Raw genomic sequence first — 57,671 nt, 5'->3', positions numbered from 1 at the left:
ATTAGCATTGCAAACAGGTTGATCCAGATGCTTTCACGGATAAAAGTCAGCTGTAGCTGTTGTATAATCCAATGATGAAATAAAAGAGCAGGGATACAGCCAATAAAGCCAAGAAAGAATATTTCACGCAGATTTTCTAATAATAATGCTTTTCTGGACGCTCCCAGCGCCTGTTTTATAAAATATTCTCTTTTCTTACATGCAATGGAATGGTAAATGAAATAGCTGAGACCAATGAAAACAAATACATAGGAAAACAGCATATAGGAAAAAAATGGATTGTTGATGATGCCGGATAATTTACTCCAATTGGAAAAGGTCTCTTCAGTGTATTCATAATGATGTATATCCAGATTCTGTCGTATAATATTTAACAGCTCATCCGAACCCTTGACAATGAGATTTCCCTGAAGCTTGGAATAGGAGAATAGATTATATATAAGATAATGGTCACCGGGGATTTCCTTCACCGCTCCAAGAACAGTGCCTGTTTCTATTTTATATAATTGAGGATGCTCAAACAAATATGAAGTTTTCAGGATATAGGAATAACGCTCATCAGTAGAAAGGCTGTTTGCTTGAAACGTAGTTTCAGGAAGTCCATACGCATTTATTAGCTTATGCGATGGGTCATACAATCCTAAACCAATATCATCAACATTATCAAGAATCAGTATATCGGTATCCTCATTCAGCGTTTCTCTAATAGAAGCATACAACTGCTTCCCTGAAAGTGGATGTGTGGTATCTGTTTCACGGATTTGCAGAAGCTTGTAGCCTGAGCGTATCTGATATATGTCATCCAGCTCACCATTCCTGCATGTGATCAGAGATAAAAACATGATAACGGTAAACATGAGCAGAAAAGATATACAGATATATACAAATCTAGTTGCTCCCATAAGGTCTCATCAAAGCTGTGTTTTTTATTAGGGCTGATTTTTTCATTACAGTTATTTCCTTTTTGATAGCATATATATTGCAATATTACCTAATATAAGGATCAGCGCATTTAAATTAAAAGCAATAGAGGATGTTATTGTGTGACAATCATATAAATAACGTATTGTAAATAGTGAGATAAGACCTAATGCTATAATCATCAATATAATATATAAATTTTTCATATCAAGCCCTTGTTACCCTATATTCCCAGTAACCACTATTGCATGGCCCTGAATAACTAGGCTCACAGCCAGGTATTTTTCCAGGTATGAATCTTCCAGTTAATTCATATTTAACAAGATTTTTTTTCTTAGTGCCTAAATATCTCAGTGCTATTCTACATGCATCTGTTCCAGTTACATAATATACTGCAGAACAAACCCCTACTGCATTCCATATAACCTTGGCAATCGTGATCCATGCGATACGTGTTTTTCCGGTGCTTTTAATATCAAAGGTATTATCATAATTATGACCGTAGTCTCGGATAATTATAGCATCATTTTCCAGATAAGTAACTTCGACATTCTCTTCAAACATTTTCACCTCATTACCGCTTTCATCTACCCATTCATTGATTACTTTTGAAGGCGCTACTGTGCAATCGGAGCAAGGTTCTGCGCCATAAATTTTAAATGCATTTGAATTTAATGCAACATTTATTAACAAAGCTGATAATAACAAATAACATATGATCTTTTTCATAATATACTCCTTTCCCACTTGAAAATTAAACAAACGTTTGTATATACATATATTACTGCTTCAACGTATGAAATCAATAACTTTGTCATCTAAAAGCATTCCTTGTCATCTAAGGGGATGAAATATCACGTTGACAAATCAAATATGTATAGTAATATGTAGATGATAAGGGATATGAAGGGGAGTGTAGCATATGGGGAAAAGAAAACTGTTATTATGTGATGATGAATTGTCATATGCTGAAGATATTAAGAAAATGATCGATGATTTATATCCTGTTCTATATGAAATTCAGACAGAAACAGATCAAAGCTTTAATATTGATGCACAATTTGATATTTATTTTTTGGATATAGATATGCCTAGTATCTCAGGTTTTGATTTAGCAGAGAAAATTCATAATCGTTATCCTGAGGCATTAATTGTATTTTTGACTACACATGAAGAGCTTTCCATGGAAGGCTACCAATATCAGGCATTTCGATTTATAAGTAAATTACGTCTTGATAGTATGCTCCCCAGAGTATTAAAAGCGTTAAAAGAGTATTTTGAACAATATGACCAGATGATATATGTAAAAGATGAAAATGATGCCACTGTGCCATTACTGATTAAAGATATCACCTGTTTATTGGCAAAAGGTAATTATACGGATTTCAATACAGAAAAAAATGTGTTTAGTAAAAGAATCAAAGTGAAGGAGTTTTTGAATAGCTATAAGACAGAGGTTTTCATACCTATAGAAAGAGGTCTATGGGTAAACATGCGACATGTAAAAAAATATGACCCAAAAACAGGAGTATTATTTATACAGGAAGGTGTACACCTAACAGTAACAAGAAAATATAAAGCAGAATTTTTAAAACAATACATAAAAAGAGGCACTTTTTGTACTTAGATGACAAAAAGTGTTTTTAAATGACAAATATATTGTGGTCTTTTTAATAAATAATTATGCTATAGAAGAAAGACGAGGGAGTGATTATATGATGAAGAAGCTGTTAATGGTATTGTTATGTATTCCAATGCTTAGCAATATCAATGTATTTGCATCAGAGAACGTGCAAGATGAATTACTGGAAGAGGATTTAGATTTGACAGAAGAAATCGAAATGTTTGATTCCTTTTATCAACAGCCGGACCGCTATATTTTTCAGGATATCAATGGTGATGATTTAAACGGTTTTGTTATGCAGTATAAGGATGAATTTTATAAGAATCGATATCAGACCACTGATTTCCTTATGGAAAATGTTAGAAGTGTACAGGACTTAGGAAGTGTTATTTCATACTATTCAGGAAGATCAAAAACATGGGCTAATCAGAAGGTCTATTATACAAAGACCAGATACAATGTTTATAGTGCTACTGGTAGTTGTACAGTGACCAATAATAAAATTACATCAGGGAAATGCAGCGCTAAAATAGTTTCAAAGAATAACACGTATAGTATTTTAAGGACTTCTTATTCTATAGGCGAGCAGGGAAAGAAAATCACTTTTACGATTACTCACAGTATTAATAATAAAATAATTACGACAAAGCATACTATCACCATATAGTTAAATCATGTTATAATGGCAGTGGTGATAGTCATGGAATATATTGATGCATTACTAATTATGCATATGCTAAGATCCATATGTTCTTATTTCTTTTTATATAAGATAATGGAATTAAAAACATATTATAAATCAAAAAGAGAAACTTGCTTATTTCTAATATTTCTTTTGATTGTATTCATAGGAAATCTGGCTATATTTGCTTTCATTTCATGGGAAGATGAGTTTGGTATAGTTAGATACTATCCGGATATCATAGAAGATATTCTCATGATGTTGATTATTATAACTGTTTTTCACACAAATATATGGAAATGCATATATTACATCGTTTTCGGTTATGTGTTCGTATTGTCAGTACAGCTTTTAGGAGGAATCATTGATTTCATATTATTAGACTCTATTTTTCATATCATTTTAACGCCTGATCAAGAAGCGATACTATATTTATTAGAAATAGGTCTATTATTCATTATCTACCTAATTATTAAACACCGAAATAATCGTCAGTACATGATTGATGATAAAGACTGGCCTTTATTTGCCGTGCTTGCTATTGTTGTATGCGCATATTTCTATTATATCCAGAATGTTGTGCCATATATCGATCCGGAAAACAGTATCATGTATGTATCCATGGATTACATTCAACTTGGTTTTATGGTTGGGATATTCTTTCTGTTTGGCAGATATCATATCATCTTGGGGAAAAAGAGTCAGGAACTTCTAAATACACAGTTGAAGCTGCAAAGTGAAGAATTTCAGTTGAAATTAAGAGATGAGCTTACACATGCGAATACAGAGAACAAAAAGCTTCGTCATGACCTTAAGCATCACTTTACGGTACTTCAGAGTAAAATTAAAGAAGATCCTGAATATGCATTGGAATATGTTAAACAGCTAAGTGACCATGTGGAAATTGTAACGTATGCAAATACAAACAATGAAATCCTGAACTATATTCTGAATACAAAGGCCGCAATAGCACATCAAATGGACATACCATTTGAATATAAAATAAGTGATGCTCTCTTATTTATTAATGATTTTGATTTAATATCCATATTGGGAAATGCATTGGATAATGCAATCGAGGCACTGCAGTTTGTGAAGGAAGCATGGATTCATATGGTAATTGCGAGCTATGAAGACACGGTCATTATTAAGATTGAAAATCCATGCGACTCTGTAAGAATAAAATGGAATGATGATGTATTATCAACATCAAAAAAAGATAAAGATAAGCACGGATACGGACTGAAAAATATAAAAGAGCTATGCGAGAAATATCAGGGCTCTATGGAAATCAATATAGAAAATGCTATATTTCAGCTGATACTGTCATTTCTTAAAATATAGAGGTGTCTAGGAAGGACACCTTTTATAATGTTTGTTTAAATGACAAAACTTGTGCTTAGATACCAAAACAGTAGTTAAAATAACGTTTTTTTGTTATTATGCACTTGGGATGGTACTATGCAAAATCAGGAAGTTATGAAAGAAGAATCTGTTGGCTTTCTTTTAATTCAATATAAGTATGTTCTTGAATATCTGCAGCTTTTAGCTGAAGATAATTGGAGATTAAAAAAGGTAAAAGATACTTCTTTTTATTTTGAAAGAGGATATAGAGTACAGCATTCCTACTGTTTGATTCCGGTTGACATGTTTGACAGAGAGCTTGAACTGAGGGCAAAGCAATTGGATTGGAAACGAATAGGTGCATGGAAGCATCTTCTTGTTTTTGGAAATGAAACACTGAATGCAATTCCTTTGATAGAAGAGCGTATCCTGAATGAATACATAAAAGCAAGCAGATATAAATGGGAAGACTTTGTTCGTATAGTATGCTATATTATTGGTTCTATAAGCTGTTTTTTATCCTCGTTTTGGTGTGTGTTTCATTCAACTGATTTCATTTCATTTTTCTTTCTCAGTTTGTTATGGTGTGGTGTATCTGTTTTTCAATTTTGGGTCTTGATTCGCGCAAGCAGGTGTATATGGAGGTTTGATTTTGAGACAGTAAAGGATATCGAAAAGGCTAAAAAAACGATATTGGGAATAAATGAAAATATGATTATTAGTATTATTGCTTCAATTCTTATACTTATAGTCGGCTAAGCTTCCCCTAAATTCAGGCATTTTAATTTCTTTTTCATCTATATTCATCCATAATATAAGCAGCATTGACAAAAGTGAATGATTTTCTATAGGAATTTACGCCAATCTGTTTTATAATCATAACGTCAGGGATGAATGTAATAGAAAAGGAGGAGCTTATGCTGAACAAGGAAAAAATATATATCACCGGTCACAGGCATCCGGATACGGATTCCATCGCATCCGCCATCGCCTATGCAAAACTCAAGCAGCGTCAGGGCTTTCATGCTATTGCCTGCCGCCTTGGTCCGGTGAATGCGGAAACTGAATATTTGCTTGAACGCTTCCACATGGATTTGCCTATGCTGTTCGAGGATGCGCGCGCCACTCTGGATGAAATTGAAATTGACGGCCCGCTGGCAATCAGTCCGCAGACAACCATTATGGAAACACTGGAGCTGATGAGTGAACAAAACAAGCAGTCCTACGGTGTTATCAATGCACAGGGAAAACTAATGGGGATGGTTACCAAATCAGACCTCGCTACGGTTGGTCTGGGAGATACTGCTGTCGCTATTCAGCTTCTGCAGGAGACTCCGCCGGAATATATCGCGAAAACGGTGAGCGGGAAAATGATATACATGGATAAAGCGTATCATTTTAACGGAAAGACAAGCGTCATTGCGATTGCGGAAACAAAGCTTAACAACTATGAACTGCAGGACCGTCTTGTCATTGTAGGGAATGACTCGGAAGCACAGGAAGCAGCAATTCGCAAGGGAGCGGGAATCCTGGTTGCGGTATGGACGGAGCATATTGAAGAAAGCGTGATTGCACTTGCGAAGGAATATCACTGTCCCATCATCCTCTCTGGGCATGGAACAATGAATACCTCCCGTTATCTGTTCTTTTCTCCGCCGGTCAAGCTGCTTATGAAAACCGATCTCGTCAGCTTTAATAAAAATGAATTTGTTGATGAGGTGGGAAAGAAAATGCTGAAATCAAGATACCGCAGCTATCCGGTGATTGATGATGAAAACCATCTGATCGGCTATGTTTCACGCTATCACATTTTGAATCAGCATAACAAGAAGGTTATTCTGGTGGATCACAATGAATATGCACAATCGGTGAAAAGTATAGAAAAGGCTGACTTACTGGAGGTTGTGGATCATCACCGTGTATGTGATATTTCCACTAACCGGCCAATTTCCTTCCGTAATGAAATCATAGGAAGTACGGCATCCATCATAACATCCATATATCTGGAAAATCAGATGAGTATACCGAAGGATATTGCCGGTCTGCTGCTTGGCGCAATACTCTCCGATACGCTGAAATTCAAATCACCGACAACAACCGCAAAGGATAAGGGACTTGCCAGAATGCTGGCAGAAATTGCGGAGCTGGATATCGATGTATTTGCGAAAGAGATGTTCAAGGTAAGCTCCAATATCAGTAACAAGACACCGCGTGAGCTGCTGAATCAGGATATCAAAAAATTCGAAATCGACGGCAGAACTGTCATGATCTCACAGGTGATTGCCTATCAGGTAAGTGAAGCCAAGGAAATCGAGGATACTCTGCAAAGCGAAATGGTGAAATTTGCACAGGAAAAAGGACTTGATCTTCTGGTTGTTGCATTTACGAGTATACTGGAGAACGGCTCTGTCTTCTATGCTGCCGGTGATATTGCGGATGTGGTCGCTGAGGCGTTTCCAAACCACTTTGAAGAAGAGCATAGCTTTCAGGAGGATATATTATCCAGAAAAAATCAGATTGTGCCATTGCTTTCCCGGGCAATCATCAATTCTGTACACTGATTATCAAAAAAGACAATCCCAGAGAAGATTGTCTTTTTTGATAATCAGTGTGTCGGGCATGGCATATATCTAACCCGTGAGAACAAGGATGAAAGTGCAAGCCTACAAAAGATAGAAAAAAACGGTTATATACTATAATTAAAAAGGCTTTCAAAAGAAAACATGCCGGTTCCGAACCATTAGTAAAGACATTACAAGAGTAAATCAGGTTGTGCGGGGATGGATAAACTATTTCAAAACAGGAAGCATGAAAATATTCCTTAGTAAGTTTGGACAATGGTTACGCCATAAGATAAGATGTGTCATCATAAACAATGGAAGAAATCAAAACTATTTTTAAGAATCCAATGAAATTAAATATTGCATGTAAGAGTAAATTTAGAAAAGAAGATATCTACAAATGCGTAAACATAAGATTAGAATGTTATAGAAGTACGATGAAGGTCGTAAATTTCAAATGATCTTCAAAAATTCTAGGCATTAAGAAAGGGGACAGACCTGACCTGGTGCATCCCCTGGATTCTTAAGAGTTTGTAATACCGATATAAATGTAGGACCGTATACGTGACCTTTACGTATAGTTCAATGGAATAAATTTAAGTTTATTCCTCTACCCTATTCTGCAGATTGTTTATTTTGCGCTTTCTATATAGTCCTTTACATTTTCCTCAACAACATGGAATGGTGCTGCACCGCTTTTCAGAATTGCTTCATGGAAGTCCCTGTCATTGAATTTATCCTTTAGTTCCTCCTGTGCATCCTTCTTCAGGTTGGCAATCTGGACATATCCTACATAATAAGAGAGGAATGCTGTTGGATTTGCCTGCAGCTGGTTATAGAAATCACTGACATCGGAAACGCCAAGACCGTTTTCCTCCAGGAAATTTGATAAATCTTCCTTTGTCCATCCTTCATAGTGAATACCGATATCGGCAAGAGCTATCAGGCAATCCTGATAGACAACCATATTCTGCTGCAGCTTGACAGCATCCGCAGATACACCGTCAAGATACTTTAATGCATACAGCTCGGTATATGTGGCATAGCCCTCGGTATAACCAAGGAAGCTTGCCATACTGTTTCTCCATGGGTCTTTTACATTCTTATAGGCATATGCAATCTGATACATATGTCCCGGAATTCCCTCGTGTGCAACGGTAGAGAAGGTTTCCAGTGACTGTACATTCAGTGCATCCTCCAACATATTCACACGAATCTGTTTCGGTGTGGTACCGTCCAGTGCAGGAATGTTGAAGTAAGCCGCAACACCGCCGGATGCCAGATCCTCACCGATCGGCCTGATTCGATAATTCAGTGTTCCCACGGATGGAAAGTCATCCTTAATATCCTTATCAAGATCCTTCAGCATGCTTTCAAAGTCCTTGTACTTAGTTTTGATTTTTCCGTTTACATATTCATCATACAGATTCTTGTTTTTGGAGATCACAGACTGTACGGCAAGCAGGGATGAACGCGACATACTGTTTAATTCTTTTTTAATATCCTCGATGGATTTATCCGTGCCGGTTGCCTGCTTGAACAGAAGCTCATAATACTCTTTTCCGTTCTTCATATGGCTCAGTCCCAGCGTATTGTTTTTAGAGGAATCCAGCTCCTTCATCGTTTTGATGATATCACTGTACGCAGGCAGGAAATACTCCTGAAATGCTTTTTTCAGCTCAGCCTTGTACTGCTTTGTCTTATCATCCCCAAGCTTCAGATTGTCGATACTTTCATTCAGCCCGGTAAGTACACTGCTGTTTACATCCTCCTTAACAACCTTCTCGCAATACTCTTTTACAGATTTGATATCCAGCATCAGTGTGCCTTTTTCTTCCTGCTTTTTCGTATAGGCAAGAATACTGTCCATATACGGACGGACTGATTTCATCAGTGTGATAACATCCTTTACATCCTGCTCATTGCGAAGTGTCCAGTCGGAGAACAGGGTTGGCAGCTGTGTGTGCATACCTGTCATGGATTCCAGTGGCATACTCATATAATCAAACTTGGAATCGTTCATTTCTGTAGTGTAATCCAGCATGTAGCTGTAAATATCATAGGTTTCCTTCTGCTCATCGCTTAACGTATCGCGGTCAAATTCCTTGAAGGCCTTCGCGGATTTCTCATTCAGCTCCTTGTTTTCCTTCATGGTTGTTTCATTCAGTTCTTTATCAATCTGAACCTTGGTCTTGCTTGTATCTACTCTGTAATCCTTTGGGTTTTCCAGAATAATGTGCGTATTCGGATAGCTTTGTTCCATAGATTCCACGAATTCCTGCTTCATAAATTCATCAAACTTTTTCTGTTCTTCTCCGGAATCCTTTTTTGAGCATCCGGTGAATGAAAAAGCCATGACTGCAGATAACATCAATAATGTTATTTTCTTTACGTTCATATTTCCTCCATTTTCTCTCTGTTTCTAAGTAGAGTGTGTTTGTACTACAGATATTTTATGTATCTTACTGTTATTATATCGTCTAATCATTGATTTCACAATGAATTATCCACGGAAACGGGTTTTGTTATGAATCAAGTTGTCGAGTAGAAAGGTTTATGATATTCTAATATAGAAAAGAGTTGATGATTGTGCATGAACGACATACAAAAATACTGGAGCTTCTCTCTCAATATAAAAAAATAGAGGTAACCAGATTATCTGAGCTGCTTTCTGTTTCACAGGTGACGATTCGCAAGGATCTCATGCAGCTTGAAAGCAGTGGTCTGATTCTGCGGGAGCATGGATATGCGGCTTTGCATGACAGTGATGATCTGGCAAACCGGCTCGTCTATCATTATGAAATCAAGCAGAGAATTGCCAGTCTGGCGGTGGCGGATGTTCAGGATGGGGAGACGCTTATGATTGAATCCGGTTCGTGCTGTGCACTGGTCGCTCTGGAAATCGCAAAAACAAAAAAGAATGTGACCGTGATCACCAATTCCGCTTTTATTGCTGATTATATACGTAAGCAGGGAACTCTGCAAATCATTTTGCTGGGAGGCGAATACCAGCAGAGCTCGCAGGTCATGGTTGGACCGATGACGAGAAGATGCATGGAGCCGTTTTATGTAGATAAGCTGTTTATCGGTACCGATGGATTCACAGCGGATTCAGGTTTTACGGGAAATGATTATATGCGCAGTGAAACGGTACGTGATATGGCTCAACAGGCAAATCATGTCATTGTAGTTACAGAATCCACTAAGTTTTCACAGAAGGGACTTGTTCATCTGATAGATACCGGTCATATTCATATGGTTGTCAGCGATGATCGTATACCGGAGGAATGCGAGCAGTACCTCACGGAGCAAGGTGTGGAAGTAAAAAAAGTGAAGGTATAAAAAAAGGAGCATCTGCCCCTAAAAGAAACAATCAATACCCTGATTCAGGAAGATTTGCTGATAATCTCTTAAATCTTCCGGATACAGGGCTTTTTTATGCTTCATTTCATAGTCGCGATTCAGCATTTCATATTTCTTTTCGCCGAACTGATGAAAGGGAAGGAGCTGTACCCGTTGAATTGAGAGTGATGTAAGCAGTGCAGCAAGGCCTTTTGCATCCTGCAGGGATGCATTATATCCCGGGATGATGGGTATGCGTGGAAGAACACAGAGCTGATGTTTCACACTCCATGCAAGGTTTTCCAGTATCAGATCATTGTTGACGCCGGTCCCAAGAACGTGCTGTTCTGTGTCATAATGCTTGATATCGAACAGTAAAAGATCAAACAGCGGGGCAAGCTTTTGAAATACAGCGGGCTGGATATATCCGGTAGTTTCAACTGCGACATGGATTCCCTCCTGCTTCAGGCGTAAAACAAGTGCCTTTGCAAATGACGGCTGTGCCAGAGCTTCTCCGCCGGAAAGTGTAACACCACCCTGAGATTCTTCATAAAAGTCGCGGTCCTGCAGGCAGGTTGCGACAACCTCATCAGCATCCCTGCAGACGCCTTCCACCTGCAGGGCTTTTGCTTTACACGTAGCGATGCAGCGAAGACAGCCAAGACATTGTGCATCGTCGATCACAATACGGCTGCCCTTTCTTTGAACTGCCTGCTGCGGACATGCCTGTAGACATGCGCCATCCTGTATACAAACAGATGCATCATATAATATCTGTGTCTTTGAAAGCTGAGACTCCGGATTGGAACACCAGCGGCAGCGAAGCGGACAGCCTTTCAGAAAAACGGTTGTCCGAATACCGGGACCGTCGTGTATGCTGAATTTCTGGATATTGAATACCATACCTTTACACATTAACATCACTCCTTACTACCGTTATCATAGCACAGGAGTGATAAATTGTAAAATAAATATTTCAAATGAAACTAATATTGTATTCAAATGAAATATTAATCTTGACTTAACTCAACGATATGATACTATAATAGTGTATTGTTTGAATTTATGTTTCATATGAAACTAAAAACAAGCGTGGAGGAAAGCATATGGAAAACAGAGAACACTTTGGAACACTCACAGAAAGAATGCATAGCTTCAGAGAGGAGCTTCTGAATACAGAGGCATCCATTGACGCCACACGTGCTGTGCTTGCGACACAGGCATATCAGGAGCATGCGGATAAGCCGCTGCTTGTAAAGCGTGCTTTCATGCTGAAAAATATTTTGGAGAATATGCCGATCTTTATCGAGCCGCAGACACTGCTCGCTGGTAATCAGGCTAAGAAAAACCGGGCAGCACCTGTCTTCCCGGAATATGCGATGGATTGGGTTATAAAAGAGCTGGATGAATTCAAGCTTCGTGACGGGGATGTTTTTCAAATCGATGAAGAGACAAAGGAAGAACTAAAAAGCATCGCTCCTTACTGGTATCATAATACAACACTGGATAAAGGACTTGCCATGATTCCTCCGGAAAGCAGAATCTTTTATGATCTCGGTATTATCAAAGCGGAAGGAAATATCACAAGCGGGGATGCACATATCGCTGTTGACTATGGAAAAATTATGCGAAAAGGGCTCAGGTATTATGAGCAGCGAACCTTGCAGGAGAAAAGGAAGCTGGATATGTCAGATCCGGATAGCATTTCCAAATATCATTTTTATGAGGCGATTCTGATCGTCATTGCTGCCGTACAGGCATTTGCAAGGCGCTATGCTGAGCGTGCGCTTGCACAGGCTGAAGCAGCACAGGGAAAACGAAAGCAGGAATTACAGAAAATGGCGCAGATACTGGACAGGGTGCCGTATGAACCGGCTGAAAATTTTCGTGAAGCTATACAGTCCATGTGGCTTGTCCACCTCGTTTTACAGATAGAATCCAATGGACATTCTCTTTCCTATGGACGTATGGATCAGTATTTATATCCATACGTAAAGCATGATCTGGATACGCGGGTATTGCAAGAGGAACAGGTCGTAGAGCTTTTAACAAATCTGTGGCTGAAAACATTTACTATCAATAAGGTAAGAAGCTGGTCGCATACACAATTCAGTGCCGGTTCTCCCCTGTATCAGAATGTTACGGTAGGAGGACAGACCCATGATGGACAGGATGCTGTAAATATGCTGTCCTTTCTCATACTAAAATCTGTTGCACAGACCCGTCTTCCACAGCCTAATCTGACTGTACGCTATCATAGAAATTTATCTGCTGCGTTTATGGATGAAGCAATCGAGGTCGTAAAGCTGGGAACCGGGATGCCGGCTTTTAATTCCGATGAGGTTATAATTCCATCCTTCATGGAAAAGGGTGTTGGTAAAGAAGATGCATACAATTATAGCGCGATTGGCTGCGTGGAAACTGCAGTACCCGGAAAATGGGGTTATCGCTGTACCGGTATGAGCTTTCTGAATTTTCCGAAAACGCTGCTGATCGCCATGAATGCAGGTGTGGATCCTGCCAGTCAGGTAAAGCTGGTGGAGGGGCTTACACATTTCAGTGAAATGACATCCTATGCTCAGCTACAGGAAGCATGGGATATAACAATACGTGAGTTCACAAGACATTCTGTGATCATTGAAAACTGCTGTGATCTCGTTCTGGAGCAGGATGTTCCGGATGTATTATGCAGTGCATTGACGGAGGATTGTATCGGACGGGGAAAAACCATAAAAGAAGGGGGAGCTGTATATGATTTCATATCCGGGCTGCAGGTGGGAATCGCCAACCTTGCGGACAGTCTGGCAGCAGTAAAAAAGCTGGTATTTGAGGAACAAAAAATAACTGCGGATCAGCTGTGGGATGCATTGATGGATGATTTTACATCACCACAGCATAAAGCGATACAACAGATGCTGATTGCGGATGCTCCCAAATATGGAAATGATGATGATTATGTAGACCAGCTGATTGTGGATGCCTATGATGTCTATATCAACGAAGTGAAAAAATATCCGAATACGCGTTATGGAAGAGGACCGATCGGAGGAACACGGTATGCCGGTACCTCCAGTATCTCTGCCAATGTCGGTCAGGGAAAGGGAACTCTTGCTACTCCGGACGGGCGTAATGCTGCCACACCGCTTGCTGAAGGCTGTTCCCCATCACATGGTATGGATAAGAACGGACCTACTGCTGTATTCAAAACCGTTTCCAAGCTTCCGACACATGAAATTACCGGCGGGGTGCTGTTAAATCAGAAAATGACGCCGCAGATGCTGTCGAGCGAGGAGAATAAGCAGAAGCTGGAAATGATGATACGTACCTTCTTTAATCGCCTGGACGGTTACCATGTTCAATATAATGTGGTTTCCCGTGATACACTGCTTGATGCACAGAAGCATCCGCAGAAGCATCGGGATCTGATTGTCCGTGTTGCCGGTTATTCTGCTTTCTTTAATGTCCTGTCCAGGCAAACACAGGATGATATAATTGAGCGTACAGAACAAACGTTATAGTCCGTGAAGAAAATCTGTCTGCGTTTATAAAAGAAAAAGAATCGTGATGTCCTGCACTATACAGGCTCACGATTCTTTTTTAATGCTTATTGCTATACAGATGTCTTGCGACATAAACGCCGCTTGCACTTGCATGTGAGAGGGAATGGGTAACACCGCTGCAATCACCAATCACGTACAGTCCTTCATGCCTGGTTTCCAGATTATGATCAATTTCAACCTCCAGATTATAGAATTTTACCTCTACACCATACAGCAGGGTATCATCATTGGCAGTTCCCGGTGCCACCTTGTCCAGTGCATAAATCATTTCGATGATGTCATCCATCTGGCGTTTGGGAATTACCAGACTCAGATCACCCGGTGTAGCGGATAAGGTTGGTGTGACAAAGCTTTCCGCGATACGGGAGTCCGTGCTTCTCTGTCCGCGTATCAAATCACCAAAGCGCTGTACGATAACGCCGCCCCCCAGCATATTGGAAAGACGCGCAATGCTTTCCCCATATTCGTTGCTGTCCTTAAACGGCTCTGTAAAGTGATTGCTTACCAACAGGGCGAAATTCGTATTCTCTGTGTAGCGGGAAGGGTCTTCATAGCTGTGCCCGTTCACCGTTACAATTCCATTGGTATTTTCACTGACGACAACACCGCGGGGATTCATGCAGAAGGTACGGACCTTGTCCTGGAACTTCGTCGTACGGTATACGATTTTGCTTTCATACAATTCATCCGTCAGATCGGAGAAAATGCTGTAGGGCAGTTCTACACGCACACCGATGTCCACACGGTTGCTCTTCGTGGCAATTCCCAGGCTTTTACAGATGCTTCCCATCCATTTGCTTCCACTGCGGCCTGTGGATATAATGCATTTGCTGCCGGTAAAGCTTTTATCCCTGCTCACCAGACGATAGCCGTTCTCCAGCTTTTCCACTGCATCTATATGCGTATGGAAGTGGATTTCAATTTTATCCTTCAGCTGATTGTACAGGTTTTCCAGAACAATATAATTCACATCCGTACCAAGATGGCGTACGCTTGCCTCCAGCAGATGTAAATCATTCTGCATGCATTTCTTTTTCAGATGCGTATTTTCATTTGTATAAAGCTTTGTCCCCTGTCCACCGTTTGCCACATTGATTTCATCGACATAATTCATCAGATCAATTGCTTCTTTCCTTCCGATATGTTCGTATAAGGTACCGCCAAACTGGTTGGTGATATTGTATTTTCCATCAGAAAAGGCTCCTGCTCCGCCAAACCCGTTCATAATGGCACAGGTCTTACAGTTGATGCAGGATTTAATTTTCACCCCGTCAATCGGACATTTTCTTTTCTCCAGCGGGTTTCCTGTTTCGAATAAAGCAATCTTCAGCTCCGGGTTCAGTTTCATCGCCTCGTAGGCAGAGAAGATACCGCCGGGACCGGCCCCGACAATCAGTAAATCAAAATCCATATGTTACCTCCATCGTTATATGTATAACTTCCGGGAAATCTTGAATTTCCTATGGTATTTTATCACAGAAACAGAAAAAAGCCAGCGGTATTCATGAAAACTTTATGAAAACGGTTACTATTCACTAACCTATATTGTATATAACGCTTAGATAAGGGCAAAAGAAAGCTTATATTACTTATGGGTTTTGATTGAAACTGCGTATCATAAGCATGAATAACTCTCCACACTTGTTATGCAGAGAGCCTTTCATTGTATGGAGATATGGTTAAAGGTGTTGCTCTTATACGATTACTTACATCGTGTCAGCCGTATGTACTTGTTTTTTAACAGCCTCCAGGGTATCACACTTTAAAATTAAACTTGATACGATATGCAATTGGTCCTCGGTTAATGACTGCAGCCATGCTGTGCAGTCTTCCTGATATTTGGCTTCCATAAGCCTATGTAAGAGCTGTCTCTCTCCTTCGATTCTACCTTCAACCTTACCTTCAGCTTTCCCTTTAATGATTCCTTCCTTCATCCCCTCTTCAAAGCTGTCCTCCAAGCCGTAGCGATAACGTGCCTCTCCCATCTGAATCGCCATTGCGGTTGACCACAGCTCATCATCCTTCTGCATTTCCTCGTACTTGTTCACGAATACCTTCACCAGCCTTTCCTTTGATTCCAGTATATCATTTTTCGCATTGTTTTCAAACAGGAAGCACAGCTGTTCAAAGTCATCCATCTGCTGAATGGCCTTTTTCTTAGCGATTTCATTGATAACGGGCAGATGGATGTAGGTTCTTCTAATCAATGGGTGTTTACTCTCATCTTCCCCCTGCTCATTGCGCATCTGATAGTGGTTGATCAGATTTTTATTATTCCATGCGCATTTCTCAATGAAAATAATCTGATATACCGGCTTTAAATCCTTGTACTTTTCACTGCTATCCAGCTGGTTGTTCAATGCTCTGGCCCCATAAAATTCAAAGCGCATCATTTCCGCTACTCCTGCATAGGTCGTCTGCATTTCCAGATTAAAAAAACGACCTTTCTCATCCTTCACATGAACATCCAGAATAATGCGTTTCTTCCCGATTGTTCCGGGATCCAGATTCGGATTCTGTACAGTGCTTTCCTTTACCTTAATTCCGGTAACACGTTCAATAATGGTGTTGCGGGCGTACACAGAGCCTTCATCCTCACGGGAAAGGGTGTACTTGAAGAATACATCATTGCAGTAATTCAATACAGTATTTGCTTTCGTATTTTCCATGACGAAAACCTCCTTCTGTAAGCTCATCATCACTTACATACTTCTATACGTTAAGAAGGTATGAAATTCCTAAAAAATCCACATATTCTTGATTTTTTCCTGCTTTAAAAGGATTGTCAGCTTGCATTTTACAGAGTTGCGATTTCGATCACTTCTATCTAAATGTATATAACAGAAAAAGATGAGGCGATAAAATAGCTTTTCTGCCTTTATAAAGAAACAGGTATAATCCTGCAATCGATGTCCATACTTCAGCTATGAGGTGAAGAAATGAAACGTTATGCAATAATCGGCTGTCTGTGGTTTCTTATGGCATCTGCTATGATTCATGGAAATGCCAGAGCAGAGATTGATTATGAAATCCGCTATGACAGCAATACGAAGCAGACCTATGAGCTGAAACAGAAAATTCAGGATATCTATTCCGAGCTGGTTCGTGGTGTACATAAGGAATCCTATATTCTGATGGTGCTTCATAATAAGGAATTATTTGCTTACCGAAAGGATCTTCAGGCTGACTGGAAACAGAATCAGCTAGTGATTACCGAGGGTGATGGAAAAGGAGATACGATTACCGGTACATTGCGAACAGAAAGTGTGTGTGTTCCGGAGGTTCAACCGCGTTCCCTTTTTCAGGAGATATTTCAATAGCTATATTTGCAAACATCAACGGCTTTTTCCTGTTGGTGTTTTTTTCTTGCAGGTGAGTCACGGATTCCTGCAACTTGGTTGAATTTTATAGCTTTTCTATTCATGTGCAAATATAATAAAAACAGGAGGATGCGGTATGAAAATCATTGAGGGTAAGGATTCACAACAGCTGGATGTCCGCATCCGGTTTGACTCGTTGGAGGAAAAACAGGCAGCTTTCCGCTTGCTGGCAGCTATGCATCAAAAGCTGATCGGCTTGCAAAGAGATAAGGAATATCTGCTGCGTCTGGAGGATGTCTGCTTTATCGCTTCCAGTGACAAGCGTACCTTTTTATATACTGCACAGGGCTGTTACGAGTCTATGCTCTGGCTTTATCAGATGGAAGAACAGCTGAATGATGATTTCATACGGATCAACAAAGCAACAATTATCAATATGGAACATGTAACCAGCATGCATGCAGACCTGGGGTCAAGAATCCGGGTATATCTGGATACCGGTCATCAGCATATGGTCACAAGGACCTATGTAAAGGCATTTAAGCAGAAGCTGAAAGGGGAATAATGGCATGTATAACTATCTGGTTAAATTTTTTAGAAATGTAACAATGTCCTTTTTTACTGCGATTTTTGTAATTGCACTGGCAGGTGTCACATGCCGGGATGGAATTATGAAGGTGTCAAGCTTTTATGTGCAGGGCGGTATTTCCTTTTCTGCTGTTTTTGAGCTTTTATTGCTTTCCTCTCTTCTGGCATTATGCAATTTGCTTCTGGATAAGCCCACAGTATTTCCTGCAATGCGTCTGACCTACAAAATTATTTTGCGTATTGCAGTTGTTGTGATGCTGATTCTACCGTTTATTTATGTATGCCGCTGGTTTCCTGTTGATGATCATGCAGCATGGATCGGCTTTGTTGTCTGCTTTCTGTTAAGCTTCTCGGCAGCAACTCTGCTAAGTGTGTATGCCACACGAAGAAAGGATCGGGAATATCAGAAGCTGCTGGAGGCCTATAAGGCAAAGAAAGAGGAGAGGAAAAAATGACAATACTGGAAGCGGATCACATACAGAAGAGATTTGCGGAAAAAATGGTTTTAAAGGATATCAGCTTTTCCATTGAGAAGCCGGAAATCTTTGGACTTCTGGGACCGTCAGGGTCAGGAAAAACAACGCTGATACGGATTCTACTTGGCTTATTAAAGAAGGACGGCGGCAGCTCATATGTTCTGGGGAATGATTCCGGGCAGCTAAGTGATGATACGTATGCACAGATTGGTATGATGCTGGATGAAGCTGGATTATATGATCGTTTATCCTGTATAGATAATCTGGATATATACAGAAGGCTCTATCAGCTTCCTTATAATGTCATAGAACCGGCACTGCGCCGTGTATCTCTGTATGACAGCAGACAGAAAGCAGTCATTAAGCTGTCCAAGGGTATGAAGCAGCGGCTTTCCTTTGCCAGAGCATTGCTTCATGAGCCTAGGGTTTTATTTTTGGATGAGCCTACCTCGGGATTGGATCCGGCAACAACATCCAACATTCATGAGCTTTTGTTTGAGCTGAAGGAAAAGGGTGTCACTATCTTTCTGACAACACACGATATGGAGGAGGCAACACGCCTATGCGACAGAGTGGCCTTTTTGAATGAGGGGTCTATCATCGAATGTGATACGCCGGAAGCTATCTGCTGCAAATACAATACGACGAATCAGGTTAACATAACGACAGCGCAGGGAGAGAGTATTGTGCTGGATATCAAGAGAGATGCAGTAAAAATTATGCATCTGATGGAAGCCGGACATGTGAAGACCATCCATTCCATGGAGCCTACACTGGAAACTGTATTTATCACACTGACAGGAAAGGAGCTGGTCTGATATGAAGCCTTCTCATATATATGCAATCATCCGTAAGCAGCTAAAGGACACCTTTCGTAATAAGCCTACGCTTGTACAGTTTGTGATGTTTCCGGCAATCGCAGCAATTCTGACACTTTCCGCCGGCGAATTTGAACTGCCGAAAAGATACTTTGTAAATCTGTTTTCTGTTATGTATGTATGCATGGCTCCGATTCTCATCCTGTCTGCGATCATCAGTGAGGAAAAGGAGAAGGGCTCTTTACGTATGCTCATGATGTCGAATGTAAAACCGATGGAATATCTGCTGGGCATAGGAGCGTATGTGTTTGTATTTTGTATGGCAGGTGTGCTGTTTATGGGATTACTGGGGAAATTCTCCCTGCAGGAGCTGTGGATGTTTCTGCTGCTGAATGCATGCGGTATTCTGATTTCCTCAGTTATTGGCGCACTGATTGGGGTTGTGAGTGATAATCAGACGGCTGCCAGCGGTCTGTCCGTTCCTGCCATGCTGCTTACTTCCTTTATTCCCATGCTGTCAATGTTTAATGCCTCCATACGCAATGTTGGAAAATTTCTATATTCTCAACAGATTTATGAGCAGATCAACAACAGCTCTACGATTGTTCTGTCCGCACAGTCATTTGTTGTGATACTGATAAATTTTGCTCTTGTGCTCGTGCTGTATGTGTACATGTATAGAAAGAAGCAGCTGCTTGCTTCATAATAAAGTAAAACCCGGTATGTCGAGCATGCCGGGTTTCTACTTAGTTCAAACGGTAAACTACATGCAGGAAAATTTTAAGCCTGCTTCACTGTAACAGATCCGACATCGTGGAAATGAAGTCCTCATAGGATTGACATCCGCACAGCTTCTTGACATTTTCCGGTGTGCTTAAAATCATGGTAATCGGATCAAAAATCTCATTGAAAATATAACGGTCACTTTTGTTAAAGCAAAGCATGAGCACCAGATACACATCCTGCTGGTTCCATGATATCGGCGTTTCACTGATAACAATATTCATCCCTGTCTTTTTGGCATGCATTTTCATTGCATGCGGAATCGCAAAGCTGCCAAAAGCTGTCGAGGACATATTCTCACGGGATATTATTTCATTCTCAAATTCATCATCCACATATCCATGCACAATCAGTTTATTTACCATATATGTTATACACTCTTTTTCTGTAGAAAATCCACTCTTCAGGACCTCAAAGAAATCAGGCAGAAGCAGCTCTTTCAAATAGCCTTCAAAAACGCTGCGTTTTTTTAATTTACGGATTGTTTCTATTTTTTCATTTAACAGCTGCCTGTCCTTTTGATTGAGGAATATGCTAATCTGTATCATAGGTATGGAAGTAATTACAGAAACAGGTATTGTAGTTATGATGAGATTTGTATCCTTAATTTTATCAAAATCACTTTCATCGGTAAGTATATTTGTAATCAGCAATTCATCAGAATAATAGCGCTTGATCACATCGGTAACCTTCAGACTCATATCGTAATAGCTGGGACAATACAACGCTACAGTTATTTTTTCTGTCAGGCTTTTCTGTGCCTCCAGGGCGCTTCCCAGATGAAAGGCAATATAGGCAATTTCATCATCGTTTATAGAAATTCCTGTTTTTTCTTTTATCGTTGCGGCAAGAGAAACCGATACATCATAAATCAGAGGACAGGAGGTTTTAATACCATCCGCGAGTGGATTTTTACTGAAGTAATTGTTCTTGGAGCGCACCAGTAAATTTTTGATATGAAGGGCGAACCGGATAAGAAATTCCTGTTCACTCAAATCAATATAATAGAAGGAGTTGATATCGAGAATCAGCTCTTTTACCAGATTCAGACATTCCTTTCCGATAAAATCCTCCAGGTTTGCGGCATTGATACTTTTATAATCAATTGTTGTTGCCCTGGAAATAATCAGCAGTGTCATTTCATAAATTTCCGCCTTACTGTAGGTGATATGAAAATGTTCTTCCAGACGTCCTGCCACTTTTTCCGCAAGCTCATACTCATGCAGGTGAACCGCCGGCTGCTGGTCAATGCTCGTTGTATTGATATTGTTCTTCCGGATACGGTCAATCGCAATGGTGATATGCAAGACCAGATTGATTAAAGAATAGTCATTGATAAAATAATGGTAATCCTCAAATATCTGTAATACCGTATTCTTAATATACGGAATATCAATATCCAGAAAGGAGTTTTGTAATGATTTTAAATTGACAAAATTAACATTGGATTCATTATATAACAGGGTGCTGAGTAATTTGCGCTTGTTTTTTTCTAATCCTTTTATAGAAATCTGATCTTTCTGACTTACTAATTCCAAATCATATTTTGCCAGTCTGCGCTTGACTTTTTGCAGCTCATTCTTGATGGTAGAAAGGCTGATAAACAATTCATCACATAAATCATATATATCAATTGCTTCCTCCTGATGATGATTGATCAGCTGATTTAAAATATAGATTACACGTTCTTCCGAAGTCTGGGGAATATGATCTGCAGTTTCATCCAGTATGGATTTCGCTAATTCCATATCCAGACGGTATCCTTCCCTTGATGAATGAATAGCTTCGGGATATTCTTCATTGATTTCACGCACATAATTTTTGATACTGCGTACAGAAACATTCAGATGATTGGCTAATAAATTGGTATTTGCCGGTTGTAGGTCAAATAAAGCACGGAGTAGCTCTTTGTTTTTCTGTTTCATTTCATCACCTGCTTTTTGTTCAGAAATCACTATATGTTAAAATTATATTTTACCGGACTGTAATTCTCAACCAGAATTTTGCACGAGCTTGGGGAAAATAATTATCTGCCCCTACAGCGTGCAAAACATGATTAGAAATTTAAAAACCGATTTGGCATACTATAGGTGTGATGAGGCGAAGAAGCCTGAAAGGAAGATTATTATGGAAAAATTAAATGTATTACTCGTCTGCGGTTCCGGAGCAAGCTCCGGATTCATGGCAGCCAATATGAGAAAGGCTGCATCCAAACAGGGACTTGATATTGATATCAAAGCACGTAGTGAATCAGAGATTGAAAACTATATTGATGAAATCAATGTCCTGATGGTTGGACCACACCTGGCTTATATTCTGGATGAGGTTGAGGAGTATACACATGGGGAGGATGTCAAGGTAATTTTAATGGAACCGGATTATTACTCTGTATTAAACGGAGAAATGGCGATTGCCCACTTACTTGAGGAAATGGAAAAATAATCGTTACTGAGAAAGGGAGATACATATGAATAATTTAATAAACTGGCTTGAAAATAGTTTTGCGCCGAAAATGAATAAGTTTAACCACAACACCTGGGTCGTTACGATAAAGGACTCTATCATGCAGGTACTGCCATTTATCCTGCTGGGATCCCTGTTTTGTGTGGGAACGGTTATCGAAGGGTTTGTGACTCTGCCCTTTTCCTTCTGGACACCTTATGGGTGGACAATGGGAATGATTTCTGTACTTGTCAGCTTTCTGATTCCGTTTAACTTCTGTGAGAAGAAACGATTGAGAAAGCAGAGAATTATCGCCGGTGCAACCGGTCTGATTCTATTCTTTATATCCATTACTCCGGAGCTTGTCAAAGCAGGGGAACCGGGGTTTGGTTCCAGTGCATTTGGTGCAGGCGGAATGTTCTGTGCAATGTTTACCGGTATTGTGACCAGTATTGTATTTAATCTGTTTGGCAAATTCTCATTCTTTAAAGAAGACAGTGCAATCCCGGATTTTGTACGTCAGTGGTTTGATGCATTATTGCCAATTGGCGGAATCATATTCACCGGGTTTATTGTGGTACAGGTATTGAACATCGATTTATATGCGATTATCACTTCCTTCTTTATGCCATTACAGGGTATTATGAATACATGGTATGGATTCATCCTGGTCTGCTTTCTGGAATGCTTTATTTATTCCATGGGTATTTCTTCATGGGTTCTTGCACCTGCGACATCTCCTGTAAAGTTACAGAGCATCGCCGCAAATATCGCACTGGCAACTGCAGGAACAGCGTCTGTAGCGAACCTGAACATGTATACGGAATCCTGCGTCTATACCTGCTATCTGTGGATCGGTGGAATTGCCTGCACCATGCCGCTGGTTATCTTCCTTGCATTATCCAAGTCGAAGAAGCTGAAATCTTTAGGTCGTGCCTGTATTGGACCAACGATTTTCAATATCAATGAACCTGTGGTGTTCGGCTGTATTGCATGGAACCCTGTTATGATGCTGCCTATGTGGATTAACGGTATCGTGTTACCGGCATTGGTGTGGATCGCATGTAAGGTAATCGCCATTGCCCCAATTCCTAAAATTCAGTTTGAAATGTGGTATTGTCCATTCCCGATTTCCACATGGATCACATCGGAAGGATCCATTATGGCCATTGCAGTCATGCTGATTATATTTGTTGTCGGCGGTGCGATCTGGTACCCGTTCTTCAAAGCCTATGAAAAGCAGTGTATTGATGAGGAAACTGCAACAGAAGCAGCTGCTGAATAATAGTGAGAGGAGAGTTATTATGATGAGTGAACAAACAGTACAATCCGCAATGTCTATTATCTTGCATGCCGGGGATGCCCGGGTCGCATGCAAGGAGGCACTGGATGCCATATCCGAAGCGGATTTTGAAACAGCTGAGGTAAAATTAAAGGAAGCACAAACAAAAATTACAGAGGCTCATAAAGTGCAGACCGATGCAATTCAGGGAGAAACCCGTGGTGATGAGTCGGAATATTCTCTTCTGTTTGCGCATGCACAGGATACGTTAATGACGATTTACAGTGAAATCAATATTGCGAAACAGCTGCTGAAAATATTCAGTGCTTATGAGAAACGTATCTCTGCATTGGAAAATAAAGATTGTTAAGGAGGCAAATATGGCAAGAATACCGAATGGTTTTCCAAAAGATTTCCTGTGGGGCGGCGCTGTAGCTGCAAATCAGCTGGAGGGTGCCTATACAGCAGGAGGAAAAGGACTTTGTGTTGCGGATATCAATGAGTTCCGTGATGATATTGATATTACAAAGAAATATAATGATGAAGTTACTTCCGCCTACGTGAAGGATGCAATGAACGCCGGAAACAATGATGGAAGGGTGTTTCCAAAACGCCGGGGTATTGATTTCTACCATACATATAAAGAGGATCTCAGACTGCTGGCTGAATTAGGACTGAAGACCTTCCGTACCAGCATCAACTGGGCGAGAATATTTCCGAATGGGGATGATGAAGCTCCTAATGAGGAAGGCTTAAAGTTCTATGATGCGCTTTTCGATGAGATTCTCAAACACAATATGGTGCCGATGATTACCGTGTCCCATTATGAAATGCCGTTACATCTTACGCTGAAGTACAAGGGCTGGTATTCCAGAGAAACCATTTCTTTCTTTGAGAACTACTGCAAAGTGATTTTTGACCGCTATCATGATAAGGTTAAGCACTGGATTCTGGTAAACCAGATCAACTTGATTTCTCATGAATCCTTTAACCATCTGGGTGTTGCCGAAGATATGGTTGATGATTTAAAGAGTGCGAAATATCAGGCTGTGCATAATGAAATGGTCGCTTGTGCACGCGCTACACGATATGCACACGCAACGTATCCGGATTTACAAATTGGTATGATGCTGTGCGGCGGACATGATTATGCGGCAACTTCCAAGCCGGAGGATCAGCTGGCAGCCCTTCAGCATAATCAGATGGAATATTTTTACTCGGATGTACTTTTGAGAGGCGTGTATCCGGGATATGCCCTGCGCTTCTTCGAGGATCATGATATTCATGTGGAATTTGGAGAACAGGATGAAGAGGATTTGAAGAATACATGTGATTTCTTCTCCTTCTCCTATTATTACACTCGTATTGTGACAAAAGAAAGCTTTGAAAACGGAAATGACTCCATCCGTAATAAAGAACTGCCCGCAAATGAATGGGGCTGGACCTATGATCCGATCGGATTGAGAATTTTATTGAATACCTTCTGGGATCGTTATCAGAAGCCGATTTATATTACAGAAAACGGAAGCGGGTTCTATGATAAACTGGAAAATGGTCATATTCATGATCCGTACCGTGTTGATTTCTATCGGAATCATTTCGAACAGATCAAAGAAGCAATCCGTGATGGTGTGGATGTCAGAGGCTATTATGCATGGGGACCGATTGACATCATTTCCTGTTCCTCTTCTGAAATGTCAAAACGCTATGGATTCATTTATGTGGATTATGATGATTATGGAAAGGGCAGTGGGGAAAGAATAAAAAAAGACAGCTTCGCCTGGTACAAAAAGGTTATAGAAACAAATGGCGAGGAGTTGGATTAACTTATAAATAAAACAAAGGAGATATTTCATCGTTTTTAATGGTGGAGTATCTTTCTTTTTCATGCTTTAAAATGATAAACATTACACTGCTGATATGAATAGATACTATAAGTAGACACACAATAGGGAAGAGTACGGGATATCGTTCTAAAATATGCTATAATGAAGGAGCATGAAAGAGAGAAGGGATACTTTTGAAATTAAGCAATAAAGAATTGGTGCAGGATACGTTGTGGATCCTTGCGGGAAATATTGCTCTGGCCATGGGGGTTGCCTGGTTTATATTGCCCAATGATGTACTGACGGGGGGCCTGGCGGGTGTTGCAATCGCACTGGAGCCGCTGATTCATTTGAATCCTGAACTGGTGATCAATGTACTGACCGTCGTACTGTTTCTTGCAGGATCACTTGTCCTGGGGAAAAAGTTTGCGGCAAAAACGATTCTGAGTACAATCTGTTATCCGCTGCTGCTTACTTTACTGTCCTATCTGGCAAAACATGTGATTGCTCCGGATACCTTTATCATGGATAAATATTTAGCCACCATTTACGGCGGTGCGCTGATGGGCATCGGTGTCGGCTGTGTGTTTCGTACAGGTGCCAGTACCGGTGGTATGGATATTCCACCACTGATCATTAACAAGTATACCCATATACCGCTTCCGACACTGGTTTTGATTGTGGACGCGCTTACCGTACTGCTTGGTGCTGCCGTATACGGACTGCAGGCTGCACTTACAGGAATTCTGTCAGTCTGGGTAAGCAGCTATATGATCAATAAAACCATGATGATCGGTGGACATGATGCGCGTAATGTGATGATCGTATCCAATAAGCATACGGAAATTATGGACCGTATTCATGAGGTGTTGGAGCGCGGGACTACGATTCTGGAAGCAACCGGCGGCTATTCTTCTGAGAAACGACCGGTCATAATGGCTGTGGTATCCAAAAAGCAGCTGCCGGAGCTGGAGCATCTGGTGTCGCATATCGATCCGGAGGCATTTGTTATCGTAATGGAAGCAAATGAAGTACAGGGTCTTGGGTTCACTTATGAGGAGGAGCTATAGCTTTTCCTATATAATATAGAAGTTTATGGAAGGAGGCGGAAACATGCAGAATTTTAACTATCACAGTCATACAGAACGGTGCGGGCATGCTGTAGGAAGTGATGAAGCGTATGTAAAGGAAGCGATAAAGAATGGGTATCGGTATATGGGTTTCAGTGACCATGCCCCGTATCGTAACGGTGATGCACCGGGAGAGCGTATGCGGGTGGAAGAGCTTGCAGACTATGTGAGCAGTGTGAGAAAGCTGCAGCATACTTATCAGGATCAAATCGAAATCCGTCTGGGGATGGAAATCGAATATTTTGAGGAACAGCTGGATGAGCTTATGCAATATAAGGAAGAGATGGATTATCTCATTCTCGGACAGCATGGCCCTGCATTGTATGCGCCGGAATTTTATGATAATCACAGCGATGCGGATGTACTGCACTATGCTTCCCTGATTGAAAAGGCCTGTGAGAAGGGATTACCGGATATCATTGCGCATCCTGATCTGTTTATGTTTGGAAAGGAAGTCTGGACAGAAGCCTGTTGTGAGGCTGCCCATAGAATCTGTGCAAGTGCACAAAAGCACGGGGTTATTCTGGAGGTCAATCTGAACGGCCTGCGCTATGGGAAACGCAAGCTGGGAGAGGAATTTCGCTACACCTATCCATATCGCAGCTTCTGGGAGATTGCCTGTACCTATGATGTGGATATCGTCTATGGTCTGGATGCACATGCACCTCAAAAGTATGCCGATCAGGATTGCTTTGCTATTGTGAATCAGGAAATTCTATATGATCTGCCGTTGAAATTCCGCAACGAGCTGCGGTTTGAAGACAGGAACAGGGGGAACTGAGATGCTGAAGGAAGCTATGTATAAAAGACATTCCCGAAGAAGCTATCTGCGAGAGAAATTGCGGGATGAGGATGCAGCCTTTTTAAAGGAACGCATTCATATGTATAACCAGAAGCACGGATTGCATATGAAGCTGGTATGCGGACATCCGGAAATCTTTAAGGGATTTCGCAACAGCTACGGCATGTTTCACAATGTTGAGAATTTCATTATGATGATGGGCAATTCCCGTGATGTATATATGCAGGAGAAGCTGGGATATTTCGGTGAACGACTGATTCTGGAGGCGGTAGAGCGCAATATGGGAACCTGCTGGGTTGGCGGTACCTTTGCGAAAGATGCTTTAAAGCCCTATGTAAAGGAAGATGAGAAGCTGTACTGCGTTATCGCGATCGGCTATACCGCACATAAGAAAACCTTAAAGGAACAGCTGATTTCGCATGCAACACGGCACAGAGGAAAAACCGTGGAGGAAATGTCAGATATCACAGCGCACAGTCCGGATTGGATGAAAAACGGAATGGAGGCAGTGCAGCTGGCACCCTCAGCACTTTTTAAACAGCCGGTGCGCTTCCGTCAGGAAAAGGATCGTGCTTATGCTGAGGTTGCCCATACGGATTCCTTTGAAATGGTGGATTTGGGAATCGCCATGCTGCACTTTGAAATCGGTGCACAAAAAGGTACCTGGACATGGGGAAATCCTGCTGTCTATGAGAAAATAAATGAAAATTCAGAGGCTTATTTGCCTTAGGATATAATAGAAGTAGCTTTTTATGAAATTTTATAATATTTATGAAAAGGAAGATGTGGCAGCCTTAGCCTTATATCATCTTCCCTTTTATTCATTCGCTTCAATTTACTACGGTTAAGCATTTGTCTGTGACATCAGAATCTCTTTATCAGACACCTTTTTCTTTTAAACAGCTTAATCATTTATATGTTACTGTGTTAGAACTAAAAACCGCTGCACCGCTTTTTATAACAGGAAATACACGCAGCGAGAAAACTTGACTGTATTGGGTGGAGGTATCTTCGTTTGCACAGCTGCATCAAAGGGGAGTGAGAGCCCTTGTTTTTCAGGCAGGGTGTATGGGATGCATTTACTTTTGAAGATGGATATCTCATTTTCTTTCACCGATAATCTGCTGTCGTTGTCATAGCTTGTCATATAAATGCCATGTCTGTGGAAAATTCTGAATCCAGTTGCTGCTGCATGCATAAAATTAAAGGAAAGGTAGGACATCATCCTCTTTGAGTCTTGCAAAGCAAACTTTTCTGTGTTAACGTTTACAATGGCTAGATGTTTAAAACTATGGAGGAGAGTATATGGAATTACTTCGTTTTTCTTATACAAGCCTGCAGATGCGTTCTTTTTCGCATTCTCGATGTTCTCCGCTTCCCTTGTGATTACGATGTTTTTCGCAATCATCGCAAATCCCTATTACGGAAGTGAGTCATTGCGTGATGCCTCTGCAATGTCACAGGGTGGAATGTCGCTTGTTGCTTCCTTTGATGGAGGCATCGGATCCGGAATCTTTACGATGATGCTGTCTTTGTTTATGATTTTCATCTGCATACTGACAGTCTTTTTTTCAAACAAATTTTTTCTGATGTCAAAAACACATGATATTGGTGTAATGATGATCAGCGGTAGCAGTATTATTCGAATAGCCAAGTTCCTGATTGTGCAAAATTTTATGATCATGGGAATTGCAGCACCGCTGGGAGCTCTTGCCGGCTGCTGTGTGTTTCCGCTGGTGAATCATGTCATCTATCTGTCGATGAATATACAGGCACCTGTATTCACCTTTTCTTCCGCAGCCCTTGGATATTGCATCGCTACCCTTGTGATTGTTTCCGTATGGCTGGTTATTGTCGATGCAGGCTTTGTCTATCGCATGGATTCCATGAATGAACTGCTGCGTGCCAGACGGTCGATGAATCCGATTGGAAAACAGAAGCAGGTATTTATGAAAATCGTATATGTATGTGTGTATGCGTTGACCATATATCTGCTGTTCTCGATTGATTATCATTATATGAATGCCATTTTTCTGATATATCTTGGTGTAGCCATCGTATTCGGCGCAGGGAATGTATTTCGTTATATACTTCCGGATGTATTAACCCTGATGAAAAAACGGATGTTTGCAGAAAATCGCCATTTTCTGATATCTTTGGGAAATCTGCGCTACAGCATGGTCAACGGAAATCTTCTGGTTACGATTATTTTATTGTCGACAGCGGTATTATTTCTATATCTGTGTAAATTTTATAACGACACGGCAACTTTTATGGTTGTTATGATCGCCTTTCTCGTATCGATGCTTCAAATCAGTATCTGTCTTGTTTATAAGCTGTCTGCCGACGGATTGAGTAAGTGTCAGGTCTTTCGCAATATGACGGCAATCGGGTATTTGAAAACGGATATCCGAAAAATTATCAAGCAGGAAATCGTCGGCTTTTACGGCATCATTCTGTTGTTATCTCTGCCGCCTTTACTGGTCATAACTTCATTGTTTGCGGCAGGAGGGGATGTGGCGTGGAGCTTTGTATTACAGCTGCACGGCTTGTATATCGGCTTTTTGCTGGTGGCAGCTGTGGTGATGTATCGCATTTATATGAAACTGATTTTCCGTCAGGATCTGATGGAAGCATATATGGAGGAATAGGAGAGCAGAATATGAATACTATATTGGAAGCTAAGAATATAACGAAGATTTATAATCGTCATACAAAAAATGAATTTGAAGCATTGCGCGGCATTTCACTGGAAGTGCACGAAGGAGATTTTATATGTATCATGGGACCCAGCGGTTCCGGGAAGTCCACGCTGATCAACAACCTTTCCACAATTGATACGCCGACAAAGGGAAAGGTGAAGATCAATGGCATTGATGTCTACAGTATGCTGGAATCTCAAACGGGAAAATTCCGGTATGAAAATCTAGGATTTATCTTTCAGTCCTTTAATTTGATGGATACTCTGACGCTGAAGGAAAATATCGCATTGCCTCTTACCCTGTCAAACATGTCGAAGGAGGAAATCGGAATACGTGTGCAGCAAACCGCAGAGAGGCTGGAGCTAGTGGATGTACTGGATAAATATCCGGTGGAATGCTCCGGAGGACAGTGTCAGCGATGTGCTGTCGCAAGAGCCCTGATTAACAAGCCCAAGCTGATTGTGGCAGATGAACCAACCGGCAGTCTGGATTCCAAAAATTCACATACACTGCTCACAATCCTAAAGGAGCTGAATGAGCGTGAGAAGGTCACAATCCTTATGGTGACTCATGATGCCATGATTGCGAGCTATTCCAGGCGGCTGCTGTATCTGCGGGATGGCTGTATCGAAGAGGATCTGGAGCGTGCGGATATGGATCAGAAAGAATACTTTTATAAAATTGTTCAAATCAACAGTAAGGAATCTATGGAGCTGCTGTTTTCGTAAAGCTCTCATCAGTCAACTGAAAATATCATATAAAAATGTTTCTATACGCAGTTCATCTGCATATGGAAACATTTTATATTTTCTTAGAATGCGGCATACGATTCCTTTTTTATAAGAGAGGATGCTCTTAGAAAACTCGAAATACCGTTACAGTCACTGCGGACGCATACCGCATCTGCATGGAGCATTACTTCCTTTTTCGCATGTTCCATGGCAATACCAAGACACACGTCCTTTAGCATGGGAATATCTGTTCTGATATCGCCAAAGCATAGATAATCGTGTCCGGGAAGCCTCCACAGCTTCATCAGCTGGTGAATGCCTGTGGCTTTTGTCACGCCTGCCGGAATTAAATCCGTATTGCGATGGCCGGAATAGGTAATTGCGACATCCAACAGCTTCTCAAAATAGGGCTCATAGTGAAAGCCTTTTTCCTGCAGTCTGTGTACTGCATCTATATTTGCAGGTGGAATCTGTCCATGCACCTGATTAAAGCAGGTGTTGCCGATATCAAAGAAAGCGGCTCTGAAATAGGCTAGGTGCCTGCCATATTTCATTTTCATACCTATTGTATAGTAGAAATTGTATATTAAAAAATACAGTTTATTATCAAATACTGTGAGCCCTCAAATGTAGATGGTGAATGAAAATCTGACCCTTTGGGATAGAAAATGTATGGTATTGGGAGGGGAAAGACCCTCTTATATATAAGGAAGCGTAGATTCCCGTATGTTTTCTGCACATTTGACGGTTTGTATGATATAATGCATAATTGTTAACACCGGAGGTAGAAAAATGATAGAAACGCAAAATGTCAGTGTACGTTTTGGATCACGAACACTGTATGATAATGTAAACTTAAAATTCACAGATGGTAACTGTTATGGCCTGATCGGGGCAAACGGTGCCGGGAAATCCACATTCCTGAGAGTACTCAGCGGTGAGCTGAAGCCGGATACCGGCTCTGTCATCATCAAGCCGAATGAAACAGTATTTACTCTGAAGCAGGATCACTTTGCTTTTGATGAGTACACGGTACTGGAAACGGTACTGATGGGAAATACAAAGCTGTATGAAGTAAAACGGGAAAAGGATGAAATTTACTGCAAGGAGGATTTCAGTGAAGCAGACGGTATCCGTGCCGGTGAGCTGGAAGCGGCCTTTGCGGATATGGATGGCTGGAATGCGGAAAGTAACGCGGCAACGCTGTTAAACGGCCTGGGAATTTCAGTGGATCTGCATGATGTATTGATGAAGGAGCTGTCCGGTAGTGATAAGGTAAAGGTGCTGCTGGCACAGGCGTTGTTTGGAAAGCCGAATACGCTGCTGCTGGATGAGCCTACCAACCATCTGGATATCAAGGCATGCTCCTGGCTCGAGCATTTCCTGATGAATTATGAGAACACGGTCATCGTAGTCAGTCATGACCGTCACTTTTTAAACAAGGTATGTACACATATTGCCGATGTGGATTATGGCAAGATTAAGCTGTTTGCGGGAAATTATGATTTCTGGTATGAATCCAGCCAGCTGATCAGCCGTCAGCTGAAGGATGCCAACAGCAAAAAGGAAGAGAAAATCAAAGAGCTGGAAGACTTTATTGCCCGCTTCTCTGCCAATGCTTCCAAATCCAGACAGGCGACATCACGAAAGAAAATTCTGGATAAGATAACACTGGATGATTTACAGCCATCTACTCGAAAATATCCGTTTATTGAATTTAAACCGGAGAGGGAGAGTGGTCGTTCTATATTGTATATTGAGGATGTAGAGAAACAGGTCGAAGATTGCAGACTGACAAATATCTCCTTTAACATGATGAAGGGAGATAAGGTGGCGCTGATTGGCAATCCACTGAAAACCACTCTGCTGTTAAAGCTGATTGCACAGGAGCTGACACCGGATGCCGGAAGCATTCAGCTTGGACAGACCATCAAGGTTTCCTACATACCGGATGATAACAGCGCGTATTTTGAAGGTACGCAGAGTATCTGTGAGTGGCTGAGCCAGTATACGGATATCGATGATATGTCCTTTATCCGCGGTTTCCTTGGAAGAATGCTGTTTAGCGGAGAAGAACCGCTGAAGCCTGTCAATGTGTTATCCGGTGGAGAGAAGGCGCGCTGTATGCTGTCCAAGACGATGCTGGAGGCGGGAAATCTGCTGTTGATGGATGATCCGATCAACCATCTGGATCTGGAATCCATTCAGACATTGAATAATGCTCTGATAAAATATCCGGGAGAACTGATTTTTGTAAGTCATGACCATCAATTCATTCAGACAATCGCAAATCGTATCATAGAAATCAGAGATGACGGTATCATTGACCGCCGAACAACGTATGATGACTATCTGGAAAAGGAATACGGAATCGAAGAATAGAAATAAAATTGCCCGAAAATAGGGCTTTTTTTCGTATTTTCTTCACAAGTGGAGAAAACGGTGCGATAAAGCGATAAACAGGGGAGCGACAGCGGTTTCAGAAAACTGAAACAAATGAAAAAACAAATATCATTTGTGAACAGATACCGAATTATCACAAATAAATTTTCACATAAAAATCAGATATCTGACATAATATAGTTCATAGATACCTTTATTTAAAGGGTCTGGCATAAATGCCTCTGCAAATTCATATGTATAAAATACAATGTAGAGGGGAAAATAAACATAAATGCATGTTAAAAAACAAAAATATTGGACAAGTCAAAAAAAGTATGCTAGACTAGTGTCTGTTTCGTAAAAGGAGGAACATCAATGAACTCAAAACGAATAAAATTCGCTTTATTCATCTGTGTTTTCGCTTTATATGGATGTGCTTCCAGTGCCTCTGTACCGCAGAAGTCACTGAACACTGTGAATAACAAACATACGGTATCTCAGGATACCCTTCATACAAACAGTCTGATTCAGACAAAGGATACCAGCATGGCCGCCATGGCTTTTCATGCCTATGGTCCTATGCAAAAAAGTGGCTCCATGTTTCGCAGCATGAGGGATGAGCATGGTGTGCTGCTGATGAAATCCGATGTCGAAGGCTATGCGAAAAAAATGAAAGAAAAGGTTGTAAAGGAACGGAAGCGTCAAGTGCAGCTGGAGAAAAAAAGAAAAGAACAGGAACGCCTGAAAAGGATGGAAAAGGAGTCCTCACAGGCATTCAGTCCGAAAATCACAACCTACGGCGTTGACTGCTATGGATGTGGCGGCGAAAGCGGCCGCGGCGGTACTTCCCTAGGTGTGGCACTGGATTTAACCCTTGGTGTACAGATGCCGGATGGCTCATGGCAGCCGGGTATCCGGTATGGTAATTATTATATCGTTGCCGCAGACCCAAGCATTCCGCTTTGCTCGATACTGAAAATCAGTGATCACGGTCTGAGTGGAAGTGGTATTACACCGGATCAGCCCTACTATGCCATTGTACTGGACCGAGGCGGGGCTATTCAGGGAAATCATATCGACCTGTATATCGGCAGTGAGAACTCCGGTGCTATCGTACCGGTGAAAAACACACAGGCAAAGGCGCAGATCATCCGTGAGGGTGGTAAAAACGGAGCCAGAAGCTGTGCATTATAATCATCAGGACATGGAAGCTGGTTTTCTGTGTCCTTTTGCTTTTACAAAAAGCTAAGCTGGTATTCTCTATATTTAAAATGATATAATTATGGTACTATAGTAATTAAGGAAAGGCTGATGCTTGTGAAGATGAAAGAAATCCTTGTGGTTGAGGGAAAAAACGACACAAATGTACTGAAAAGCTTTCTGGACTGTGATACCATAGAAACAAACGGTACGCATTTGGGGAAAGAAATCCTGCGACAGATCAGACTTGCTCAGAAAACGCGCGGTGTGATTATATTTACCGATCCGGATTTTCCCGGAGAAAAAATACGTTCCTGCATCAATGCGGCAGTACCCGGCTGTAAAAATGCCTTCATTGATAAGGCAAAGGCCAAAACAAGCAAAAAGGTTGGTGTGGAGCATGCCTGCAAGGAAGATATTCTGGAGGCATTAACGCATCTGATGACCTTTGATGAACATCTGCAGGTTACACTGAGCTATGAGGAATATCTGGATCTGGGACTAAACGGCAGAGAGGACAGTGCCGAAAAGAGAGCGCAGATTGCCCGCTCCCTGCATCTGGGAAAACCGAATGCCAAAACACTTTTCAAGCGTCTGAATATGCTGCAGCTGCATAAAACAGATGTGGAAAAGCTGCTTGGACAGCCATATGAATGAGCTTGTTAAGGTAACGTTTGCCCTGCGTCCCAAGGAACAACTGGAAGGCTGGGTATCTGAAATCCTGCAGGAGGGATGGGAATTGTCCTCCTTTCGCTATGTCATGCTTGGCTCTTTGATGAATTTTCGTTTTGTAGAGGGAAAACGACGGCATGTGCGGGTTTGCTTCTATGATGTGAAATACGATGCAGATGAAAGCATCTTTCTGGCCGAGGGATGGAACGTGCTTTGCCGAAACGGTCTGAGCGTTATTTTCTATCATGAAAATCTTGATCAGCCGCTGCCGCTTCTGGATATGAAGCTGTATACGAAGCGAAGAATCTTCAAAATGACATGCAATTTGCTGTATCTGTTTTCATTGCTGTATTGTGTGCGAGTGGAGGAGGAGGCATTGAGGAAGCCGCTTCTTTTCGTCTTTACCCTTCTATTGTTTGCGCTGCCGCTGTTGTTTGATGTCAAAAGCACGACAAAATACAGTAATCTGATTCGAATTATAAAAAACCTGTTGTATGCAGTGCTTTTGACAGGTATTGTATATCTGCTGATAGAATTGCTGGTATCCACCTTCTATCTGCTGTTTTAGAAAGGATAAGCTTATGAAGAAACCCATTGCGACACCTTCCAGAACAAAGGAAATTCTGGAAACACATGGAATGTTTGCGAAAAAAAATTACGGACAGAATTTTCTGATTGAATCCGGAATTGTCGATAAAATTGCACGACATGCAGTCCTGTCGGATCACTGCGTGGTATTTGAAATAGGACCCGGTATCGGTGCATTGACACAGTATCTGTGTGAGTATGCAAAAAAGGTTGTATCCTTTGAAATTGATGAGCGGCTTCCTGATGTTCTGGCAGACACACTGCAGGAATATGACAATTTTGAGCTGGTCATGTCTGATTTTTTAGAAATCGATTTGAAAGAATGGTGCAGAACGTACAGGGAAGAGGGCTATGATGTCGTCATTGCTGCCAATCTGCCATACTATATCACGACTCCGATTCTGTTTAAAATCTTTGAATCCAAAGCGGACGTTGCGGCAATCACCGTCATGATGCAGAAGGAGGTCGCAGACCGCTTCGCTGCTGAAGTAAATACCAAGGATTACAATGCGTTAAGTATTATCACACAGTATCGCTGTGAGGTAACCCCGGTGATGAAGGTGCCGAAAAACGTTTTCCTGCCAAAGCCGAATGTGGACAGCGCAGTCTTGCAGTTCCGTTTCAGGGATACACCGCAGAATATCGAGGAAGAAAGTTTTTTTCCATTGGTCAAGGCTTGCTTTCGCCAGAGAAGAAAGACCATACTGAACAATTACGGGGAATTTTGTCAGGATAAGCAGCAGGCGCGTGCAGAGCTTGAGAAAAGCGGTATAGACTGCACAAGACGGGCAGAAAGCGTCACACTTGCGGAATTTATCAACTTATATGAGGTACATAGAAATGAAAGTAAAAGCACATGCGAAAATTAACATCTGCCTGAATGTCGTATGCAGGCGGGATGACGGGTATCATGAGCTGGAAATGATTATGGTTCCTCTGATGCTCCATGATGAGCTTACCATAACACTGTCCAGTGAGGACTGCTATACGTGTAGTGATGCACAGCTGCGGATGGATGAAACGAATACAATCGTTCAGGCGGTGGAGCTGATGCGAAGGACCTTTTCCCTATCGGAATGCTTCCATGTGCATGTGGAGAAGCGTATCCCCGCACAGGCAGGACTTGCCGGAGGAAGTGCAGATGCCGCTGCAGTCATGCGCGGAATCCGTGATTTGCTGAAGCTGGATATCTCACTGGAGGAGCTGGCACAGCTGGGAAAGCAGGTTGGCGCAGATGTACCGTTCTGCATCATGGAAACCTGTGCTCTGGTAAAGGGGATTGGCGAAAGGATAACACCGTTCGCCATGCCTTGCGATTTTCATATTCTTCTGGTGAAGCCAGCGATGGGCGTACCTACCGGGAAAGCTTTTTCTATGCTTGATTTTGAGAAATGCGACCATCCGAACTGCAATGAGGTTATCCATGCATTACAGCAGGGCGACCTTGCGCAGCTTTCAAGTGTCATATCCAATTCCCTGGAATACAGTGCCTTTCAGCTGGTTCCGGAAATTGCGGACATCAAACACCAGCTGCAGAGTATGGGGTTTGAAGCGGTGCTGATGAGTGGCAGCGGAAGTACGGTATTTGCAATTACAAGGAAGAAGGAACTTCTGCGGCAAGCAGAGAAGCGGTTCCATAACAAAACGTATTTTGTATGCTGCACAGCAATCAAGCAGTAAATGGAGGTTAAGGCTATAGACAAACAGGGGATATCTCTTCTTTGATGTCTGCCTTAGTGCTGGCTTCATAAAGAAAAAACGGCATAGGATTACCGGTTTCGGTTTATCTGTGCCATTTTCATATTATCCGTATGAAAGCCTTCATAGATCCCCACAGGATTCAAAATGCTACAGCTTGGATATATCCGGCTTTTGAATGGGTGGATTCGGCAGCGTGCTTTCTCTGATATCCGTAAGCAGAAGCTGTTCATGCCGAAAGAAATATGGGTGATGCCGAAAACGGGTGAACAGGAAGAGCAGGCTTATGAAAAGTCCTGTATAAAGCAGGACGGCATACAACAAATCCAGAAACATCATAAACAATAGGAAACAGGGAACACCGGTAAGTAATATAAAGACGCCCATTCCGATATAGGTGAGAACACAATTTCCATATGTTATCATAAGAGAATACAACCGATCCTGCCAGGTGATCAGACTGCGCTCCAGCTCCGTATAAGGAAGCCATACAGTCCCGGTATCATCCTGCAGCAGTATTTTGCGAAATGCAGAGATATCCTCAGTCTGTAAAGCCTCACCGACACATTCCCTGCGCAGAAGCTTAAAAAAGGGCTGCTTTCGCATATGTCTGTTACCGGTAATGAGGTCGCCGCCGCAGCATTGCGTCCTGCCACAGAGGGTTCGGTACAGCTCCGGTATGAGATAGGCGGGATGACGGGTGTCGGTGAGCATAAGAAAGTCACCGTTTGACAGCTGTGCTCCCAGAAATATAGCAGACACCGGCGTAACACGGTGATTCAGTGATACGTAATGGCATGCATAATCCTGCTGTGACAGCAAGCGCAGAATAGCGGAGCTTCCGTCTCTGGACGCATTGTCAATAAAAAGAAGCTCATAGCTGACCGGCAGCTTCTTTACTTCCCGCAGGACATCCGTATACACTCTGCGTAATGCTCCCGCATTATTATGACAGGGTATAATGACACTGATCTTATCCACACCATCACTCCTTTATAAACATTATGGCATACTATTGTGATAAATCCAGTTTTGAAATCTTAAAAAGTCTTAACACTGATTTAATGAACATTAGGTAGTAGGAGCCTGTATTTTGATATATAATGAAAGAGAAAAGAAATGAGGTGTGGACGATGGGAAGCAGAATACTCATTGTGGATGATAATCAGGAAATTCGTGAGGTAGTAACTGTTCTTCTGGAGAACGAGGGCTATGAGGTGGAGGAAGCCGGTGATGGAGAAGCAGCAGTAGCTAAAGCAGAGGATATGGACTTAATCATTCTGGATGTTATGATGCCGAAAATGGATGGCTTTAAGGCATGCCGTCAGATTCGTGAGGTCACGAATGCGCCGATTCTGTTTTTGACTGCAAAGACCATGGACCAGGACAAAGCGCTTGGATTTTCCAGCGGCGGAGATGATTATTTGGCGAAGCCGTTTTCCTATAATGAACTCATTGCCCGTGTGAAAGCACTTCTGCGCAGATATTGCATTTACAAGGGGAAGGAGGAGCCGCAGGAGGGCGATCAGATTATCATGCATGATCTGATCATCAGCCGAAACAGCAATCAGGTGAAAAAGAAGGAGGAAGCTGTAAATCTGACAGAAATGGAGTATCAGATTTTGTTACTGCTGGCGGACCATCCGAAAAAAATTTTCTCCAATCAGGAGCTGTATGAAGCTATCTGGAAGGGGCCGTATATGTATTCCGCAAATAATACCATCATGGTGCATATCCGAAATCTGCGCAAAAAGCTGGGAGTGGATCCGCAGAATCCGGTGTATATAAAAACCGTCTGGGGAAAGGGGTACCGTTTTGATTAAGAAAAAAAGCCCTGTCGGAACAAGAAAAAAGCATATCTCCAAGCTAAGCCTGAAATTTATCGGTATCGTTATACTGGCGGCAGTTGTTTCCGCATCACTGTTCGGGTTTTTATTTTTTAACCGGTATCGTATGTTTCATCTGGCTGTCGGTGAAGAGGCAGTAAAGAAGGAAACGAGTGAACAGATTCAGACCCTGCAGGATACGATAACGAAAAAGGATATTTCGAAAAAGAATAAAAAAGCCATCAAACGGGAAATGAGAAAATACAAGGATCTCACGCTGTATCTGTATGATGATGAGGATACGCTGAGTGAAACATCATTCAGTACGATGGAGGATCAGGCATATGTGGGTACCATGTCCTTCTGGCTGAATCTGTATGAGCCGGACGATCAGGAATATACGCTGAAATTTCATGATGGTGAAGCCTATCTTGTTGTCTATTCCTTTATCGGTCTTTCCTTCATGATTCGGTTTCTCATTGTGGCGGCAGTTGCTTCAATCCTGCTGTTCATTGTAGTGATTATGCAGTTCGTACACCGCAAAATGAAATATGTCCTCAGTATCGAAGAGGAAATGCAGCTGATTGAAGCCGGTGATTTTCACCATACGATCATTTACAAGGGAAATGATGAATTGACGGATCTTGCCCGGCAGCTGAATCATCTGCGCAATGCATTGTATGATAATATGCTGAAGGAAGAAGAAGCACGCAATGCCAATCAGGAGCTTGTTACAGCCATGTCACATGATCTTCGTACACCGCTCACCTCTCTGCTTGGATATCTGGATATTCTTCAAATGAAAATCTATAAGAGTGATGCAGCGAGGGATGACTATATTCGAAAAAGCCGGCAGAAGGCCGAACAGATCAAGGATATGTCAGATAAGCTGTTTAATCATTTCCTTGTGTATTCCCGTGATGAGGAGCTGCAGCTGCATCCCATAGAGGAGCAGGCGGTACTGAATATGCTGGAGTTCTATTGCGAGGAGCTGCGTGAACAGAAATTCGAGATATTGACAAAATTTGAAAGGGGCAGCTGGAAAATCATGGGGGAGGAAGCCATGCTGATGCGTGTGTTTGATAATGTATTTTCCAATATCCGAAAATATGGGGATAAACACATTGTGACTGTTTCTTTACAGGTGGAGAAGGGGAATGTGCTGATTCGGTTAAAAAATCGTAAGAAAAAGGACGCATCCCGGGAGGAAAGCACCCAGATTGGTCTGAAAAGCGTTAATAAGATCATGAAAGGGATGAATGGCAGCTTTTTATATGAAAATGATGATACGGAATTTGTTGTAGAGCTGTTCTTTCCTTGCCGTCAGGAATAGCACTGCTATATTCGTGTTAGACATGTAAAAAGAATAGTTCTGCATTTCTGCAGCATATATGTAACAAGGCATCTGTTGTCTGTCCTGCACAAACACAGCTGCTTTTTTATGATTAGTTCTGCATTAAACGGTAAATTGACCTTCTAACGGAAAAAGGATGAAATGCGGAAGGGAGTAAAAAAACAGCCTGGATAACCAAGCTGTCATAATGCAGGGGATTATAAATCCAGCAGCCTCATCTGCCGCAATGCATGATATATGCCATCCTCGGATACATCCCTTGTGATGATGTCGGCAGCGCGCTTCGCTTCCTCATGGGCATTTCCCATTGCGACTCCGATTCGTGCATGCTGCAGCATTTCCACATCGTTCAAACTATCTCCAAAGGCTAGATAGTCCTGCATCTGAAAATGATCAAGAATAAAGCGGATACCGATCGCCTTGCTAAAGCCCTTCAGCACAACATCTGCATAGGTCGACTGCCCGATCATAACATCAACGCTGGGTATCGCCATATATTCCTCATAGGCATATCCCATAGGACCATAGGCAATCATCATAATGACATCACTGCCGTCATATGCTTCCACATCCGGTATGGATTCCTTAAAGAATTCTGCAGAGGTAATCACGTATGCATTCGGCTTGCGGGTAAGAATCTGCTTCTTTCCCATAATCAGCAGCGGAGCCTCCTGCGTTTCCGCAGCCTGAATGCAGGCCTCGACGCTTTCTCTTGGAATCGGTGTCATATGCAGAAGGCTTTTGTCGTGATTGTAAATAGCCTGTCCGTTATTGCAGAGAAAGATGTCCCAGTCAATCAGCTCATCAAAGTGACCGTCTGTTACAGATTGCAGAGATCGTCCGGTAGAAATGCATAGAATATGGCCGGCCTTCTTCAGCTTCTGCAATGCGGCTCTGGTGGATGCAGGAACAATATGCGTGGTACTATCCACCAAAGTACCGTCTATATCGAAAAACAGAATCTGTCTGTTCATAAGGTAACCTCCCATCAACACGGTTATGATAGCACAACTATTCACATATTGTAATCATTTCCGGCATATTTCATTATTCCGGTGTCCGAAATCCAATTTGCATGATGGTAAAGTATACGGGAGCATGCTGTTTCCTCCATTCTTTGCTGTGATTGTATGCTTTTTCCTTAATTCACGGTGAAACCTTACAATTCGTCCATAAAACGTATAGGAAATAGGCACTTAGCCTTTTTTTTACTGTCACTTTTTGATAAAATAGTAACGGAGGTATGTTTTTATGAAATCTGCTATTGTTTTAGCTGCCGGAAAAGGCACAAGAATGAAGTCAGCTTTGAACAAAGTGATGCATCCCGTCTTAAACAAACCGATGATTGGACATATTGTTGATACCCTGAAAGCAAGCGGAGTGGAACGCATTGTTGTTGTGGTTGGACATGGTGCTGAAAGTGTAAAGGAATATCTGCAGGATTCTGTAGAGTATGCTATTCAACAGCCTCAGTTAGGAACCGGACACGCTGTCATGCAGGCAAGTGTTCTGGAAGGTCTGGATGGAGATACCATTGTTGTTAACGGTGATGGCCCCTGCATTCAGAAGGAAACGATTCAAAAAGTATTTGAAAGCAACCGTGATGCCGCTTGTACCGTACTGACGAGTGTGCTGCCGGATGGAGAACGCTACGGCAGAATTATTCGAAATGCACAGGGCATGGTCGAGAAGATTGTTGAAGCAAAGGATTGCAGTGAAGAAGAATTGGAAGTAAAAGAGATCAACACCGGAATTTTCTGTTTCAATAACAAGGCACTGTTTGAAGGTCTGAAGGAAATCACCAACAGCAATGCACAGCAGGAATACTACCTGACAGATCTTGTGGAAATTTTTAATAAAAAAGATCTGTGTGTCAATGCTATGATTGTGGATGATCCAAAGGAAGCCATGGGTGTCAATGACCGTGTGGATTTAGCGAAAGCAAATGCATGGATGAAGCGTCATGTAAATGAAGCACACATGCGTGCAGGGGTAACGATTATCGATCCGGATAACACATACATTGATGTGGATGCTGTGATTGGTGAGGATACGGTCATTTATCCCAACGTACACATTCAGGGGAAAACTGTCATTGGTAAGAATACTGTGATTTTACCGAACTCGTTCCTGCGCAATGCTGTAATCGGTGATGATGTAACGATTGACAGCAGCAAGATCGTTGAAAGCAGTGTTGGAAACCGTTCCACGGTGGGGCCGATGTCTCATTTAAGAAACAATACAGAAATCTGCGAAGACTGCCGTATTGGGAACTTTGTGGAATTTAAAAACTCTCACTTTGGTGATGGCTCCAAATGCGCCCACCTGACATATATCGGAGATTCCGACTTTGGTAAGAAAATCAATGTCGGCTGCGGTGTGGTTACAGTCAATTATGACGGCAAGCACAAATTCCGCACAACGGTACATGACGGTGCGTTTATCGGAAGTAATTGTAACCTGATTGCGCCTGTGACCATCGGTGAGAATGCTCTGCTTGCGGCAGGCTCTACGATCACGGATTCTGTAGATGACGGTGATATGGGGATTGCCAGAGCACGACAGTCCATTAAAAAGGGATTCGGAACAACTTACAAGAACAAATAGGAAAGGAACAGGATTGTAGAACAATGGAAAACAAAACAGTAGTTTTTGCGTTAACTTCAAGCGTTGAGCTAGCAAATGAAATCGTGGGAGAATTAGGGATACCTTTGGGTCAGTGTGATGTAAAGCACTTCTCCGACGGGGAAATCATGGTAGAATTAGGGGAGTCCGTGCGCGGGAAAAACGTCTACATCGTTCAATCCACATGTGCACCTGTCTCCAGCAATATCATGGAGGTACTGATTGCCATTGATGCCTGCAAACGTGCCAGTGCCGGTCATATTTCTGTCGTTATGCCATATTTCGGATATGCACGTCAGGATCGCAAGGCAAAACCGAGACAGCCGATCACATCCAAACTGGTTGCGGATCTGCTGGAACGGGCAGGGGCAAACCGTGTCATTACCATGGAACTGCATGCAACGCAGATTCAGGGATTCTTCGATATTCCTGCAGATGACATCTCCGCCATCTGTATTATCGGTCAGTATTTCAAGAGCCTGAATCTGAAAGATGTTGTGGTCGTATCACCGGACCATGGCGGAACTACTCGTGCGAGAAGACTTGCGGAAATTCTTCACGCTCCATTAGCAATCATTGATAAACGTCGTCCGAAACCAAACGTGGCAGAGGCTATGAACATCATTGGGGATGTAAATGGCAAAATCGCTATCGTGGTAGACGATATTGTGGATACTGCAGGGACGCTGACTGCAGGTATCCAGATGCTGTATGACAAAGGCGCTACTGCTGTATATGCATCCTGTGTGCACGGCGTTCTTTCCGGGCCGGCCATCGATCGCTTGAAGGCTGCGAATCTGGAAGAATTCGTATGTACCAATACGATTCCTCAGGATGACAAGGCTGCATTGTACCCACAGATGAAGGTATTGTCTGTAGGACCTGTTTTAGGACAGGTTATCAAGGCTGTGGAAGAAAGCAGACCAGTCAGCGAAATCGTTGCGAAATACGCAGAGTAAGCCTACATAGAAAGGAAACTGTATGCTGGAACATTTCATAGAATTCATGCTGCCGGAGATTGTATCCATTTTGGAAATCATCGGTATCGTTGTGATAACCATCGGATCACTGAAGGCGTTTTATCACTATATCAAAGCGCTGTTTACCCATAAACATTATCCGATCCGTATCGAACTGGCAAATGCTCTGGCATTAGGTTTGGAATTTAAAATGGGTGCCGAAATACTGAAGACGGTACTCGTCAGAAGCTTTTCGGAAATCTATATTCTGGGAGCCATCATTCTGCTGCGTGCACTTCTGTCCTTGATGATACATTTTGAAATCAAGACGGAGAAGGAACACGGATCCGCAAGTGAGGCATCACCGAATAATTATTAACATGCAGTACGGTATCAATTGGATATCGTGCTGCTTTTTTCTATTCCTGTGAAATCACTTAATATGGGTAAGACAGAATAATTGTTTGAGATTGGTTTTATAACTGATCTTATAAGGTGATGTGTCAATTGCTCTGTGTATATATCACGATCAACCAGGGAACTTCAGGATAGTGGCATAGGATGTGATTTTTATATGGAGGTATATCCTTCTTTCAAGCTGTTTATTGGAATTGACAGTATGGGTCTGTAACAGGCTTCATCATTGTTTGTTTCACTAAGTGAGCATTCATATGAAGAATGTGTTAACACCTTGTATGTATTTGGCAACAATCGGGTTTACATAACTGATGGATAGTGTTCTTCATAGAGTGATTTTTTCGTGAAATCCCCAGATGCTTTCGAAACTTAAAAAATTGTCTTTTTTGAAAGTGTGAGCCATGATCGAAAATCAGATTTTGATATATGGTAATGAAACGATAGAATTGCTTATTTAAAAGATGTCTTTAAACCCTATAAATTGGAATTTCATTGAAATATAAGATATATCGTCACTCTTTTCCTTTCACCATGACAGCTGTATGAATAAAAAGCGCATCAAAAAGCCATGCGATCACTCACATGGCTTATCTGCACTAGCTTGCTTTATAATATATGACAGATTCATAAGGACGAAGTGTGATACACTTGTCAGCTTTACTGTCCTTATAATTGCTTAACAACAGCACATAATCTGTCAGATTTTCTTTTATTTCCACACGTACAGCTTCTGCATAGAAATTGCTGAGTACAATCAGTTCTCCTTCCTCTCCTTTGCGTTTGTATGCAAAGATTGTCTTATGATCCTGCAGTAATGGAATATACAGGCCATCCTGAATCACCTTATACTCTTTCCGCATGCGTATCAATTTATGATAATGATAAAATACGGAATTTTCATCCTGTAGTGCATTTTCAATATTGACAGTTTTATAGTTATCGATTACTGACAGCCATGGAGTACCATCTGTAAAGCCTGCATTTTGCTTGCTGTTCCATTGCATTGGTGTTCTTGCATTATCCCGGCTGCGTTCCTGTAATATATGCAGGATTTCTTCCTTACTGCGCCCTTCCTTCTTAAGAATATCATAGAAATTTGTACTTTCTACATCGCGATATTGTGATATATCATGGAAATATGCATTGGTCATACCGATTTCCTCACCCTGATATACATACGGTGTCCCCCGCATGCAGTGAAGCACAGTAGCCAGCATTTTAGCGGCTTCTATACGATAGTTTTTATCATCGCAAAATCTTGAAAGCGCACGGGGCTGATCGTGATTACACCAGAATAAGGCATTCCATGCATCTGCTTCCTGCATACCTGTCTGCCAGTCATTCAAGAGCTGCTTTAGCTCGATGAAATCAAACGGCATCAGCTCCCATTTCTTTTTGTTTCTATAGTCTACCTTCAGATGATGGAAGGTAAATACACTCGTCAGCTCATGGGCGTCACTTCCTGAGTAACGTGTGCAATTCTCTAAGGTTGTTGAACTCATCTCACCAACCGTCATACTGTCTTCATCCTTGCCAAAGCTGTTCAGATTCAGTTCTTTCAAATATTCGTGTATGTGTGGACCATCCGTGTAAAACTGCCGGCCGTCAAAGAGGTTTGGATCATCCTCGAAGGAGCCTTTTGATACAAGATTAACTACATCGAAGCGGAATCCATGAACCCCTTTACTGCGCCAGAAGTTGACGATATCAGCCAGTTCTTTTCTGACTTCCGGATTGTCCCAGTTTAGATCAGCCTGTGTGACATCATACAGATGCAGATAGTACTCATCCAGCTCCTTGACATATTCCCATGCAGGACCGCCAAACTTTGAATTCCAGTTATTCGGAGCACTGCCATCTGCTTTTCCTTTGCGGAAAAAGAAGTAATCTTTATATTTCTCTTCGCCCTTTAAAGCCTTCTGAAACCAGACATGCCGCGTTGAAGCATGATTGAACACCATATCCAGCATGATATCAATGCCACGCTTTTTTGCTTCCCTGCATAATTCAGTAAAATCCTCCATAGTTCCATAGCGTGGATCGATTGCTCGATAATCTTCTACATCATAGCCATTATCCCGTTGCGGCGATACAAACATTGCATTAAACCAGATATAATCAATACCAAGCTTCTGCAGATAATCGAGTCTGGAAATGACACCCTGTAAATCGCCCCATCCATCTCCATTGGAATCCTGAAAGGATTTTGGATAAATCTGATATACTGTTTTCTCTTTAAAATTCATACTGCCCTCCTATTTGTATGTGATGATATGAGCATCACCAGCTGCTATCTTTTCGTGCTGTTTTTCAAGTGTGATCGCTGTCCCGTCCGTAAATACCACTGGAGAAACAAGAGATTTTCCTTTCCTTTTGATAACATCCAACTCTACATCAACCAGTACGTCACCCTGTTTTACGACATCTCCAGCCTTTACGTGCGGGTGGAAGCCTTCTCCATTTAATTCCACAGTATCCATACCAATGTGAATCAGAACCTCTTTTCCGTTATCTGCCTTGATACCGTAGGCGTGGCCGGTCGGAAATGCGACCATGATGGTTCCGCTGAACGGAGCCAGAACACGGGTATCCTGTAATTCTACTGCAAAGCCGTCACCCATAGCTTTGGATGCAAATGCCTGATCCTCTACTTCTTCCATCGGCATACATATACCGCTCATTGGTGAATGGAAGCTTTCCTCTTCGGCCGAGACGATGACAGCAGCTTCCTTTTGCTGCAGTTTCTTTTTTTCAACAAGCAGAGTCAAAACAAACGGAATGATAATCGCCGCTGCCATAGCTGCAAGGAATGCCAGCCAAAATTGTGATTTTATGGAAATGATGCCCGGTAAACCGCCGACACCGATGCTGAAGGCCTGCACCCCGCATCCTACAGATATCACTGCTGCAGCTGCAGAACCGATCATGCCGCAAATCAAAGGAAAGCCATATTTCAGATTGACACCAAATAAAGCCGGTTCTGTAACACCGAGATAGCAGGATATCAGGGCCGGGATATTGATCTGCTGTGCTTTTTCATCCTTTTTCTGAAGAACTGCCATTGCAAGAACACTGGATCCCTGCGCAATATTGGATAATGCAATCATTGGCCAGAGAATTGTACCGCCAAACATATTCGTCAGCGTTGTATCAATTGCATTCGTCATATGATGTAAGCCGGTCATAACGATTGGCGCATAGATCAGCCCAAATACCGCGGCAAACAAAACGCCAAAGCTGGAGGTTAGTCCGTTATAGACAATATCCGCAATTGCATTTCCTATTGTCCAGCCTACAGGTCCAACCAGAGTATGAGCAATAACAACTGCCGGGATCAGTGAACAGAACGGCACAACAATCATAGAAATGACAGCAGGACAGTGCTTACGGAAGAATTTTTCAAGATATACGAGGACAAAGCCTGCCATCATGGCTGCGATTACCTGCCCCTGATAGCCAATCATTTGAATCTGTGTGAAATCAAAATTCCATACAGGAATAGCGGAAGCCTCGGTTCCGGCTACCTGGAAGCCGTTTAACAGCTGCGGAGAAACAAGGGTTAGCCCAAGGATGATTCCAAGAATCTGTGTTGTTCCCATTTTTTTAGTAATGGACCAGACGATACCCACCGGCAGCATGTGGAAGACGGCTTCACCAATCAGCCATAGAAAGCTGTATACGCCATTCCAGAACTGTGAGGCTTGGGCGAGTGTCTGTCCGTCAAACATCGCAATCTCGCCTATGATATTGCGAAATCCGAGAATCAGACCGCCGCAGATCAATGCCGGGATCAGAGGTGCGAAGATTTCTCCAAGAGCACCCATCATTCGCTGTAATACTGTCTGATTTGATTTTGCAGAGCTTTTCAGTGAATCCTTGGAAACTCCTTCAATGCCTGCATAAGCCGTAAATGCATTGTAAAATTCACTGACCTCATTTCCGATTATGACCTGAAACTGACCGGATTGTGTGAATGTCCCCTTTGCACTGGGAAGGGATTCGATTGCCGCAACATCTGCCAGCTCCGGCTTTTCCAGTACAAATCGCATTCTGGTAACACAGTGAGAAACGGCCTGTATGTTCTCTTTACCACCGACGTATAGCAATAGTTTTTTTACATCTTCCTGAAACTTTTCCATAAGCTCCTCCTTAAACATGTACGTACATCTAAATACAACAACAGTATAACTTGTACGTACATGTCTGTCAATATCTTTTTTAAATAATTATTCATTTCTGTAAAAGAACATATGCAGCAGGTAGCCGTCTATTCGGTAATGGTATTTCAAATAAAGAAGCCGGCAATTTGCCGGCTCATGCTATTATGCTAATTTTACGCGTCTTGCGAAATCTTTAAATCGAAATTTATCCGGGCGGTGTCTTGCATTGGTATATTGAAAGATTCGTGCATCATCAAGATATGAGCAGGACTCCACATTCACAACCATATCATACTGTTTCATATCCAGAACCTTCGTATCCAGACCGCTCACGTTCTGGCATGTGATTTCCTTTTCCGCATAGGCGATTTTCAGATGCAGGGTATCTTCGATATAGGAGTACAATGACTGTTCCAGAATCTCTTCGTTCAGCTCCGGAATAATAGAAGCATCCAGTATATCCGTATCCAGAATAACGGCTTCATGGTCAATGATCCGAACCCTTTGAACAAGCCAGATTTCATCCTCCGGGCTCATATGAAATAATTGCCGGATACGGGCATCCGGATGAGTTTTTTCAAGACAAATCACCTTTGTCTGCACATCCTGTTCCATTTTATCGGCAAGCTCTTTAAAGCTGACAACACCGGAAACTGGAAAGTCATAGCGCTGTCGGTCCAGAACAATACTTCCTCTTCCCTTGGATTTCTGTATATATCCGTTTTGTGCAAGCAGCAGCAACGCTTTTCGAATGGTATCTCTGGATGCTTCATAGATTTTCATAAGCTCATATTCACCGGGAAGCGTATCTCCGGCTGCATAGAGATTTTGATCAATTCTTCCTAATATATCCCTGTAAATCGCTTCGTATTTTGACATTGTCATCACCTACTTGATTTTATCATGTACGTACAAATTCGTCAAAGGGAATTCTGTTTTCATAAAATCAAATATCGTATTCGCTTCGTACGGCTTCATATATCTGACGTGTAATCTCGTCGAAGCATACCAGATAAACAATCTTTATACAGGTTTCCTTTTCTTCCAGTATTGTCCGGATGGCAATGCGGGCAGCCTGTTCCAAGGGGAAGTGATATACGCCGGTACTAATGGCAGGAAAAGCGATGGAGGTTATATGATACTCCTTCGCCAGCTTCATACAGCTTCGATAGCAGTTTTCCAGCAACTCGCATTCCCCATGATTTCCACCCTGCCATATCGGACCCGGTGTATGAATTACATAGGAACAAGGCAGCCGATATCCCTTTGTGATTTTTGCTTCTCCTGTCTTGCACCCGTGAAGGGTACGGCACTCTTCTAAAAGCTCAGGTCCGGCAGCATGATGAATTGCTCCGTCGACACCGCCTCCCCCAAGCAGGGAAACATTGGCTGCATTCACGATGGCATCCACCTGCAGGGTTGTAATGTCGCCTGATAAAATCTTTATCATCATATCATTCCCTCACTCATGAAATATCGTCTGAATGAAATTTTTCGGTCCGTGTCTATACAACAGAACAATGCCTTCTTTGCCAAGGTCACGATAAATATCATCAAAATAAAACATGCCTGCGACAGAGGGGAACTGATTCCAGAATACCTGTGTCACGGCACTGACCAGGATCTTATGCTGTAAGGCTTTTGTTTCCACCTGCAGCGCCTGTGAAAGAAGACCGAAGGCACGCTCCTTATGCGCTTCATATTTCTGTGTATAAAACTTATAGCTGCTGCAGGAAGCATTCCATGCCAGATAATTCGCAAGACCGTTTGTGAATGCCAGATGGTTTAGCAGGCTGAGATATTTACGGGAACGTACAGGGAACTGCTTCTGAATCAGATACTTTGATAGCTCGAAGGTCAGATAATTCTGCAAAATATAGGTCATCTGTGAAACGATACGGGTATAATCAGCAATATGAATCAGATCAATCAGGATACAAAGCCCTTCCTCTGATTTCACAATGCGGTTTTCCTTTGTGCCGACAACCGCCATGATACAGACAGTCTCCAGCTGCTCCCTGTAATTGGGAAAAACAGCCTCAAAAAGCTCCTTGTTAAAGGTCGGAAATTCTTCTACGATGCTTTCCAGCTGTGAGTCCAGCTCCTGTACGATATCCCTTCGTTTCGGATCAGCCTCCTTGTACTCCTGCAGCAGGTAAAAATGCTTTTCCTCTGTTACAGGTCTTCCTTCCAGAAATGCGGCAGCTATGCGATTGTCATACAGCATAAAAGACCCCTCCTTTTGTAATTCATTATATCACGTTTCCATCACCTGCGTGAATGTTTTGCCATATCCCTTATAAGATGCACATTCCCGGGGAAAGCTAACAGAGAGGATGTGATTATATGAGAAAAGAAGTATGGCGTGATGTGATTTTAAGCAGTGTGGCATTTCTTGCACTGATGTGGGTTGCTTTTTTCTGGGCCCAGAAATATTTCCCGATGGAGCAGGATAGTGCTGCAGTCGCCAAGGTGGAAGAAAAAAAGGTTGCGTATTTAACCTTTGATGACGGTCCCAGTAAGCACACACAGGAGGTACTGGATATTCTGGATACCTACCATGTCAAGGCTACGTTTTTTGTGACGGGAAGCAATCCGGAGTATTACGACCTGATTAAGAAAGCGGATGCTAAGGGGCATGCGATCGGTATTCATACCTTCTCCCATGATTATGGCAAAATCTATTCCAGTGAGGAGGCGTATTTTGAGGATGTCAATAAAACGAATGCGCTGATTGAAAAACAGACGGGACATAAGGTGAATATCCTGCGCTTTCCAGGAGGCACCAGCAATACGGTATCCAGAAAGTACAGCAGCGGCATTATGAGTACGCTGGCAGCTTCTGTAACGCAAAAAGGGTATGAATACTATGACTGGAATGCTTCCAACGGGGATGGAAACTGTTATGTAGGCAGTGATTCACTGATCAATACGGCATTAAAGGAAATCAGGGATAAAAAAGAGGTAATGATTCTGATGCATGATGGAACCGGAAACAAGGCAACGGTAGAGGCGCTTCCTACGATTCTGAAAAGTATGCTGTCGCAGGGTTATGAGTTTCGTGTCATTGACTCTTCCACACCGGTATTTCATCATCATATCGCAAACTGAGAAAGTATGGTATAATATTTCATATGCAGTTGCTTGACAGGTGATGAAATATGAAAATAACAAGAGAAAAAAATCTGGATGAAATAAAAAACGGATATACAAAGGACAAACGTAATTTTTACCATTGTAATTTTTGCGATGCAGTGTTTGAGGATGGTGAAATTTTTCCGATAAACGGGCATTTTTACCGTGCCGAAAAGGCGGTGCAGATGCATATACAAAAGGAGCATGGTTCTGTGTTTGAACAGCTGCTGCAGCTGGATAAGAAATCCTGCAGTCTGACCGATGTGCAGAAAAAGCTCCTGCAGTATATTCATGAAGGGAAAACCGATAAGGAAATAGCCTCGCTGACAAGTACAAGTGCGTCAACCGTCCGCCATCAGCGCTTTGTTTTCCGAGAAAAAGCAAGACAGGCGAAAATGTATCTGGCTCTATATGAGCTATCGGTGGAGGGTATGATGGATAATCTGCTGGAGGTGCATGACCATGCCGCACAGGTGGATGAGCGCTATGTCGCAACCAGTGAGGATGAGGAGCAGGTGCTGAAGACGATGACACTCTCTATCGATCCGCTGAAATTAAAGCAGATTCCGGCTAAGGAAAAAAAGAAAATCATCATACTACGAAAAATTTGTGAATTTCTGGAGCCGCATCAGGTATACAGCGAAGAGGAAATCAATGCCTTTTTAAAGCAGATATTCGAGGATTTTGTATCACTGCGCCGCTATCTGATTGAGTACGGCTTTTTGCATCGGACAAAGGATTGTCAGTTCTATTCAATGGATCTAGGAAGGATCCGGGAGGTGGAAGACCATGAATGAAAGCCTGCACTGGTATGAAAATGAGGATCAGGTAAAGCATGTCTCGCGCTGTATGCGAATGTATCCTTTCTAAGATAACGATGAAAGGAGGAGCATAGAATGCAAAGCATCGTACATGCTTACTGGAATGCAATACATGAGCTGCGTTTTCAAGATGTAAGAGAGTTGTTCTGTGATACTGCAGAAATTACATGGCCCAATACGGAGGAAGTCTTTACCCTTGATGAATTTATAGCTGTAAATGAAGCCTATCCCGGAGAATGGGAGGAAGATGTTCTGAAATGCTATGAAACAGGGGATATGATTATAAGTGAAACAATGGTGAAGGGACAGGAAGTATCCTTTCTTGCCATTGGTTTCTTCACAATACAGGGAGGGAAAATCACTGCCCTGCGTGAGTATTGGACTGCTGTGGAAGCAGTCCCGGAATGGAGAAAAGAGCTGTTAAAAAGCAGATAGGGAATGCATGCATTCCCTGTCTTTTTATCTCACCATTCACGGAGCTTCTGACCGCCGTTCGATACATTGTAATTGTTTCAGCAGACGGATAAAATTATCATATAAGTGTTAGATGGTGGATACTATCATCATAGGTATGGAAGAGCTTCTGCTGTTCGTCCCATTCGGTGGAAGTATGCATTGTAAAAGGAGCTGGTTTCATGAAGTTTGCGACAAGTCTTACCAGCCTTGCATGCTGGCTCATGGCAATCGTACCCGGTGTGTACCTGCTCGCCTATCTCAGTGCCCGATACCTTCATTTGCCATCTGCATATTATTATACAATACTGGCGCTGGCTGCCACCGGCTACGCAATATTCCTGTTCCTGGTGTATCGGCTGAAATGCCGTATTCACAATTCCGCGCGCAGCCGGGATGGGGAAACCTCGGCAGACTGCATGAACAGTGATCAGTAGGACGAAAGGGTTATTGAGTAAATAACCTTTTTTTCTCGTCTTTTTGTGATACAATTACGTAGTAAATGGCAGGTGTTTTTATGTTGAATGATACAATAGCCGCAATCTCCACAGCGGCAGTGGATGGGGCAATCTCCATCATCCGAATGAGTGGAGCGGATGCCTTGTCGATTGCGGACAGCATTCTGAATTTTAATGTAGGAGAGAAAAAAAGCCATACGATCAGCTATGGCTATGTTTATGATCAGGAGCACGATGAACTGATTGATGAGGTGCTTGTCAGTGTTTTTCGTGCACCGAAGACCTTTACCTGTGAGGATATCGTAGAAATAAACTGTCATGGCGGACGGTTTATCACAAAGAAAATTCTGCGGCTGTGTCTTGCGCATGGCGCACGTCTTGCGAATCCCGGTGAATTTACACAGCGTGCTTTCTTAAACGGCCGGATTGATCTGACGCAGGCAGAAGCTGTGAATGACATGATACAGGCAGATACCGATGAAAATGCACGCATGGCTGTGCAGGGTATTCGCGGAAGCGTCAGAAAGCTGCTGGAGCCCCTGATTCAGGATCTGCTGGATATTATCGCAAACATTGAGGTAAACATCGATTATCCGGAGTATGATGATGTGGAGCAGCTGAGCAGCGAAATCATTCAGCCAAAGGCTGAGGAGTGGATGATGCGTATCCGGCAAATTCTGGACCGTGCACAGAGCGGTCAGCTGTTGAAGGAGGGCATCAAAACAGCAATTGTCGGTAAGCCGAATGTCGGGAAAAGCAGCCTTTTGAATGCGCTGCTTGAGGAAGAGAAGGCGATTGTGACAGATATCGCAGGAACAACACGCGATATAGTGGAAGGACATATCCATTTGCAGGGACTGACTCTGAATCTGATTGATACGGCAGGAATACGGGATACAGAGGATGTTGTGGAACAAATCGGTATCCGGCGAAGCTTACAGGCAATTTCCGAGGCACAGCTTGTAATCGTCGTACTGGACAGCAGCCATGCACTGGATGCGCAGGATGAGGAGCTGCTGGAGCTGACGAAGGATAAGACGCGTATCATCGTATACAATAAAACCGATATCTCCCATCGCTGTGAGGGCATATGCATATCCGCAGCCAGTGGTGAGATTGAGCCTTTGATGGCAAAGATACATGAACTGTTCGACGGTCATCAGCTGGTACTGCAGGAGCCGCTGCTGCAAAATGAGCGCCAGATTTCTTTAATGATGAAGGCAGAGAGCTGTATGCGGCAGGCGCTTGCTGCCATGAAGTCGAAAATGGAGCTGGATATCGTTGCTATCGATATACAGGAAGCCTATACAGCCTTAAAGGAGATACTCGGGGAAGTCCATCGTGAGGATTTACTCGACACCTTATTCTCCAATTTCTGTCTGGGAAAATAAGCAGGAGGAAAAAATGTTATGAATACATTGATCGATACACATTGTCATATCACCTGTGATGCCCTGTATGAGCGCATTGACGAGGTATTGGAGAATGCAAGGCAGGCAGGTATAGAAAAAATGCTCATCATCTGTACGGACTTTACAGAATATGAGCGTGCACAGCAGCTAAAGGAGCGCGAACCGGAGCGCTTTGATATCGCACTGGGCTTTCATCCGAACGATTTGTACGCTTTTCAGGAAGCCGATTATGAGCGGCTGGAGGAGCTGCTGAAACAGGAGCGCCTTATCGCAGTCGGTGAAATCGGACTGGATTATCATTGGGATGATGTAAAGCCGCAGGATCAGAAGACCGGCTTTATCCGGCAGATCAGGCTTGCGCAAAAATACAACAAACCGATTCTTATTCATATGAGAGAGGCAACGAAGGATACGCTGGACATTCTGAAGGATATGGGTCCGCTGAAGGGGATCATGCATTGCTACAGCGGAAGTAAGGAAGTGGCTATGGAGCTGATAAAAATCGGTTTTTATATATCCTTTGGCGGGCCGCTTACATTTAAAAACTCAAGAGGGGCTCCGGCAACGGCAGAAGCGCTTCCTTTGAACCGGCTGTTTGTGGAAACTGACAGTCCCTATCTGACGCCGCATCCGTTCAGGGGCAAGCAGAATGAGCCGATGTATGTCAGATATACATTTGACAAGCTGTGTGAAATCAAAGCGGTGGAGAAAGATCTGGCGGCAGAGCAGCTGCGGAAAAATTATGAGGAATTATTTTTAAAATAAGTATATATGCAGCTGATGGACATCTTAAATTGTAAAAAAAGAAAGTCACCTATCCAACAGATGGAAAGAGCGGCTGATAAAGAAAATGCTGTCATGTGCATAAGAGAAAACCTTTCGCGCATGAGTCATCCTACCTGCTGTTGCTTTTGATAGAAGTATTCTAAAAAGGTAGACGATTTTTAAAAGTCGTCTACCTTTTTAGCAGTCATCAGGTACTGTACTGGTAAGCAGGGTACAGCATGTATTACATCAGGATTGCCTTGCCTCTGTATCAGGTATTGATATGTATGAGACACACTGCTTGAATTTGAAAATGCGGATTTGATTCCTGCTACAGCGCTATTTCCAAGCACAGAATTACACAACTGCATGATTAGGGAAAAACGCTATGTAAGTCTTCTGATAAAGGACTTATCCATGGACAAGCATATGTTATGAAAAAAAAAGCCTTTTTTCAAAGGCTTATCAGCAGAAATGGTCGGAATGACAGGATTTGAACCTGCGACCTCTTGCTCCCGAAGCAAGCGCACTACCAAGCTGTGCTACATCCCGATGTCCTATACTATTTTATTCCGTTTTATGAAAATATGCAACAAAAAAAGCGCATTTTCATAAAAAAGCGCTATCTTTTGAAATTTTTGATTTTCTGGAAGGTATCTTCGCTGATCACATGCTCAATATGACAGGCTTCTTCCTCTGCTGTATCCGGTGCAACACCAAGTACATCCTCCAGAAAGGAACGAATAGTCGTATGACGCTGATACACCTTGACAGCCAGCTCTCTTCCCTCCGGAGTAAAATGAATATCCCCATAGGTTTCCTGCTGAACAAGTCCTTTTTCCTTTAATACATTCATAGCCTTATTCACACTTGGCTTGGAAACATCCATTTTTTTTGCCACATCCACACAACGGATCTTGCCGTTTTCATTATCCAGGATCAGCAGTGTTTCCAGATAATCCTCCAACGATTCACCTAATATCACCTTTATCACCTCAATGCCTTTTCATCAATATACCACATATTTGTTATTCTGAACATAAATTTTTATATTTATCTTCCTTGAAGCCGACCGCGATTCCTTTTTCACAAATCAGCAGCGGACGCTTGATCAGCATACCGTTGCCGGCAAGTAAATTCAGCTGCTCCTCCTCGCTAAGCGCCTTCAAGCGATCCTTCAGCTTCAGCTCCTTGTAAACATTTCCGGAGGTATTAAAAAATTTTTTTAATTCCAGTCCACTCTGTTTTACCCACGCACGAAGCTCCTCCACAGTAGGTGTTTCTTCAACGATATGGCGGATTTCCAGCTCCATTCCGGCATCCTGCAGATATTTCTTTGCTTTCCTGCATGTTGAGCAGGTTGGATATTCAATAAACAGCATACGCATAATTTCAGTCTCCCATCTTTTTTATAATCATAACCAAGAATACATGAAATTGCAAATACATTGCCTGTAGGAAGGGTACAATAAGCAAATGTAATGAATAATTCCTATATATATATCGGGTAGAAATGCAATCTGCTTTCGATAAACATGCAAAGGATTTCATACATCATGAATTGCGGCATGTTTTTGGTAAAGCATGCCTACATCCGTTTCCAGCCATCGTATAAACATTCATAAGGTGATATCCCGGTTCCTGTTAAAAGCCGGTAACAAAAAAAGGGTACTGTGATGTCAATGTCATTAAGTTAAGAGGATGAAAACAAACAGGATGCGGTTTTATTTTATCTCATTCTGATAGGATTAAGAGTATTCTGAAAAAAATGCATGACAAAAAGAAGATTTTTCAAGCAATTTATAAACTTTT

General features: G+C 42.2%; 56 protein-coding genes and 1 tRNA gene (1 of these 57 running past the window's edge). 39 read left to right on the top strand and 18 right to left on the bottom strand.

Annotation, left to right across the window (positions count from 1 at the left end):
• Window positions 1-902, bottom strand: partial view of an FtsX-like permease family protein gene (locus KSZ58_RS14110; RefSeq protein ID WP_009270112.1) — the 5' portion only. It extends 79 nt beyond the left edge of the window; only the first 902 of its 981 coding nucleotides appear in the window; its start codon is at window positions 900-902; the stop codon falls past the left edge of the window.
• A 226-nt stretch (window positions 903-1,128) separates the two neighbouring features.
• The gene (locus KSZ58_RS14105) at window positions 1,129-1,650 is read right to left on the bottom strand and encodes a hypothetical protein (RefSeq protein WP_009270113.1); all 522 of its coding nucleotides are present in this window, start codon (window positions 1,648-1,650) and stop codon (window positions 1,129-1,131) included.
• Window positions 1,651-1,843: 193 nt separating this feature from the next.
• Between KSZ58_RS14105 and KSZ58_RS14100 the strand changes: the two genes are divergently transcribed.
• From KSZ58_RS14100 to KSZ58_RS22765, 6 genes are all read left to right on the top strand, one after another.
• Window positions 1,844-2,548 carry a LytTR family DNA-binding domain-containing protein gene (locus KSZ58_RS14100; protein ID WP_009270114.1) on the top strand — a complete coding sequence of 235 codons (705 nt, stop codon included), beginning with the start codon at window positions 1,844-1,846 and terminating at the stop codon, window positions 2,546-2,548.
• 88 nt (window positions 2,549-2,636) lie between these two features.
• Window positions 2,637-3,212, top strand: a complete 576-nt coding sequence (locus KSZ58_RS14095) for a hypothetical protein (protein WP_009270115.1) — start codon at window positions 2,637-2,639, stop codon at window positions 3,210-3,212.
• A 513-nt stretch (window positions 3,213-3,725) separates the two neighbouring features.
• Window positions 3,726-4,571 (top strand): sensor histidine kinase, encoded by an 846-nt coding sequence (locus tag KSZ58_RS14090; RefSeq protein ID WP_074748749.1) that lies wholly within the window; start codon window positions 3,726-3,728, stop codon window positions 4,569-4,571.
• A 117-nt stretch (window positions 4,572-4,688) separates the two neighbouring features.
• Complete coding sequence (locus KSZ58_RS14085) at window positions 4,689-5,330, top strand: hypothetical protein (RefSeq protein WP_008818075.1); 642 nt, start codon at window positions 4,689-4,691, stop codon at window positions 5,328-5,330.
• A gap of 158 nt (window positions 5,331-5,488) precedes the next feature.
• Window positions 5,489-7,132, top strand: coding sequence for a putative manganese-dependent inorganic diphosphatase (locus KSZ58_RS14080; RefSeq protein ID WP_008818076.1), 1,644 nt, complete (start codon window positions 5,489-5,491; stop codon window positions 7,130-7,132).
• 211 nt (window positions 7,133-7,343) lie between these two features.
• A complete protein-coding gene (locus KSZ58_RS22765; RefSeq protein WP_233104393.1) occupies window positions 7,344-7,472 on the top strand; it encodes a group II intron maturase-specific domain-containing protein in 129 nt (42 codons plus the stop codon).
• 291 nt (window positions 7,473-7,763) lie between these two features.
• On the opposite strand, the gene KSZ58_RS14070 is transcribed toward KSZ58_RS22765, so the two are convergent.
• A complete protein-coding gene (locus tag KSZ58_RS14070; protein ID WP_009270117.1) occupies window positions 7,764-9,530 on the bottom strand; it encodes a DUF885 domain-containing protein in 1,767 nt (588 codons plus the stop codon).
• A 185-nt stretch (window positions 9,531-9,715) separates the two neighbouring features.
• Here KSZ58_RS14070 and KSZ58_RS14065 point away from each other — a divergent pair, with 185 nt between their 5' ends.
• The gene (locus tag KSZ58_RS14065) at window positions 9,716-10,474 is read left to right on the top strand and encodes a DeoR/GlpR family DNA-binding transcription regulator (RefSeq protein WP_008818078.1); all 759 of its coding nucleotides are present in this window, start codon (window positions 9,716-9,718) and stop codon (window positions 10,472-10,474) included.
• A gap of 18 nt (window positions 10,475-10,492) precedes the next feature.
• On the opposite strand, the gene KSZ58_RS14060 is transcribed toward KSZ58_RS14065, so the two are convergent.
• Entirely contained in the window at window positions 10,493-11,389 is an 897-nt protein-coding gene (locus tag KSZ58_RS14060) for a glycyl-radical enzyme activating protein (protein WP_009270118.1), read from the bottom strand.
• Window positions 11,390-11,580: 191 nt separating this feature from the next.
• Here KSZ58_RS14060 and KSZ58_RS14055 point away from each other — a divergent pair, with 191 nt between their 5' ends.
• Window positions 11,581-13,992: a glycyl radical protein gene (locus KSZ58_RS14055; RefSeq protein ID WP_009270119.1), complete on the top strand. Its 2,412-nt coding sequence runs from the start codon at window positions 11,581-11,583 to the stop codon at window positions 13,990-13,992.
• 79 nt (window positions 13,993-14,071) lie between these two features.
• On the opposite strand, the gene KSZ58_RS14050 is transcribed toward KSZ58_RS14055, so the two are convergent.
• Window positions 14,072-15,445: an NAD(P)/FAD-dependent oxidoreductase gene (locus tag KSZ58_RS14050; RefSeq protein ID WP_002606775.1), complete on the bottom strand. Its 1,374-nt coding sequence runs from the start codon at window positions 15,443-15,445 to the stop codon at window positions 14,072-14,074.
• Between the two features lie 295 nt (window positions 15,446-15,740).
• The gene (locus KSZ58_RS14045) at window positions 15,741-16,703 is read right to left on the bottom strand and encodes an Rpn family recombination-promoting nuclease/putative transposase (protein ID WP_009270120.1); all 963 of its coding nucleotides are present in this window, start codon (window positions 16,701-16,703) and stop codon (window positions 15,741-15,743) included.
• A gap of 270 nt (window positions 16,704-16,973) precedes the next feature.
• On the opposite strand from KSZ58_RS14045, the gene KSZ58_RS14040 reads away from it, so the two are divergent.
• The 5 genes from KSZ58_RS14040 to KSZ58_RS14020 all read left to right on the top strand — a co-directional run bounded on the left by KSZ58_RS14040 (window position 16,974) and on the right by KSZ58_RS14020 (window position 19,942).
• Window positions 16,974-17,354, top strand: a complete 381-nt coding sequence (locus KSZ58_RS14040) for a hypothetical protein (RefSeq protein ID WP_002606777.1) — start codon at window positions 16,974-16,976, stop codon at window positions 17,352-17,354.
• A 136-nt stretch (window positions 17,355-17,490) separates the two neighbouring features.
• Entirely contained in the window at window positions 17,491-17,919 is a 429-nt protein-coding gene (locus KSZ58_RS14035) for a LytTR family DNA-binding domain-containing protein (RefSeq protein WP_008818082.1), read from the top strand.
• A gap of 4 nt (window positions 17,920-17,923) precedes the next feature.
• Window positions 17,924-18,397, top strand: a complete 474-nt coding sequence (locus tag KSZ58_RS14030) for a hypothetical protein (protein WP_008818083.1) — start codon at window positions 17,924-17,926, stop codon at window positions 18,395-18,397.
• Complete coding sequence (locus KSZ58_RS14025; RefSeq protein WP_009270121.1) at window positions 18,394-19,236, top strand: ABC transporter ATP-binding protein; 843 nt, start codon at window positions 18,394-18,396, stop codon at window positions 19,234-19,236. Before KSZ58_RS14030 ends, KSZ58_RS14025 begins: the two co-directional genes overlap by 4 nt.
• 1 nt (window position 19,237) lies before the next feature.
• Window positions 19,238-19,942 carry an ABC transporter permease gene (locus KSZ58_RS14020; RefSeq protein ID WP_008818085.1) on the top strand — a complete coding sequence of 235 codons (705 nt, stop codon included), beginning with the start codon at window positions 19,238-19,240 and terminating at the stop codon, window positions 19,940-19,942.
• An 85-nt stretch (window positions 19,943-20,027) separates the two neighbouring features.
• Here the strand turns inward: KSZ58_RS14020 and KSZ58_RS14015 are convergent, their stop codons facing one another.
• The gene (locus tag KSZ58_RS14015; protein WP_009270122.1) at window positions 20,028-21,944 is read right to left on the bottom strand and encodes a BglG family transcription antiterminator; all 1,917 of its coding nucleotides are present in this window, start codon (window positions 21,942-21,944) and stop codon (window positions 20,028-20,030) included.
• Between the two features lie 202 nt (window positions 21,945-22,146).
• On the opposite strand from KSZ58_RS14015, the gene KSZ58_RS14010 reads away from it, so the two are divergent.
• From KSZ58_RS14010 to KSZ58_RS13970, 9 genes are all read left to right on the top strand, one after another.
• Window positions 22,147-22,461 (top strand): PTS sugar transporter subunit IIB, encoded by a 315-nt coding sequence (locus KSZ58_RS14010; RefSeq protein WP_008818087.1) that lies wholly within the window; start codon window positions 22,147-22,149, stop codon window positions 22,459-22,461.
• 25 nt (window positions 22,462-22,486) lie between these two features.
• A complete protein-coding gene (locus tag KSZ58_RS14005; RefSeq protein ID WP_008818088.1) occupies window positions 22,487-23,746 on the top strand; it encodes a PTS sugar transporter subunit IIC in 1,260 nt (419 codons plus the stop codon).
• A 19-nt stretch (window positions 23,747-23,765) separates the two neighbouring features.
• Window positions 23,766-24,113, top strand: a complete 348-nt coding sequence (locus tag KSZ58_RS14000) for a PTS lactose/cellobiose transporter subunit IIA (protein ID WP_009270123.1) — start codon at window positions 23,766-23,768, stop codon at window positions 24,111-24,113.
• A 10-nt stretch (window positions 24,114-24,123) separates the two neighbouring features.
• Entirely contained in the window at window positions 24,124-25,569 is a 1,446-nt protein-coding gene (locus tag KSZ58_RS13995; RefSeq protein WP_009270124.1) for a glycoside hydrolase family 1 protein, read from the top strand.
• 194 nt (window positions 25,570-25,763) lie between these two features.
• The gene (locus tag KSZ58_RS13990) at window positions 25,764-26,639 is read left to right on the top strand and encodes a YitT family protein (RefSeq protein ID WP_002606782.1); all 876 of its coding nucleotides are present in this window, start codon (window positions 25,764-25,766) and stop codon (window positions 26,637-26,639) included.
• A 43-nt stretch (window positions 26,640-26,682) separates the two neighbouring features.
• Window positions 26,683-27,480, top strand: a complete 798-nt coding sequence (locus KSZ58_RS13985; RefSeq protein WP_008818091.1) for a histidinol-phosphatase — start codon at window positions 26,683-26,685, stop codon at window positions 27,478-27,480.
• Window positions 27,481-27,496: 16 nt separating this feature from the next.
• Complete coding sequence (locus tag KSZ58_RS13980) at window positions 27,497-28,231, top strand: nitroreductase family protein (RefSeq protein WP_224720939.1); 735 nt, start codon at window positions 27,497-27,499, stop codon at window positions 28,229-28,231.
• 541 nt (window positions 28,232-28,772) lie between these two features.
• Entirely contained in the window at window positions 28,773-30,152 is a 1,380-nt protein-coding gene (locus KSZ58_RS13975; RefSeq protein WP_224727365.1) for a hypothetical protein, read from the top strand.
• A gap of 11 nt (window positions 30,153-30,163) precedes the next feature.
• The gene (locus KSZ58_RS13970) at window positions 30,164-30,931 is read left to right on the top strand and encodes an ABC transporter ATP-binding protein (protein WP_008818094.1); all 768 of its coding nucleotides are present in this window, start codon (window positions 30,164-30,166) and stop codon (window positions 30,929-30,931) included.
• Between the two features lie 83 nt (window positions 30,932-31,014).
• Here KSZ58_RS13970 and KSZ58_RS13965 read toward each other — a convergent pair whose 3' ends face one another.
• On the bottom strand, window positions 31,015-31,494 hold the full coding sequence (locus tag KSZ58_RS13965; RefSeq protein WP_021420175.1) for an HAD family hydrolase: 480 nt from the start codon (window positions 31,492-31,494) through the stop codon (window positions 31,015-31,017).
• Window positions 31,495-31,726: 232 nt separating this feature from the next.
• On the opposite strand from KSZ58_RS13965, the gene KSZ58_RS13960 reads away from it, so the two are divergent.
• From KSZ58_RS13960 to ispE, 6 genes are all read left to right on the top strand, one after another.
• Window positions 31,727-33,316 carry an ABC-F family ATP-binding cassette domain-containing protein gene (locus KSZ58_RS13960; RefSeq protein WP_008818096.1) on the top strand — a complete coding sequence of 530 codons (1,590 nt, stop codon included), beginning with the start codon at window positions 31,727-31,729 and terminating at the stop codon, window positions 33,314-33,316.
• Between the two features lie 375 nt (window positions 33,317-33,691).
• On the top strand, window positions 33,692-34,510 hold the full coding sequence (locus tag KSZ58_RS13955) for a 3D domain-containing protein (protein WP_002606796.1): 819 nt from the start codon (window positions 33,692-33,694) through the stop codon (window positions 34,508-34,510).
• Window positions 34,511-34,627: 117 nt separating this feature from the next.
• Window positions 34,628-35,173, top strand: a complete 546-nt coding sequence (rnmV, locus tag KSZ58_RS13950) for a ribonuclease M5 (protein WP_008818097.1) — start codon at window positions 34,628-34,630, stop codon at window positions 35,171-35,173.
• Window positions 35,166-35,756 (top strand): hypothetical protein, encoded by a 591-nt coding sequence (locus tag KSZ58_RS13945; protein WP_009270126.1) that lies wholly within the window; start codon window positions 35,166-35,168, stop codon window positions 35,754-35,756. The genes rnmV and KSZ58_RS13945 overlap by 8 nt, the downstream gene beginning before the upstream one ends.
• Before the next feature lie 13 nt (window positions 35,757-35,769).
• Complete coding sequence (gene rsmA, locus KSZ58_RS13940; RefSeq protein WP_009270127.1) at window positions 35,770-36,645, top strand: 16S rRNA (adenine(1518)-N(6)/adenine(1519)-N(6))-dimethyltransferase RsmA; 876 nt, start codon at window positions 35,770-35,772, stop codon at window positions 36,643-36,645.
• Window positions 36,617-37,456 (top strand): 4-(cytidine 5'-diphospho)-2-C-methyl-D-erythritol kinase, encoded by an 840-nt coding sequence (gene ispE, locus KSZ58_RS13935; RefSeq protein WP_009270128.1) that lies wholly within the window; start codon window positions 36,617-36,619, stop codon window positions 37,454-37,456. Before rsmA ends, ispE begins: the two co-directional genes overlap by 29 nt.
• Window positions 37,457-37,624: 168 nt before the next feature.
• Here the strand turns inward: ispE and KSZ58_RS13930 are convergent, their stop codons facing one another.
• The gene (locus tag KSZ58_RS13930; protein WP_009270129.1) at window positions 37,625-38,455 is read right to left on the bottom strand and encodes a glycosyltransferase; all 831 of its coding nucleotides are present in this window, start codon (window positions 38,453-38,455) and stop codon (window positions 37,625-37,627) included.
• Window positions 38,456-38,607: 152 nt separating this feature from the next.
• Between KSZ58_RS13930 and KSZ58_RS13925 the strand changes: the two genes are divergently transcribed.
• Window positions 38,608-39,297, top strand: coding sequence for a response regulator transcription factor (locus KSZ58_RS13925; RefSeq protein ID WP_008818102.1), 690 nt, complete (start codon window positions 38,608-38,610; stop codon window positions 39,295-39,297).
• A complete protein-coding gene (locus tag KSZ58_RS13920; RefSeq protein ID WP_008818103.1) occupies window positions 39,290-40,633 on the top strand; it encodes a HAMP domain-containing sensor histidine kinase in 1,344 nt (447 codons plus the stop codon). The genes KSZ58_RS13925 and KSZ58_RS13920 overlap by 8 nt, the downstream gene beginning before the upstream one ends.
• 218 nt (window positions 40,634-40,851) lie before the next feature.
• Here KSZ58_RS13920 and KSZ58_RS13915 read toward each other — a convergent pair whose 3' ends face one another.
• On the bottom strand, window positions 40,852-41,628 hold the full coding sequence (locus KSZ58_RS13915; RefSeq protein ID WP_002606806.1) for a Cof-type HAD-IIB family hydrolase: 777 nt from the start codon (window positions 41,626-41,628) through the stop codon (window positions 40,852-40,854).
• Window positions 41,629-41,905: 277 nt separating this feature from the next.
• Here KSZ58_RS13915 and glmU point away from each other — a divergent pair, with 277 nt between their 5' ends.
• Genes glmU through KSZ58_RS13900 form a run of 3 tightly spaced genes read left to right on the top strand, consistent with a single transcriptional unit; the run spans window position 41,906 to window position 44,617 of the window.
• Window positions 41,906-43,261, top strand: a complete 1,356-nt coding sequence (gene glmU, locus KSZ58_RS13910) for a bifunctional UDP-N-acetylglucosamine diphosphorylase/glucosamine-1-phosphate N-acetyltransferase GlmU (RefSeq protein ID WP_008818105.1) — start codon at window positions 41,906-41,908, stop codon at window positions 43,259-43,261.
• Between the two features lie 23 nt (window positions 43,262-43,284).
• Window positions 43,285-44,238, top strand: a complete 954-nt coding sequence (locus tag KSZ58_RS13905; protein WP_002606808.1) for a ribose-phosphate pyrophosphokinase — start codon at window positions 43,285-43,287, stop codon at window positions 44,236-44,238.
• Window positions 44,239-44,260: 22 nt separating this feature from the next.
• Window positions 44,261-44,617, top strand: coding sequence for a DUF1622 domain-containing protein (locus KSZ58_RS13900; RefSeq protein ID WP_002606809.1), 357 nt, complete (start codon window positions 44,261-44,263; stop codon window positions 44,615-44,617).
• A 634-nt stretch (window positions 44,618-45,251) separates the two neighbouring features.
• Here KSZ58_RS13900 and treC read toward each other — a convergent pair.
• The 5 genes from treC to KSZ58_RS13875 form a co-directional block, all read right to left on the bottom strand.
• Window positions 45,252-46,901 (bottom strand): alpha,alpha-phosphotrehalase, encoded by a 1,650-nt coding sequence (gene treC, locus KSZ58_RS13895; RefSeq protein ID WP_008818109.1) that lies wholly within the window; start codon window positions 46,899-46,901, stop codon window positions 45,252-45,254.
• Between the two features lie 9 nt (window positions 46,902-46,910).
• Window positions 46,911-48,794, bottom strand: coding sequence for a PTS system trehalose-specific EIIBC component (treP, locus tag KSZ58_RS13890; RefSeq protein WP_217752786.1), 1,884 nt, complete (start codon window positions 48,792-48,794; stop codon window positions 46,911-46,913).
• Window positions 48,795-48,977: 183 nt separating this feature from the next.
• Window positions 48,978-49,694 (bottom strand): trehalose operon repressor, encoded by a 717-nt coding sequence (treR, locus tag KSZ58_RS13885; protein ID WP_217752785.1) that lies wholly within the window; start codon window positions 49,692-49,694, stop codon window positions 48,978-48,980.
• Window positions 49,695-49,761: 67 nt separating this feature from the next.
• Window positions 49,762-50,268, bottom strand: a complete 507-nt coding sequence (locus KSZ58_RS13880) for an O-acetyl-ADP-ribose deacetylase (RefSeq protein ID WP_217752784.1) — start codon at window positions 50,266-50,268, stop codon at window positions 49,762-49,764.
• 9 nt (window positions 50,269-50,277) lie between these two features.
• Window positions 50,278-51,042 (bottom strand): hypothetical protein, encoded by a 765-nt coding sequence (locus KSZ58_RS13875; RefSeq protein ID WP_217752783.1) that lies wholly within the window; start codon window positions 51,040-51,042, stop codon window positions 50,278-50,280.
• A 119-nt stretch (window positions 51,043-51,161) separates the two neighbouring features.
• On the opposite strand from KSZ58_RS13875, the gene KSZ58_RS13870 reads away from it, so the two are divergent.
• The 6 genes from KSZ58_RS13870 (at window position 51,162) to KSZ58_RS13845 (ending at window position 55,859) form a co-directional block, all read left to right on the top strand.
• Entirely contained in the window at window positions 51,162-51,926 is a 765-nt protein-coding gene (locus tag KSZ58_RS13870; RefSeq protein ID WP_002606818.1) for a polysaccharide deacetylase family protein, read from the top strand.
• A gap of 50 nt (window positions 51,927-51,976) precedes the next feature.
• On the top strand, window positions 51,977-52,747 hold the full coding sequence (locus KSZ58_RS13865) for a DUF2087 domain-containing protein (protein WP_002606819.1): 771 nt from the start codon (window positions 51,977-51,979) through the stop codon (window positions 52,745-52,747).
• A 99-nt stretch (window positions 52,748-52,846) separates the two neighbouring features.
• The gene (locus KSZ58_RS13860; protein ID WP_009588937.1) at window positions 52,847-53,206 is read left to right on the top strand and encodes a nuclear transport factor 2 family protein; all 360 of its coding nucleotides are present in this window, start codon (window positions 52,847-52,849) and stop codon (window positions 53,204-53,206) included.
• Between the two features lie 200 nt (window positions 53,207-53,406).
• Window positions 53,407-53,661 (top strand): hypothetical protein, encoded by a 255-nt coding sequence (locus tag KSZ58_RS13855; RefSeq protein WP_002606821.1) that lies wholly within the window; start codon window positions 53,407-53,409, stop codon window positions 53,659-53,661.
• Window positions 53,662-53,741: 80 nt separating this feature from the next.
• The gene (gene mnmE / locus KSZ58_RS13850) at window positions 53,742-55,073 is read left to right on the top strand and encodes a tRNA uridine-5-carboxymethylaminomethyl(34) synthesis GTPase MnmE (protein WP_009270135.1); all 1,332 of its coding nucleotides are present in this window, start codon (window positions 53,742-53,744) and stop codon (window positions 55,071-55,073) included.
• Window positions 55,074-55,091: 18 nt separating this feature from the next.
• A complete protein-coding gene (locus KSZ58_RS13845; RefSeq protein WP_009588956.1) occupies window positions 55,092-55,859 on the top strand; it encodes a TatD family hydrolase in 768 nt (255 codons plus the stop codon).
• A 475-nt stretch (window positions 55,860-56,334) separates the two neighbouring features.
• Here KSZ58_RS13845 and KSZ58_RS13840 read toward each other — a convergent pair.
• From KSZ58_RS13840 to KSZ58_RS13830, 3 genes are all read right to left on the bottom strand, one after another.
• Window positions 56,335-56,411, bottom strand: a tRNA-Pro gene (locus KSZ58_RS13840).
• Between the two features lie 70 nt (window positions 56,412-56,481).
• Window positions 56,482-56,844, bottom strand: coding sequence for a metal-dependent transcriptional regulator (locus KSZ58_RS13835; RefSeq protein ID WP_008818117.1), 363 nt, complete (start codon window positions 56,842-56,844; stop codon window positions 56,482-56,484).
• Window positions 56,845-56,887: 43 nt separating this feature from the next.
• Window positions 56,888-57,247, bottom strand: coding sequence for an arsenate reductase family protein (locus KSZ58_RS13830; protein WP_009270137.1), 360 nt, complete (start codon window positions 57,245-57,247; stop codon window positions 56,888-56,890).
• Between the last annotated feature and the right edge of the window lie 424 nt (window positions 57,248-57,671).

Origin of the sequence: Erysipelatoclostridium sp. DFI.2.3 (genome assembly GCF_019132535.1) — a bacterium.
Classification (GTDB): Bacteria; Bacillota_I; Bacilli_A; order Erysipelotrichales; family Erysipelotrichaceae; genus Clostridium_AQ; species Clostridium_AQ innocuum.
The sequence above is the reverse complement of the archived record's forward strand: the minus strand, read 5'-3'. Positions and strand labels throughout refer to the sequence as shown.

What these genes read in the sequence shown, in the direction of transcription:
- KSZ58_RS13855 (WP_002606821.1), top strand. Translation starts at nt 53,407, where the DNA reads ATGAAGTTTGCGACAAGTCTTACCAGCCTTGCATGCTGGCTCATGGCA.
- KSZ58_RS13865 (WP_002606819.1), top strand. Translation starts at nt 51,977, where the DNA reads ATGAAAATAACAAGAGAAAAAAATCTGGATGAAATAAAAAACGGATAT.
- KSZ58_RS14100 (WP_009270114.1), top strand. Translation starts at nt 1,844, where the DNA reads ATGGGGAAAAGAAAACTGTTATTATGTGATGATGAATTGTCATATGCT.
- KSZ58_RS14010 (WP_008818087.1), top strand. Translation starts at nt 22,147, where the DNA reads ATGGAAAAATTAAATGTATTACTCGTCTGCGGTTCCGGAGCAAGCTCC.
- KSZ58_RS14005 (WP_008818088.1), top strand. Translation starts at nt 22,487, where the DNA reads ATGAATAATTTAATAAACTGGCTTGAAAATAGTTTTGCGCCGAAAATG.
- treP (WP_217752786.1), bottom strand. Translation starts at nt 48,794, where the DNA reads ATGGAAAAGTTTCAGGAAGATGTAAAAAAACTATTGCTATACGTCGGT.
- KSZ58_RS14095 (WP_009270115.1), top strand. Translation starts at nt 2,637, where the DNA reads ATGATGAAGAAGCTGTTAATGGTATTGTTATGTATTCCAATGCTTAGC.
- KSZ58_RS14045 (WP_009270120.1), bottom strand. Translation starts at nt 16,703, where the DNA reads ATGGAAAATACGAAAGCAAATACTGTATTGAATTACTGCAATGATGTA.
- KSZ58_RS13965 (WP_021420175.1), bottom strand. Translation starts at nt 31,494, where the DNA reads ATGAAAATGAAATATGGCAGGCACCTAGCCTATTTCAGAGCCGCTTTC.
- KSZ58_RS13915 (WP_002606806.1), bottom strand. Translation starts at nt 41,628, where the DNA reads ATGAACAGACAGATTCTGTTTTTCGATATAGACGGTACTTTGGTGGAT.
- KSZ58_RS14055 (WP_009270119.1), top strand. Translation starts at nt 11,581, where the DNA reads ATGGAAAACAGAGAACACTTTGGAACACTCACAGAAAGAATGCATAGC.
- mnmE (WP_009270135.1), top strand. Translation starts at nt 53,742, where the DNA reads ATGTTGAATGATACAATAGCCGCAATCTCCACAGCGGCAGTGGATGGG.
- treR (WP_217752785.1), bottom strand. Translation starts at nt 49,694, where the DNA reads ATGTCAAAATACGAAGCGATTTACAGGGATATATTAGGAAGAATTGAT.
- treC (WP_008818109.1), bottom strand. Translation starts at nt 46,901, where the DNA reads ATGAATTTTAAAGAGAAAACAGTATATCAGATTTATCCAAAATCCTTT.
- KSZ58_RS14060 (WP_009270118.1), bottom strand. Translation starts at nt 11,389, where the DNA reads ATGTGTAAAGGTATGGTATTCAATATCCAGAAATTCAGCATACACGAC.
- KSZ58_RS14070 (WP_009270117.1), bottom strand. Translation starts at nt 9,530, where the DNA reads ATGAACGTAAAGAAAATAACATTATTGATGTTATCTGCAGTCATGGCT.
- glmU (WP_008818105.1), top strand. Translation starts at nt 41,906, where the DNA reads ATGAAATCTGCTATTGTTTTAGCTGCCGGAAAAGGCACAAGAATGAAG.
- KSZ58_RS13980 (WP_224720939.1), top strand. Translation starts at nt 27,497, where the DNA reads ATGTATAAAAGACATTCCCGAAGAAGCTATCTGCGAGAGAAATTGCGG.
- KSZ58_RS13970 (WP_008818094.1), top strand. Translation starts at nt 30,164, where the DNA reads ATGAATACTATATTGGAAGCTAAGAATATAACGAAGATTTATAATCGT.
- KSZ58_RS14040 (WP_002606777.1), top strand. Translation starts at nt 16,974, where the DNA reads ATGAAACGTTATGCAATAATCGGCTGTCTGTGGTTTCTTATGGCATCT.
- KSZ58_RS14030 (WP_008818083.1), top strand. Translation starts at nt 17,924, where the DNA reads ATGTATAACTATCTGGTTAAATTTTTTAGAAATGTAACAATGTCCTTT.
- KSZ58_RS13995 (WP_009270124.1), top strand. Translation starts at nt 24,124, where the DNA reads ATGGCAAGAATACCGAATGGTTTTCCAAAAGATTTCCTGTGGGGCGGC.
- KSZ58_RS14080 (WP_008818076.1), top strand. Translation starts at nt 5,489, where the DNA reads ATGCTGAACAAGGAAAAAATATATATCACCGGTCACAGGCATCCGGAT.
- KSZ58_RS13955 (WP_002606796.1), top strand. Translation starts at nt 33,692, where the DNA reads ATGAACTCAAAACGAATAAAATTCGCTTTATTCATCTGTGTTTTCGCT.
- KSZ58_RS13845 (WP_009588956.1), top strand. Translation starts at nt 55,092, where the DNA reads ATGAATACATTGATCGATACACATTGTCATATCACCTGTGATGCCCTG.
- KSZ58_RS13945 (WP_009270126.1), top strand. Translation starts at nt 35,166, where the DNA reads ATGAATGAGCTTGTTAAGGTAACGTTTGCCCTGCGTCCCAAGGAACAA.
- KSZ58_RS14000 (WP_009270123.1), top strand. Translation starts at nt 23,766, where the DNA reads ATGATGAGTGAACAAACAGTACAATCCGCAATGTCTATTATCTTGCAT.
- KSZ58_RS14035 (WP_008818082.1), top strand. Translation starts at nt 17,491, where the DNA reads ATGAAAATCATTGAGGGTAAGGATTCACAACAGCTGGATGTCCGCATC.
- KSZ58_RS13985 (WP_008818091.1), top strand. Translation starts at nt 26,683, where the DNA reads ATGCAGAATTTTAACTATCACAGTCATACAGAACGGTGCGGGCATGCT.
- KSZ58_RS13905 (WP_002606808.1), top strand. Translation starts at nt 43,285, where the DNA reads ATGGAAAACAAAACAGTAGTTTTTGCGTTAACTTCAAGCGTTGAGCTA.
- KSZ58_RS14020 (WP_008818085.1), top strand. Translation starts at nt 19,238, where the DNA reads ATGAAGCCTTCTCATATATATGCAATCATCCGTAAGCAGCTAAAGGAC.
- KSZ58_RS13925 (WP_008818102.1), top strand. Translation starts at nt 38,608, where the DNA reads ATGGGAAGCAGAATACTCATTGTGGATGATAATCAGGAAATTCGTGAG.
- KSZ58_RS13900 (WP_002606809.1), top strand. Translation starts at nt 44,261, where the DNA reads ATGCTGGAACATTTCATAGAATTCATGCTGCCGGAGATTGTATCCATT.
- KSZ58_RS14090 (WP_074748749.1), top strand. Translation starts at nt 3,726, where the DNA reads ATGATTGATGATAAAGACTGGCCTTTATTTGCCGTGCTTGCTATTGTT.
- KSZ58_RS13870 (WP_002606818.1), top strand. Translation starts at nt 51,162, where the DNA reads ATGAGAAAAGAAGTATGGCGTGATGTGATTTTAAGCAGTGTGGCATTT.
- rsmA (WP_009270127.1), top strand. Translation starts at nt 35,770, where the DNA reads ATGAAGAAACCCATTGCGACACCTTCCAGAACAAAGGAAATTCTGGAA.
- KSZ58_RS14105 (WP_009270113.1), bottom strand. Translation starts at nt 1,650, where the DNA reads ATGAAAAAGATCATATGTTATTTGTTATTATCAGCTTTGTTAATAAAT.
- KSZ58_RS14085 (WP_008818075.1), top strand. Translation starts at nt 4,689, where the DNA reads ATGCAAAATCAGGAAGTTATGAAAGAAGAATCTGTTGGCTTTCTTTTA.
- KSZ58_RS13975 (WP_224727365.1), top strand. Translation starts at nt 28,773, where the DNA reads ATGGCTAGATGTTTAAAACTATGGAGGAGAGTATATGGAATTACTTCG.
- rnmV (WP_008818097.1), top strand. Translation starts at nt 34,628, where the DNA reads ATGCTTGTGAAGATGAAAGAAATCCTTGTGGTTGAGGGAAAAAACGAC.
- KSZ58_RS14050 (WP_002606775.1), bottom strand. Translation starts at nt 15,445, where the DNA reads ATGGATTTTGATTTACTGATTGTCGGGGCCGGTCCCGGCGGTATCTTC.
- KSZ58_RS14065 (WP_008818078.1), top strand. Translation starts at nt 9,716, where the DNA reads ATGATTGTGCATGAACGACATACAAAAATACTGGAGCTTCTCTCTCAA.
- KSZ58_RS13860 (WP_009588937.1), top strand. Translation starts at nt 52,847, where the DNA reads ATGCAAAGCATCGTACATGCTTACTGGAATGCAATACATGAGCTGCGT.
- KSZ58_RS14025 (WP_009270121.1), top strand. Translation starts at nt 18,394, where the DNA reads ATGACAATACTGGAAGCGGATCACATACAGAAGAGATTTGCGGAAAAA.
- ispE (WP_009270128.1), top strand. Translation starts at nt 36,617, where the DNA reads ATGAAAGTAAAAGCACATGCGAAAATTAACATCTGCCTGAATGTCGTA.
- KSZ58_RS13875 (WP_217752783.1), bottom strand. Translation starts at nt 51,042, where the DNA reads ATGCTGTATGACAATCGCATAGCTGCCGCATTTCTGGAAGGAAGACCT.
- KSZ58_RS13830 (WP_009270137.1), bottom strand. Translation starts at nt 57,247, where the DNA reads ATGCGTATGCTGTTTATTGAATATCCAACCTGCTCAACATGCAGGAAA.
- KSZ58_RS13960 (WP_008818096.1), top strand. Translation starts at nt 31,727, where the DNA reads ATGATAGAAACGCAAAATGTCAGTGTACGTTTTGGATCACGAACACTG.
- KSZ58_RS14015 (WP_009270122.1), bottom strand. Translation starts at nt 21,944, where the DNA reads ATGAAACAGAAAAACAAAGAGCTACTCCGTGCTTTATTTGACCTACAA.
- KSZ58_RS13880 (WP_217752784.1), bottom strand. Translation starts at nt 50,268, where the DNA reads ATGATGATAAAGATTTTATCAGGCGACATTACAACCCTGCAGGTGGAT.